The organism is Promicromonospora umidemergens (genome assembly GCF_024171995.1).
Taxonomy (GTDB): domain Bacteria; phylum Actinomycetota; class Actinomycetes; order Actinomycetales; family Cellulomonadaceae; genus Promicromonospora; species Promicromonospora umidemergens.
This window is the reverse complement of the sequence record NZ_JAMTCT010000027.1, coordinates 1-57,273: the sequence shown is the minus strand read 5'-3', so window position 1 is coordinate 57,273 and position 57,273 is coordinate 1. Positions and strand designations below refer to the sequence as shown.

Here is a 57,273-nt window from a genome sequence, read left to right as displayed (position 1 = left end):
TACCGTAGTTGGCCGCCTCGACCACCATGCCGTCGCCCGCGTAGAGGGAGACGTGGCCCTGGGTCCACACGATGTCGCCGGGGATCGGCGTCGTGACCTGGTAGCCGGAGGCCACCATGGATGACGACGAGTGCGGCAGCTGGACACCGAGCTGGGCGTACACGTACTTGATCAGGCCGGAGCAGTCGAAGCCCGTGCCCGGGGACTCGCCACCGTACGTGTAGGCGATACCGAGGTACTGCATGGCGATCGCCACGGCCTGAGCGCCGATGGAACCGTCGGACGCGTAGTCCGGGGTGGCCGGCTCGGGTTCTTCGACCGAGGCCTGGGCCTCCACCTCCGGCTCGGGATAGGTGGCGGCCTTCACGACGGGCTCTGGCTCTGGAGCGGGGGTGACCGTGACGGCCTTGCTCTCGATGCTGAGCTTCGCGTCCGTTGCGACCTGTACTGCCGGGGCCGCCGCGAGCTCCTTGCGGGCGGCCTGCGTCAGTGCCGACATGTCGACGCTTGCCAAGCGGTTCGAACCGTCTCCAGCGACGGCGTGCGCACCGGGTGCGAATGCCGTCGCGAGAAGTCCGGACGATGCCGCGATGACTGCGCCCGAGCGGGCTGCAGTGCGGGTCACGGTCATCAGGGGAGTGCTAGGAGCATGATCGGCGCGGTGTCGACCGCGTCGGACGGTGGTACTCACCGAAGTTCTCCAAGTCGCCGGTTGCGCGGTGCCCGTACCGAATCTGGGAATGAGGCCCGCGGTTGTGCCTCCGGTGGCACAACGGATCCGACGCTACATACGGGTAACCGCCTTGTCTCGATCAGATAACAGTTGTTGTGAAGTATCGAGGTGTCCGAAACGCGCGTAACTTTTCGACCGGATGCCTTTTGCCAGCGTAAGGGTCATTCTGGAGAACGAGACAGGCATTCAGCAGACATGAGAAGACACCGAAGGAAATGATGTGACACGCCGATCTACGGCGGCGTGTCAGCCCTTGCCCCGCATGCGGAGCTCGGACTCGGCCTTCAGGCCGGCCAGCTCCGTGTCCACGAGCTCGCGCGCCTTGGACCCCTGGACCAGGTTGGTCAGCCCGGCGAGCATCCCGCTCTGCGCCGTCACCAGCGTCACCTCGCACGCGGCGTCGGACACCGGTGCGATCTGGTGCGCCGCCCCCGTGCGGACGCCGGGGGTGGTGCTCGACCAGGAGAAGCCGCGGCCCTCGACGAGGCCGTCCACCTCCCAGGTGGCCTCGGGCAGACCAGGCTGCTGGACCTCGACGCGGGAACCGACGGCGATCCTCGTCTCGGGACCGAGGAGCGTCACGTGCGTCATGGAGGTGGTCCAGGTGGGCATGCGCTCGACGTCGGACAGTATTTGCCAGACGACGTCGGCGGGCGCCTCGACCTGGGCGCTGGTGCGGTAGGCATGGGCCACGGGCCCCAGGCTACGCGGGCTGGAGAACAGCCTGCGTAGCCTGCGGCCCGTGGTGAACAACCAGGTCAGGAACCAGTGGACAGCTGGAGCGTCACCACGGCGCCCCAGGTGACCAGTGCGCCGGCCGCCGGGTCGGACGAGATGACCGTCCCCTCCGGCACAGTGTCCGACTCGGTGTCCTCGAACGTGCAGGTGAGGTGTGCCTGCTGGCAGGCGACCCCGGCGTCCTCCACCGTCATCGCGGTGAATTCGGGAACCTCGATCGCACTGTCGGCGACCTCGTCGGGGAGGTCGGTGAACTCGGTCGTCAGATAGACGTCCGTGCCGTGCTTCGTGTCCTGCGTCTCGAGCGGCAGGTTCCTGGCCTCGTCATAGATCACGGTCCGCACCCTGTCGTCGTCGCCGTACTGGTACGTCGCTGCGGTGCCCTGGCGGTTCTCCGAGTCACGGGCGTCCTGCTTGACCTCGACGTCGGCAAGGCTCGTGAGCAGCTCCCACGCCGCGGCCCGCAGTTCCGGGGAGGCCGGTGCCTGGGTGGCCAGGCGGGCGGCGGCGTCGCGCACCGCCTCCTCGCGTTCGCCGGGGAAGTAACGGCTGAGCAGGGCGTCGTGCAGGGGCTCCGGATCGGTCGGCAGCGCTGCCATGTCCGCCCAGGTGTAGGTGAGGGTGTGCCCCTCGATGTTGATGTGGTCGCCGATGGCCATCAGCGCGGGGCCGTCCGTGGTGAGCTCGAAGCTCACACCGTTGCCGTACCAGCTCTCGCTACCCAGCCTGCTGCCCAGCGGCGCCTCGCGCCCTGACTCCCCGCCGGTCTGGCTCGGTAGGCCCCGGGTCACGACATGGAAGTACGTCGCGTCCCGCCAACCGTCGGGCGGTACCACCGGTTCCACGGCCGGGTAGGTGGGCAGCTCGGTCAAGGGGTCGCCCTCGCTCGACGTGATGGGCGGCCCGCTCGGCTTCGGAGACGGTTCTGCGTCCACCGTCATCGAGCCGCCGGGCAGGGCGGTTCCCGGAGCGTCCATGGTGGTGGCCGCCCAGGCCCCGCCGCCGAGAACCAGACCCATGGCCAGGGTGACGCCGCCGATCTGGGCGGCCCGCCGCCGTCGGGCAGCGGGGACGACCCGCGTGGCGTCGACGGAGATCTTCGGCGCGACCCGGTTCACCTGGGCGCGCAGGTTCTCTGCGAACCGCTCGTCGTCGTTCATGACCCGCTCCTCTCGTCGGTGGTGCTCGTGGGTGCTGCTGTAGTGCGCGCGGCGTCTGCCGCGTCTTCGGCCTGGAGGAACTCCCGGAGGCGGGCGAGGCCGCGTGACGCGGTGGACTTCACGGTGCCTACGGAGACGCCCGTCGCGTCGGCGACCTCACGCTCCGTCAGGCCGTCGAGGTGGCGGAGGACCACGATCCGGCGCTGCTTGGTGGAGAGCGTCAGCAGGGCGCGGCTGAGGCGGTCGCGCTCGGCATGCTGGTCGGCCGGGCTGGGGCCGCCGCTCGACCGGTCGGGCAGCGTGTCGGAGGCCATGAGGACCTCCCGCCGATGCCTGCGCCACGTGTCTATCCGCGTGTTGGCCAGGACCCGGCGTGCATAGGCGAGCGGCTCGCCTCGCCGTGCCTTCGGCCAGGCCAGATACGTCTTCATGAGGGCCTGCTGCACCAGCTCCTCGGCGACGTGCGTGTCGCCGCACAGCAGCCAGGCGGTGCGTGCAAGGGATGGGGTCGACCGCGCCATGAAGCTGGCGAACTCGGCCTCCTTGTCCCCTACCACCACGACGTCGATCGCGTGAACCTTGTCGGGGCTCGAACGCCCCGCGACCATTGGCATGCTCATGCCTCCTTCACGGTCCAGCACCACGAAAGGTTGAGTGGGCCGCTCGAGAGATTGTCGGTGCCCTTCCGTATCCTCGCTGCATGGCCACCCATCGGCTCACCGTGCAGCAGGGGCGCCGCATCGCCCTGCGCGCCCAGCTGCTCGACGCCCGCCGGCCGGTGGACCTGGTGCACCTGGTCGAGGACCTGACGTACCTCTCGGTGGACCCGACGTCGGCGGTGGCGCCCGCGGTGGACCTGGTCGCCTGGTCGCGGCTCGGCAACGAGTACTGGCAGGGTGCCGTCGACGACGCGATCTCCGACGGCATGCTGTTCCAGCTGCGTGGCACGGTGCGGCCGATGGACGACCTGCCCCTCTACCTGGAGCAGATGGCCCGCTGGCCGCAGAACGAGACCATGCGGCAGTGGCTCGCCGACAACGCCGAGTTCGAGCGCGAGGTGCTGGCGCTGGTGGAGGCGGAGGGGCCGGTGCTCGCCAAGGACGTGCCCGACACCGCCCGCGTGCCGTACACCTGGGGCGCAGAGGGATGGAGCAGCCGCCGCAGCGTGGCCGAGCTGCTCGAGGCGCTGAACATGCAGGGCAAGCTCGCGATGGTCGGGCGCAAGGGCAGGCAGCGTCTGTGGGACCTGGCGGAGCGGGTGTATCCGCAGGTCGAGGCGGTGCCGCTGGAGGAGGCGCTCCGCGAACGGGTGGAGCGACGCCTGGCGGCCGAGGGCATCGCCCGTAAGCGGGTACAGGGCCGTTCGGGCGACGGCGGCTGGTGGGTGGACCTGCCCGGCGAGGTGGTCCAGGTGGAGGGGGTCGACGGTGAGTGGCGGGTCGATCCGGAGCTGCTGGAACGGGCGGACGACGAGTTCGAGCCCCGCACCGCCCTGTTGTCCCCGTTCGACGCGACAGCCGCGGACCGGCCCCGTCTCCTCGACCTGTTCGACTACGAGTACCTGCTCGAGATGTACAAGCCGAAGGGCAAGCGGCGCTGGGGCTACTTCGCGCTGCCGATCCTGCGCGGGGAGCGGTTCGTGGGAAAGCTCGACGCCAAGGCGGACCGCAAGGCGGGCGTGCTGAACGTCTTCGGGGTGCACGAGGACCTGCCGTTCGACGGGGCCACGATGGACGCGGTGCACGACGAGGTCGAGCGCCTCGCCTCGTGGCTGGGGCTGGGCCGGGTCGACTACGCGAGAGACGCGTAGGCCACTCCTGACCCACGCTCAGGTGGTTGAAAGTTTCATCAGTCCCTACCAGTCCGAAATGCGACTATCATCCGCCAGGTGACGTCGCAGATGATGGTCGACCTGGTTCCGGTGGACGAGGAGGTGCTCGAAGACCTGCTCGCCCTGGCTGTCGCCGAGGCCCAGCCGGGCGAGGTGATGCCGCCCACCTCCGGGGAGTCGGCCACCGAGCCTCGTACCACGTGGACCGGCCCGCGCAAGGGCGCGTTCCGCGAGTACCACCGCCGGTGCCGGGTGAACCTGTCCACGCCGGTACCCGAGGTGACGTGGGCGATCAAGGCCAGAGGCAGGATCGTGGGTGCCGCGCGGCTCGCCCTGGTCGACGGCGACCCGGAGGGCCGGGAGGTCGGTCTCTGGCTCGGTGAGTCGTACCGGGGGCAGGGCATCTCCGGCGAGGTGGCCTACTGGGCGATCGCCGCGGCACAGACCATGGGCGCCAGACGTCTGGTCGCGCGCACGACGCCGAGCAACCCCATGGCCCGCAGGTCGCTGGAGCGGATCGGCTTCGAGCTGGTCGACAGCGGCGACGTCCTGGTCGGCACCATGTCGCTGCCGTGAGCCGCGGCGTCGTCGGCGGCTGAGCTCAGTCGAGGGTGAGAGCCTCGAGCTCCTCGCGGGTGCCCGCGAACACGTTCATGTCGATGTGCGGCTCCACGCCGTCGTACCCGGGCAGCCGGTCCCGGTTCGAGTACTGCCAGACCGTCCATGCGCGGCCGTCCGACAGCTGCGGCGCCCACGCCACCGAACGGATCCAGATGGGCAGGTCCGGATAGCGGTCGGCGAGATACAGGTCGTACGCGTCCTCGGTCGTGTACACGACCGGCGCGGCGCCGTAGTGCTTCGTGATGCCGGCGACGAGCGGGTCGAGGATCGCGTGGACCTCGTCCGTCGTCGGGGGGTCCGCGGCGAAGGCGCCGTAGAACTCGAGGTCGATGACGGGCGGGAGGGTGCCGGCGGTCGCCGGCACCTGGTCCGCGAGGTGCGCGGCCTGGTCGGCCCCTGAGCTCTCGAAGCTCATGAAGTGGTACGCGCCCACGAGCAGGTCGGTCCCCGCGGCGCCCGCCCAGTTGTCGGCGAACCGCGGGTCGGTGTGCGACGAGCCCTCGGTGGCCTTGATCCACGCGAAGTCGAGGTCCTGCGCCGCCAGCACGTCCCAGTCGATCGCACCCTGGTAGTGCGCGACGTCCACACCCCGCACGTCGTACCGGGCGGACAGGATCCGGTTGGGCCAGACGACGCCGTTCGCCACCAGCACGCCGAGCAGCGCAACGAGCGTGACTCCTGCTGCCGCTGTCCACAGGGCTGTGCGCGGCACCGGCCGGCGAGAAGCAGGCCGGCGAGCTGAAGGGGCGTGGATCATCGGCCGAGGCTACTTGAGTACCGCCTGGATCCGCACTGGCAAGCTCGGTCGCCGAAGTGCTGTGACATCCGTGCCGCCGGTGCGTCTGTAGTGCATGACGCAGACAAAGAGCAGGACCTACGGCCTCGCTTCGAACCCCTCGGAGTGGGCAGCCCACCGCAGGGCCGTCGTCTTCTCCGTGCGCCGGATGTTCCCCGGAGTCGATGCCGAGCGTGCCGCGACCGAGGGCCTGGGCGAGCTGTGCCGCCAGATCGTGGTGCACGGCGCCGTCGACCGGCCCGCCGTCGTGTGGTGCGAGGCCGCCATCGCGGCGGCCGCGCGCCTGCGTGCCGGGGCCGGTTCGCCGGCATGAACCGGCGGTGGTGCGCCTCGTCCCCGGCAGTCGAGCCCCACGTGCGCCTGACGGACGCACAGGTCTACGGGACCTGTGCGTCCGCCGCGTTCGTCAACGCGTCTTGCCGACCTCTGCGACGAACCGTGCGGCCCGCTCGCGCAGACCGGCGATGCGACGGTCGGTGATCAGCTCACGCATGGCGGGGTCGTTGCCCGCCTCCGTGAACGTCGGCCTGCGCCGCACGTTCCGTGAGCAGCCGAACTCGGTACAGATCAGCGTCCCGATCGTGTTTCCGTTGCGCCCCGAGGCGCCGCCCCTGCGGGCGACGTACAGGGAGACGTCGTCGGTGACGACGACGTCCTCGCACCAGGCGCACACACCCTTGGTGCGCGCGCGGCCGGTCTTGGCGTCGGACGAGCGCAGCAGGATGCCGGTCGGTACGCCGTCGAGCTCCAGCACCACGTACGAGGACAGCGGCGCCTTGCGGTCGTGCCACCCGAGGTAGTCGAGCTGCGCCCAGTCGAGGGCGTCGAGGTCTGGCAGGGTGGCCTGTGCGGCCTCGCGCTTGCTCGCGTTCCGGAGGGACGCGCGGATCTGCTTCTCGGTCAGAGAGTTCATGAGGGTTTTCGGCTTCCGGTCGTTCGGATGCCACCGGCCGGCTTCTACGTCGTGCGCGTGCACGACGGCGCCTCGGTCACCCGTGCGTTCAGGTCACCGGGCCGGCGGGCGGCAGGGCAGGGGACGATGCCGCGCCCGCCCTCCGACGTCCGACCGCAGCGCGCGCGACCGCTGAAGCGGTCGAGGCGGCGTGCTGCCGGGTCTGATCAGAGAGTCGTGACGCGGGTCCGGGGGTTGCCCGAGCAGGCCACGACGGCCACCCCGCACCCCGCGGTGAACTCCCGCATCTCTCGCTCCTCATGTGTGTCCGGTAGGTCGGTCGACAGTCTTGCCAGATGACCGACCCGTCGATGCTACGACAGGACCTCCGCGCGGTACACGTGTTTTGCGGCACAGCGCCGGCCTAGCGCGGCACAGCGCAGCGCGGTGCGGCCTCAGGTCCAGGTAGCGGTCTCGGGGTCCACGCCGTGGCCCAGGGCGTTGGCGTTGATGGCGTCCTGGAGCCAACCGGCCAGGCCGGGCTCGAGGCCCTCGAAGAAGGTGCGGAAGCCGGGATCGTCGACGTAGGTCCGGCCCAGGCAGACGTGCATGGAGTGGGTGCAGTCGAAGTAGGTGCTGATCGATGCCCGGTGCCGTTCGGCCAGGGCGTTCGCTCGTTCGTCTCCCGGCCGCACGCCCTCCCGCAGGGCCGCGGCCAGGTCGGCGTGCAGCGCCTCGACCTCCGCCGTGATCCGGCGCCAGTCCTCGGGGGTCCGCTCCGCCGCGCGCTCGGCGGACTGGGCCCACTGGGTGGTGTCACCCCAGCGCTCGCGGGCGCCGAGCTGCCACGACGGCTGCCAGCTCTCGCCGAAGATCGCCACCTGTTCCTCGGGGGAGAGCAGGACGCCGGACCTGCGGGCCTCGATCAGGCGATCGAGCGCCTCCGCCGACTGCTCCAGGTGCCGGATGTGCTCGCGCACCTGGTCCAGCTGACGCCGCAGGGACTGTTCCGCGTCGTCGTTCGGCGCGTCCAGCAGGCCCCCGATGTCCGCGAGGGGCACGCCGAGCTCCCGGTAGACGCGCACGCGGTGGAGCCGGGCGACGTCGGCGGCGTCGTAGAGCCGGTGCCCGCCCCCGGTGCGCTCGGACGGGCTGGCCAGCCCCAGCTCGTCCCAGTGGTGCAGGGTCCGCACGGTGACGCCCACGGCGGACGCGGCCCCGCCGACGGTGAGGCCGTCCGGCGGCACCGCGTCCGCAGTGCTCTCGCGCGCCATCGCGGCCAGTCTCGCAGCCGGACCGAGGGTTCGCGGCCTCACTCCGCAGGCGCGTCGATCCCGATGTCCCGGAGGTTCTGGGCCTCGACGCTGCTCGGGTCCCAGGGACGTGCCGCGGTCATGATCACCCGCGCGTTCTCCGGCGTGATCACCTCCAGGTCCACCGAGTTCCACGGCGTCTGCCGAGGGCCGGTGGTGCTGCCGGGCAGCAGCCTCTCGCAGGCCGCGGTGATCTCGTCGACCTGGCTCAGCACGCACGAGAAGCTCACGGTCAGGGCGGGCGGGGCGCCCGCCTGGTCCGCCGGGACCAGCAGGACGTCCTGGAACGACCAGCGGCGCAGGTGGGTGATCGTGCCCGGTGCGGAGAAGAGCTCGAAGAAGCCGAGACCGCGGATCCAGAAGTCCGCGGAGGCGGCCAGGTCTGCCGTGGGCACCGTGACGAACATGGGCATGCCGTAGAGGCCGCTGAACAGCTCAGGGGCCTTGGCATCCAGTGCCGGGACGGGGACGGGGCTGATGTCGAATGCGGGGTAGGTGTCTGCCATGCCGCCAGCCTGGCCCCTCACGCCACGTGAGGTTCAAGCGCTGCGAGCCGATCGGCCGCAGCCCAGAGCTCGCGCTCCCGCTCCGGGTCGTACGACTCGTCCGACGACGGCTCCACCCGGTCCCGGTTCACGTAGGAGCCGGTGGGCGCCGCGACCTTGCCGAGGGCGACGTCGGCTAGCTGCCGGCCGGCGGCGGACGGGCTGTTCGTCAGCGGGGTCAGGTTCAGCACGGGGAAGATCCAGCGCATGACGAAGCGGCTCAGGGCGTCGGCGTCGCGGGCCAGCCCCGTGCCTGGCACCAGGCTCGGGTTGAACGTGACGACGTCGACCCCGGCAGGTAGCCGGCGCGCGTACTCGTGCGCGAGGTAGATGGTGGCGAGCTTGCTCGTCGAGTAGGCGGTCCGACCGCCTCGCGTCCGGTCCGACGCCGGGAACGCGCCCGTCCTGGCCAGCACCTCCGGCGCCTGCCACCGGGGCGCCGGCACCAGTCCTCCGGTGTGTGCGAAGTCCCCGAAGTGGGTGTCGCTCGTGGTGATGACGATGCGGGCCGGTGCCACGAACCGGTCCATCAGCGTGCGCAGCAGCACGTGGTTGGCCAGCACGTTCACCGTGAACGTGGCCTCGTACCCGTCGGCGCCCTCCGTGCGGGCGTTCGTGTACTGGATTCCCGCGTTGCCGACGAACCCGCGCAACGGCGGCAGCTCCCCGCGGTCGAGCCGCCGGGCGATCTCGGTCGCGGCGGCCCGGACCTCCGCGAGGGATCCGAGGTCGGCAGCGACGTGCGAGACCCGGCTCGCGCCGTCGCCCGAGCGGCCGGCCACGCCTCCGTCCAGTCCGACAGCGAGCTCGGCGGCAATCCGCTCGCCTGACGTACCCCGGGCGATCACCACGAGGTAAGCCTCAGGGTCGTCCCGCAGGATGCGTGCCGCGCCGACGCGGCCGATGCCGCGGGTCGCGCCGGTCATGACGATGGTGTGCATGGTGGCTCCAGGGTGCTGGGATGGGTGCCGCTGACACCGACCACGTTCGCCGTCGGCGACCGGTGTCCACCAGTGCCCCGCACAGCCTGTGGATCAGCGGTACCCACGCTCGCGCGGCGTCGGACCGCCACACTGGTGAGTATGACGTCGACACCCGGACTGAGCTTCGGCGCACTGGTGCACCGGTGGCGCGACAGGCTGTCCCCGGTCGACGCCGGCCTGCCCCGCTCGGCCCGCCGTCGGGCGCCGGGTCTGCGTCGCGAGGAGCTCGCACAGCTCGTCGGCCTGTCGGTGGACTACGTGCTGCGCCTGGAGCAAGGGCGTGCGAACCGCCCGTCCGCCCAGGTCGTCGCGGCGATCGGGCGAGCGCTCCAGCTTTCCCGGGCCGAGCGGGACCAGCTATATGTGGCCGCCGGACTCCTGCCGCCGAGAGACGGCCTGGTCAGCCGACACGTCCCGCCCAGCGTCCAGCGGCTGACCGCCCGGCTCGGGGACTTTCCGATCGCGGTGTTCGCGGCGGACTGGACGCTGGTGTGGTGGAACCCGGTCTGGACCGCTCTGCACGGCGACCCGGGTGAGCTCCCGGTGAGCGAACGGAATCTGGCCCGTGCGGTGTTCGGAGCTGGCCCCGCGCGGGCCGCGCTGCGGCCGTCCTGGTCGGAGACGGGCGAGGGCGTGTTCGCGGCGGCCGTGGTCGCCGACCTCAGGGAAGCGGCCTCCCGCTATCCCGGGGACGAGCAGCTGAGGGCGCTCGTGGCCCGTCTGCGCGGTGAGTCGGCGGACTTCGAGCGGTACTGGGCGACCGGAGAGTCTGTCAGGCATCTCGCGGACCGCAAGACCGTCCGGCATCCGGAGATCGGCGACGTCACCCTGGATTGCGACGTCCTGCTGGTGCCCGACGCCGACCTCCGTGTCGTGACCTACACCGCCGCGGAGGGCAGCGCCGACGCCGGACGGCTGGATCTGCTGCGGGTCGTCGGCGGCCAGCCGGTGACGTCCGCGTCGTGATCGGCGCCGTCCGGCCGCGACCCGGAGGAGCAAGCGTGTACCGGCGGTGACCTATCGCGTGGTCTGCAGGTCCGCCGGCGTCTGCGCCGCCGGACGGTCGGCCGGGTCGGCGAGGTAGCCGGCGCGCTTCAGCCACCACTCGGCGAGCAGCGTGGTCAGCGGCGGGATCGAGGAAGCGAGCGCCACGAGCGTGCGGAACCAGCCCCAGCGCAGCTTGACCGCCACGAACAGCGTGACCGCGACGAACAGCACGAACGCCCCGCCGTGAAGCCGGCCGAACAGCCACACCCCGACCTCGGTGGTCTCGGTGACGTACTTGAGGAACATCCCGACCAGCAGTCCGGCCCAGGTGAACGCCTCGATCCAGGCGACGATGGCGAACAGGCGGCCGAAGCGAGACATCGCGGGCATGTGGAACCTTCCGGAGGCGAGGCGGGCGTAGGCCCCAGTCTGCCCGACGCCGGACGGTGCCCCGCGCCGTCGGCGGGCGCGATCGGTCACACCCGGCCAACGGTCACACCCGGCCATCGGCAAACCCGGTCAGCGCAGACGTGAGCGGACCGCTACACCCGCGCAAGCGATCACGGCCGCCCCGCCGAGCGCCGTCGGCCAGGTGAGCTGCTCGTGCAGGAGCAGCGCGGCCCAGGAGATGGTCAGCACGGGCTGGACCAGCTGCACCTGGCTGACCTGCGCCATCGGGCCGATAGCGAGGCCGCGGTACCAGGCGAAGAAGCCGAGGAACATGCTCACCACCCCGAGGTAGCCGAACAATGTCCAGTCGAGCGGGGTGCCGGTCGGCGGGTGCTGCGCGATCGAGACGCCGGTGAGGACCGCCATCGGAATTCCGGCGAGCACGAGCGCCCAGGAGATCGTCTGCCAGGCGCCCAGCTCGCGGGCGAGCAGCCCGCCCTCCGCATAACCGATGCCGCAGGCGAGCACGGCGGCGAGCAGGAGCAGGTCCGACCCGTGCAGCCCACCGCGTCCGCCGCCCTGGATCGAGGCGAAGGTGACCGCCGCGACGGCGCCCAGCGCCGCCATCACCCAGAACGACGTGCGCGGCCGCTCGTGTCCGCGGAGCACCGCCAGTACTGCCGTCACCGCGGGCAGCAGCGCGATCACCACGGCGCTGTGACCGGCCGACGCGGTAGCGAGCGCGAAAGAGGTGAGCATCGGGAAGCCGACGACCACACCGCCCGCGACGATCGCGAGCCGGGCCCACTGGGAACCGTGGGGCAGGCGCTGCCGGGTCGCCGCGAGGGCGACGGTCGCGAGCATCGCGGCGACGACCGCCCGGCCGCAGGACACGAACAGCGGGGACATGCCGCCGTCGCCGACCACCATGCGGGTGAAGGGGAGGGTGAGCGAGAAGGCCACCACCCCGAGAAAGCCCCACCAGAGGCCAGCGCGCGAGACGGATAGCGGCGGTGTCGCGCGGAGAGTAGCGCTACTGTTGCTTGTCATGCATGACGATAGCAGCGCGCGAATCGTCGCGGGTCTCCGCGAGTGGATGACGACGGCAGCGCCTGGCTCCCGGCTGCCGTCAAGCCGAGCGCTCGTGGCGCAGTACGGAGCGAGCCCGGTCACCGTGCAGAAAGCGCTGCGCACGCTGGCGTCCCAGGGAGCGGTGGAGACCCGGCCGGGCGTCGGGACATTCGTCCGGGCGGTGCGGGTCGCCCGCTCCCACGACTACGGATGGCAGACGGCGGCGCTCGGCCCCCGGCCCAAACCCGTCCAGCAGCTCGCCACCAGCCTGCACACCTACCCGAACGACGTGATAGCGCTGCACTCGGGTTACCCGGACCGGGAGCTGCTGCCCGAACGGCTGGTCCGAGCCGCGTTCATCCGTGCGGCGCGCAGCGACAGCGCCGTCACCCGGTCGCCCGCCGCAGGTCTCCCTGACCTGCAGGCGTGGTTCGCGGCCGAGCTCGGCGCGGGATCTCCGATGGGTGTCGCGCCGCCGGCCCCGAGCGACGTCGTCGTCTTTCCCGGCAGTCAGACCAGTCTCAGCGCCGCCTTCCGCGCCCTGGTCGGCGTAGGACGGCCGCTCCTGGTCGAGTCGCCGACCTACTGGGGCGCGATCCTCGCGGCGGAACAGGTCGGCGTGCAGGTGGTGCCCGTGCCCAGCGGTCCGCGCGGACCCGACCCGGAGGTGCTGGCGCGCGCCTTCGCGCAGACCGGGGCGCGCGCCTTCTACGCGCAGCCGAGCTTCGCCAACCCTACCGGCGCCCGCTGGTCGCCCGACCTGGCCGACGAGGTGCTCCGCCTGGTGCGAGAGCACAGCGCCTACCTCATCGAGGACGACTGGGCGCACGACTTCGGCATCACCCAGGCCGTCGTCCCGCTCGCCGCCCGGGACGACGGCGGCCACGTGATCTACCTGCGCTCGCTGACCAAGAGCGTCTCGCCGGCGGTGCGCGTGTCCGGGCTGATCGCCCGGGGTCCCGCTCGTGAGCGGATCCTCGCCGGTGCCCAGGCCGAGTCGCTGTACGTGAGCGGGATGCTGCAGGCCGTCGCGCTCGACGTCGTGACCCAGCCCGCCTGGCGTACTCACCTGCGCGGCCAGCGGCAGCAGCTCGCCGCCCGGCGCGACCTGCTGCTGGGTGCGCTCCGGGAGCACGTTCCGGACGCTATCGTCGAGGCCGTTCCACAGGGTGGCCTCAACCTGTGGCTGCGGTTCCCCGACACCACCGACGTCGCCCGCCTGGTGCGGGACTGCGAGGCCGCCGGCGTGATCGTGGCGGCGGGCGACGAGTGGTTCCCGGCCGAGCCGACCGGCGCCTACCTGCGGCTCAACTACTCCGGACCGAACCCGGGGGCGTTTCCTGAGGGCGCGCGCGTGATCGGGAAGGCGCTGGCACGGCAGGGGTGACTCGCTGCGCAGGGCGGAAACAGCTGGCTGGGCCGGCGATCAGGCGGTTACGTTGCGGCCATGCCGATCCGTGATCAGACGCTCGCAGGCCGGACCGCACTCGTGACGGGAGTCTCCCGGAGAAAGGGCATCGGCTACGGGATCGCCCGTGAGCTCGCCGACCTGGGTGCCAGTGTGTTTCTCCACCACTACTCCCCGCACGACGCCGACCAGCCCTGGGGCGCTGACGATCTCGACGCCGTCCTGGCTGGGCTACGTACAGTCCTGCGCGGCGATGCTGTGTCCGGCGCGGCTGGTGCGGACCTCAGGGACCCGGTCCAGGTCGACAAGCTGTTCGATGACGCACGTGCCCTGACTGGATCTGTTGACCTGCTGGTGTGCAACCACGCCCGGTCCGGCGGCGACGGATCGATCCTCGACATGTCGCCCACGGCGCTCGACGCGTTCTGGGAGACCAATACGAGGTCCACGATCCTGCTGACCCGCCGGTTCGCCCAGCAGTTCCAGGCGGTGCTGCCCGGGACAGTGACGCGCCCCGGCGAACGGCAGCCGAGGACCGCACCGGCCAACCCGACGACCGCTCCGAAGGTCTTCTGGATGACGTCGGGACAACAGCACGGGCCGATGCGTGGTGAGGTCGCATATGCCGCGTCGAAGGCTGCTCTCGCCGGTGTGACGGCGACCGTCGCCGCCGAGCTGCTTGATCTCGGGATCGTTCTCAACACGGTGAACCCGGGACCGGTCAACACCGGATACCTCGACCCTGAGCCCACCGACCGGCCGCTCGAGGAGCTCGAGGCGTTGAAGGCCGCGACACCGTTCGGACGCTGGGGTGAACCCGCCGACCCCGCGCGGCTCATCGGCTGGCTAGCCGGGCCGGCGGGTTCCTGGGTCGTGGGCCAGGTGCTCACCACCGACGGCGGATTCGGCCTGCAGTGACGCGCCTCTTGAGAACGGCCGCGGCTAGCTGCCGCGCAGAGCTTCGACCAGGTGCGGCATGGCGCTCGACGGGTTCGCTCCGCGAGCGTTCAGGGCCGATGTCCGATTGTTTTTGCTAGCCGTGGCGACCGCCTGTTCGAGACGGTCGAACGGGAACGCGGCTGGGAGGTGTTTGCATGTGCCGGTGAATCCGTGTCGCTTCAGTTCGTTCTTGAGTGAGCGCGATGTCTGAGCCGCTCCGGTGTTCGAGAAGTGCCACAGCAACCACACCTCGAACTGTGGGTTCGACACTACGACTGTCTCAGCGTTGGCGCCGCACTGACGTAGAACGTCGTCCAACGACGCGTGGTCGTCGACGTCGACGACCATCCACACCGCTTCGTAGTCACCCTTCGCCGCGAGGTCGCGAGCCTTGGCCAGTACGCGAGACGGCTCTCCGCCGCCGCCCTGAACGGTGCACGGGACAACAGTGACACCAGCCGTCCGCAGGTATTGGACGAGACCCTGCAGGTACTGGATCTCCGTGATCTCGCCTTCTGTCACGATCAGGAACTTCTTGTTCTCCTGCCGTCGAGGGCGATCCCGGCGGACTGATCCGCCCTTACGCATCCGCTGAATCCTTCGCCTCCGTGTCGAAAAGCGTCGCAAGGAACGACCGTGCAGTCCGTGGGATCGCGCCGTAGCGACCGTCGAGGTAGCGCTTCGAGAAGTTCTGGTCCGCACGGGTCGGGAAGTCCGCAAGAGAGAAGAGCGAGGTGGCGCCGTCGCGGTCCTTCTCCGTGAACCACGTCTCCTCAGGGGCTAGCGCGGAGTCCGACTGGGTAGACAGCAGGAACGTGTCGTGAGTCGTGAAGATCAGCTGGGCACCGGTGTGGTTGTAACCGGGGTCCTTGAACATCCGGAGGATCACCTGCGAGAGCTGCGGATGCAGGCTGGCATCTATCTCGTCGACGACGAGGACGCCCCCGCTGCGCAAGATCGTGAGGGCTGGAAGAGCCAGGCTCAGCCACGAGAGCGTTCCCGTGCTCTGGGCATCGAGAGGGAGTGGGAAAGTGCCGTTGTGGCCGATGTGCTTGAACATCAGGGCTCGCTGGACCAGCTCCTGCTCTTGCGAAGCAGTGTCTCGGGCGCGGTACAGAATCCACCTGGAGTCGGACCAGGGAGTTAGGGGGCTCTCGGCAGACCGGACCTCGTGGCGCGCGATCAGGCGCTCGAGGTACTCAGCGACGCTGTACTCCCCTTCCTCCTCGTCGAGGGCGACGTCAGCAATTCCGATGTCGGCAACCCGCAAGAGCGTCGTCACGTCACCGAGGTCGATGACCCCCTCGGCAATTCCCTCGGTGATCTGGTCGAGGCGCAGGCGTCGATCCTGCTCGGAGAAGTCGGCGACTACCAAGCTTTCGGTGAGCGCGGACCACAGCGTGCCGAGCAGTTCGTGCCCGTTGGACTTCGCCTTTGACAGAAAGAGCTCGCGCTCACCGGTTGCGGATGCGTGCCTGCGGGGAGCGCCGAGCAGTGCACGACCGAACCTGAACTCGCGGTCGTCTCGTTCGAAAAGGACCCTGTGCTTGGCGCTCGGATAGTCGTAGAGCCATTCTTGGCGAACCGCACTCTCGTTGATCTCGAATCCGTACTGGTACCGCACGTCGGCGAGGACGAAGTCGACTGAGTAGCCGGACGGAGATTTCTTGGCATCCGGATCGAGCAGGAATGGTTCCTGCGGAAGCTTCTTGCGCAGGCTCCATGATGTCGCTGACTCGATGACCATCGAACGGAAGAATTTGAGCGCTTCCACGACGGTTGACTTCCCGGACGCGTTCGCGCCGTAGATCCCGGAAACTCGCGTAGTAGCCCCGACCCAGTCGTCGTCCTTGGGGCGAACCGTCGTCAGCGACGGTCGGACGAGCGACAGCTCGGTCTCGTCACGGATGCTCCGATGGTTCTCGACCCGGAAACGTAGCAGGATCATGGGGCCATGATTGCACTATTGCCAGCCGAACGGTCGAAGTCCGACGAAATAACTGTGGAGAACGCGATAGTAGCGGCCCGGTGCGGACTGCTCTGAGGCTTACTTCGGCGGCAGCGACTGAGCGTGGTCCACACCGCGCCGTACCCACGCCGAGAGCTCCGCCTCGGTGCCCAGTGCGTCGGTGCCGACCTGCAGCCACACCTTCATGACCCGCGCGCCCATCACCGCGCGCGTCGCGGCAGTGGCGCGCTCCAGCTCCTCCGCGGCGTCGGCACCGACGCGCACCAGGATCCCGGCCGATCCCCGGACCGCCACTGCGAGGTTGCCGTTGATCATGAACGACAGCCCACCGAACATGCGCCGCTCGGTCACCCGGGGCTCGCCGTCCAGGACGGTCCGGATCTCGTCGGCCAGTGCCTGGTCGTATGACATGACATCGAGGCTACGTCCGCCGCCTCACCGCTTCCGGGCGGCGCGCTCGTCCTGTTCGGCCCATCGGGCGTACAACAGGCTGGTCATCCTCACCCCTTCTTGGGCCCCACCCAGACCTGCTGGGCGTTCACGAACTCCCGGATGCCGTGCGGCCCCAGCTCCCGCCCGTAGCCCGAGCGCCTGATGCCGCCGCTCGGCAGCCGGGGGTCGGACTTCACGATCCCGTTCACCGTCACCTGCCCGGCGAAGATGTGCCTGGCCATCGCCTCGCCCCGCGCTGCGCTGGTCCAGACGCTCGCCGCAAGCCCGTACGGCGTGTCGTTGGCCAGCGCGAGCGCCGCGTCGGCATCGTCGGCGGCCATGACCACGGCGACCGGGCCGAACGTCTCCTCCGTGCAGGCCGCCATGCCGGGGACCACGTCGGTGAGCAGCGTGACCGGGTAGAACCAGCCGTCGCCGTCGGGCAGCTCGCCGCCGAGCACGCACGTGGCGCCGGCCGCGATGCTCTCGGTGACCTGACGGTGGAGGTTGTCGCGGAGGTCGGGCCGGGCGATCGGCCCGACCTGGGTGGCGTCGTCCCGCGGGTCGCCGACGACCAAGGCGCTCAGTCGTTCGGCGAGCAGCTCGACGAGCTCGTCGTGCACCGGCCGTTCGACGATGATCCGCTTGGCGGCGATGCAGGACTGGCCCGCGTTGATGATGCGGGACAGCGCGATGACGTCGGCGGCCTGGACCAGGTCGGCGTCGGCCAGGACTATGCAGGGGTCCGATCCGCCGAGCTCCAGCACGGTGGGCTTGACCTCGCTCGCCGCGATAGAGGCGACCGCTGACCCGCCGCGCTCGGAGCCGGTGAACGACACCGCCTGGATCCGCGGGTCACGGATCGCCTGCTCCACGTCGGGCGTCTCGGCCAGCACCGCCTGGAAGATGCCGGGTGGGGCACCGACAGCCTCGAAGACGCCGGCGATCGCCTCGGCGCAGCCGGGCACGTGCGGGTCGTGCTTCATGACGCAGGTGTTGCCGGCCATCAGCGCCGGTGCGCAGAACCGGAAGGCCAGCCAGAACGGGGCGTTCCACGGCAGCACGCCGAGGACCGGCCCGAGCGGCAGGTACTGGACGTAGCTGGAGGTCGCGTCCGACTCGAGGACATCAGGGGCCAGGTGCGCCTCCGCGTGCTCGGCGTAGTACTCCGCCGCCCAGGCCGCCTTGATGACCTCGCCCCGCGACTCGGTCATGGGCTTGCCCATCTCCTCGGTCATCACCATGCCGAGCTTGTCCACGTTCTCGCGCATGTACGCGGCCACCGCGCGCAGCACGTCGCCGCGCTCCTCGAACGACGTCGTACGCCAGCCCTCGAAGGCGGACTGGGCGCGGTCGATGGTGGCCGTGATCTGTTCCGGCGTGGCGGCGGGAACACGGCGGACGACGGCACCGGACGTGGGGTCGGTAGCGGTGAGGAAGCTCATCGTTCTCCTGTTCCTACGGCTGTTCCTGTGGCGGCTTCGACGGCGGAGGTCACGGCCCCGGCGGGCGCTCCCGTGCCGGTGTCGGGCTCGAGGTCGGCGACCGACGTCAGCGTCGCGGCGTCGGTGGCGTGCACGACGAAGTCCTCGTCCAGGCTGAAGAACGACTCGCACCCGTCCTCGGTGATCCGGATGGTGTCGGAGATCCCGACGGTCTTGTCGCCGTCGACCCCCCACATCCACGGGATCACGTGGAAGGTCATGCCTGGTTCGAGCACGGAGAAGTCGCCGGGGTTCAGCGACAGGATGTATCCCTCGTCCCAGGAGGGTGGGAAGGCGATCCCGATCGAGTACCCGGACCGGGTCACCAGCCGGGCGCCGACGTCGTTGTCGGAGATGATGCGCCGCACTATCGAGTCGGCGTCCGAGACGGTCATGCCAGGGCCCATCAGGCTCTTCAGCTCCGCCAGCGCCGTCTTCATCCGCTCCTGCGACCGGTACATCGATCTTGACAGCTCACCGGTGACGGCCGTGCGCATCATCGCCGTGTGGTACCTGCGGTAGCAGCCGCCGATCTCGAGGAGCACGTGGTCGTTCGGCTGGATGACGCGTCCCTCCCACGTGGCGTGCCCGATCATCGACCGGGGCCCGGACGCCACGTAGGGCATCACCGACGGGAACTCACCGCCGGCCCGGAACATGGCGGACGAGATGGCGGCGGCGACGTCGTTCTCCGTGGCTCCCGGGACGGCGGACGCGAGGCCTGCGGCCATGCCCGCCTCGGTGGCGCGGGCTGCCTTGCGCATCACGTCGATCTCGACTTCCGACTTGCGGAGCCGTCCGGACTCGACGATGCCGAAGCAGTCCAGGAGCACGCCGTGCTGGAACGAGGTGTGGATCCGGTCCTGCTGGTAGGCGGGGAAGAAGTAGCTGTTGCGTTCGTAGCCGACCCGCTTGTGCCCGAGCCCGGACTGGTTCAGCGCCAGCACGAGCTCCTGGATGGCATCGCCCGTGTCGGGGTACGGCCGGGTGTGCTCGACCCAGGTGCGCTCGATGACGTTGGACTCCTCCATGGCCCGGGTGATCATCAGGGGTTCGCCGTCGAGCGGAACCACCAGCGCCTGGAAGAACGAGTACCCGGTGGTCTGGTAGTCGGTCAGGTACATCAGGTTCTCGGGGTCGGTGATGACCACGGCGTCCAGCCGACGCTTGGCCATCCGTTCCCGCAGGTCGTGCAGCCGGCGCTCGTACTCCTCCGGCGGGAAGGTCATGTCGTCGCGAGCGCGCATCACGCCACCCCCGCCGCCGTCGTGATGGCCTTGTCGAGGATGTCCAGGCCCTCTGCGAGGTCCTCGTCCGGGATGGTCAGGGGCGGGATCAGCTTGATCACCTGGCCACCCGTCCCACAGGGCCCGATCAGCAGGCCCGTCTCGAAGGCCGCCTGCTGCACCCGCTTGGCGAAGGCGCCGTCGCCGGTGTCCAGGGCCTGCATCATGCCGCGGCCGCGCACCTCCCAGTCCTGCTCCGGGTGGGCGGCGGCGATGGCCTCCAGCCGGTCCCGTATGACGGCGCCCTTGGTCGCCACCTCGCTCATCAGCACGTCGTCGGTGAAGTAGTCCAGCGCGACCGTGCCCGCGACGAACGACAGGCCCTGGCCGCGGAACGTGCCGGTGTGCGCGCCGGGCGACCAGCTGTCGTCGATGAACGGCTTGTTCAGGTTCATCGCGATCGGGGTGCCGAAGCCGCCGAGGCCCTTGGCCAGGGTGATGATGTCGGGGTCGAGCCCCATGCCGTCGAACGAGAAGTAGCTGCCGGTTCGGCCGCAGGCGGCCTGGATGTCGTCGATGATGAACAGCGCACCGACCTCGCGGGCGAGGTCCTGGACCTGGTGCAGCCACGCGGCGGTGGCGAGGTTGACACCGCCCTCTGCCTGCACCACCTCGACCAGGAACGCGGCCGGCGGCGTCAGGCCGCTCGACGCGTTGCGCAGTGCGGCCCCGTAGTCGGCGACAGCAGTGTCACCACCGGGCGACGTCTCGAACGGCAGGCGCACGACGTCGGTCAGCGGCACGCCGGCCCACTGCCGGAACGCGTCGTTGGCGGTGGCGGCCAGAGCCCCCAGCGTCATGCCGTGGAACCCGCCGCTGAACGCCACGACCTCGCGTCGTCCGGTGGTCAGCCGGGCCAGCTTGAGGGCGGCTTCCACCGCGTTCGTTCCGGTGGGCCCCGTGAACTGCATGCGGTAGTCCATGTCCCGCGGCCGCAGGACCACGTCCCGGAACTTCTCGATGAAGTCGCGCTTGGTGGTCGTGTAGGTGTCGAGGCTGTGGGCGACGCCGTCGCTCTCGAGGAAGGCGATCATCGCCGCCTTCATCCGCGGATCGTTGTGCCCGAAGTTCAGCACCCCTGCCCCGGCGAAGAAGTCGATGTAGGACGTGCCGTCCTCGGCCGTCTGCCGTGCGTTGGACGCCGAGGCGAACACGGTCGGATAAGCGCGGCAGTAGCCGCGGACGCTGGATTCGGACTGCTCGAACGGGGTCATGTCCATGCGGCACCTCTTCAGGGTCGTACAAAGGGTTTCTTGTGGGTCTCCTCGTTGCCGGCGCTTGCCGGGATGGCAAAATGCGAAACTTCCTGCGACGGAGGTGTCATCACCCCGGAGCAGGAAGCCAACACGTACAGACTGAACCCTCGTCGTGCGGGCAGCAACCCCTGTGTTCGGACCAGTTTCCGAGGGTCAGGCGGGTGGCTCGGCGAGGGGCTGCAGGCGGAACAGGCGCACGACCCGGCCGGACGTGCGTTCGTAGGCACGGTAGCCGGGCCACTGCGTCTCCAGACGAGCCCAGGTGGCATCCCGCTCGTCGTCGTCGATGAGCGTCGCCCGGACCGGCACACGACGGCCCCGCACGCTGATGCCGGCGTCGGGGTGGGCCAGCAGGTTGTAGGTCCAGGCGGGGTGCCGTCCCTGGGCGAACGCGGAACCCGCCACCAGCGCCCGGCCCTGCCCGTCGGGCGTGTACATGAGGTACGTGTCGCGCGGCTCTCCCGACTTCGCCCCCGTCGAGTGGAGGACGAGCGACGGCACCAGGAGCGCACTGATCTGCAACCGCCCGCCGGAGCACCGTGCGAGCAGGCGTTCGGCCGGCGGCAGCAGCACGGGGCCGACGGCACGGAACACCCGCGTGCGCGTCAGTGGTGCGACCACGGTGCGGACGGCGTGCAGGAGGCTGGCCATCTGCCCAGTCTGGGCCCGGACGGCCCAGGTGGCCTCTGGGCTCAGCGCTCCATGAGCTCGGACCGCTCCACGAGCTCGGCCGGACACGGTGATCTGGACGCGGTGATCCGGCCACGGACGTCGGAGCACGTACCGGGGTGGAAGGTCGAGGATGGTGCCAGGACGGTCGGCGCTGTCGCCGTCTCGATCTCCCACCTCGCCACCTGGAGGAGTCATGACCATCACCTACGAGTCCGTCGCCACGCCGGACGGCGTCGTCGCGCCGCGGTTCCGCCCGCCGACCGGTGCCTCGAGCGCCTCGGCCATGACGCTCGACGGCGAGTGGCGGTTCCGGCTGTTCCCGCACCCCGACACGGGGGTGGACCGTGGTGAGCGGGGCGACGACTGGGACCGGCTGGTGGTCCCGGGACACTGGCAGCTCGCGCAGGCCCCGCATGCCTGGCCCTACGGGATGCCCGAGTACAACAACGTGCTCTACCCGTTCCCGGTCGATCCGCCGCACGTGCCCGACGACAACCCGACGGGCGAGTACCGCACGACGTTCCGGCTGCCTGCCGACTGGCCGGAGGGCGGCCGCACCGTGCTGCGCTTCGAGGGCGTGGACTCCTGGTTCCAGGTGGCGCTCGACGGCGAGGTGCTCGCCACGTCGCACGGCTCGCGCCTGCCCACCGAGGTGGACCTGACCGACCGGCTGCACGCGGGAGGCGAGCACCTCCTCGCTGTCCGCGTCACCAAGTGGTCGGCCATGTCGTACGTCGAGGACCAGGACCAGTGGTGGCTCTCGGGCATCTTTCGCAGCGTCACGCTGGAGCACCGGCCGGACGGCGCGCTCGACGACGTCCGCGTGCATGCCGACTACGACCACACGACGGGCGTGGGCACGCTGCGGGTGGACACGGCGACGGTCGTGGCCACGCCAGGCCCGGTCGCCGCACGGGTGACGGTCCCGGAGCTCGGCATCGAGGGAGTGACCGGCGAGGAGCTGCAGATCGCGGTCGAGCCGTGGAGCGCCGAGCAGCCGCGGCTCTACGACGTCGTGATCTCGACGGACACCGAGACGGTGACCCTCGCCGTCGGCTTCCGGACGGTGTCGATCGAGGGCGGCGTGTTCCTCGTCAACGGCCGGCCGATCAAGCTGCGCGGCATCAACCGGCACGAGTTCGACCCGCTGCGCGGGCGTGCCGTCACGCCGGAGCTGATGCTCGAGGACGTGCTGCTCATGAAGCGGCACCACATCAACGCCGTCCGCACGAGCCACTACCCGCCGCACCCCCACTTCCTCGACCTGTGCGACCGGTACGGCCTGTACGTCGTCGACGAGAACGACCTGGAGACGCACGGGTTCCAGCCCGGCGGCTGGGTCGGCAACCCTGTCGACGACCCTGCCTGGACCGAGGTGCTGGTCGACCGTGTCACCCGGACGGTGCGCCGCGACGCGCACCACGCGAGCATCGTCATGTGGTCGCTGGGCAACGAGGCGGGCGGCGGGTGCAACCTCCCGGTGATGGTCGACGCCGTCCGGGAGCTTGATCCGAGCCGGCCGATCCACTACGAGGGCGACTTCTCGAGCGACCACGTGGACGTGTACTCGCGGATGTACGCAGACAGCGAGGAGGTCGAGCTGATCGGGCAGGGCATCGAGCCACCGCTCGAGCGTCCCGACGTCGACGCCCGTCGTCGGGCCATGCCGTTCGTGCTGTGCGAGTACGCGCACGCGATGGGCAACGGCCCGGGTGGGCTCGCCGACTACGACGCGATCTTCGACCGCTACCCGCGACTCCTCGGCGGCTTCATCTGGGAGTGGATCGACCACGGGCTGACGCGTGCCGATGCCGACGGGAACCTGTTCTCGGCGTACGGCGGCGACTTCGGCGAGCGGTTCCACGACGGCACCTTCATCGCCGACGGCCTGCTGCTGCCCGATCGCACGCCCTCGCCGGGGCTGCGCGAGACGGCGGCGGTGTTCGCGCCGATCCGCATCGACACCCGGCCCGACGGCGCGCTGCTGGTCCGCAACCGCTACTCGTTCCGGGACACGAGCCACGCCGAGCTCCGCTGGACGCTGCACCGCGGTGAGGAGGAGCTGGCCACGGGCACCCTCGACCTGGTGCTCGACGCAGGCACCGAGACGGTGGTGCGGCCGCCGTCCGGCCTGCCGTTGCTGGAGCCCGGTGAAGCACCGGTCTGGTGGACGGTGCGTGCCGTCCAGCAGAAGGCGGAAGCACTCGAGGAGGCGTGGCTCGAGCCGGGGTTCGAGCTCGGTGCGGGCCAGCTGCTCCTGGTCGAGCCGGCGGGGCTCCCGGCTCCGGCGGGTCGGGTCACCACGGAGGCCGACGGCGGTTTCCGTGCCGGTCCGGCCGTGTTCGACGTCCGGGGCGGCCTGCGCTCGCTCGCCGGCCGCGCGGTGCACGACCTCCGGGTCGATGCCTGGCGGGCGCCGACCGACAACGACCGCCGTCCGGCGAGGTGGCGCGGGCCGGCCGACGCGGAGAAGTGGCGCGGCGCGGGGCTGCACCTGCTCGCCGAGCGCAAGGACGGCGTGGCCGTCACGGCCGACGGCGCACTCGCGGTCGAGGCCCGGACCGCCGGACCGGCGACCCGGGCTGGATTCGCCACGACATACCGCTGGCAGCCGGTCACCTACGCACCGGACGCCGTCGACCTCCTCGTCGACATCCGGCCGGAAGGCCGCTGGCCCGAGAGCGTCGCGCGCCTCGGGCTGCTGCTCGCGCTCGACGAGCCGCAGGCCGCCGAGACGGGCGTGCGCTGGACGGGGCTCGGCCCCGACGAGTCGTACGCGGACTCGAGGTACGCGGCCCTCGGGGGCGCGTGGCGGCACACGGTGGCCGACTGGCAGACCCGGTACACCCACCCGCAGGAGAACGGCGCACGACGCGGGGTCACGAGTGCCGCCCTGTCCTTCGCCGACGGCTCCGGCCTGCGGATCGACGCCGACGACGTGACGATCGGTGCCCGGTCACAGCTCGGGATCGAGCTGTCGCTGCGACCGTGGTCCGACGACGCGCTCGAGCGTGCCGCCCACCCGCACGAGCTCGTACCGGACGGCAGGCTGTGGCTGCACCTCGACGCCGCCCAGCACGGTGTCGGGAGCGCTGCCTGCGGGCCCGGCGTGCTGCCGAACGCCCAGCTGCACGCCGCACCCGTCCGGATGCGCCTGCGGTTCACCAGCCTGTGAACGCGTGCCCGACCCGCCCGGCGGGTCCGGCATGATGTATACAAGAGCGGTTATACAAGACGACGACGAGGAGTACACCGTGAAGATGGGCTTCCGCTGGTACGGCGACGGCAACGACACCGTGACCCTGGACCAGGTGCGGCAGATCCCTGGCGTGGAGACCATCGTGTGGAGCCTGCACCACAAGCAGGCCGGTGAGGTGTGGGAGCAGGCGGAGATCGACGCTGAGGTCGCGCGGATCACCGGCCTGTCGGACGATGCACGCGCCCAGGGCGTGACACGGACCTTCGACGCGGAGGTCGTCGAGTCGGTCAACGTGCACGAGTCGATCAAGCTCGGCCGGACCGTCCTCGGGATGAGCAGGGACGAGGCGATCGCGAACTACATCACGACGATCGAGCGGCTCGGCCGGGCCGGGGTGAAGGTCGTCTGCTACAACTTCATGCCCGTCTTCGACTGGCTGCGCACCGACCTGTGGCACCCGCTGCCCGACGGTTCGACCGCGCTGTACTACGAGAAGGCAGTCGTCGACAAGATGTCGCCCGAGAGCCTGATCGCCGACATGGAGGCGAACACGCACGGGCTCACCCTGCCCGGCTGGGAGCCGGAGCGGCTGGCGAGCTTCCATGAGCTCAACGAGGCCTACGTGGGCGTCACCCACGACGACATGTACGCGAACTACAAGTACTTCCTCGACGCCGTGATCCCGACCTGCGAGGAGTACGACGTCAAGCTGGGCGTGCACCCCGACGACCCGCCGTTCGACGTCTTCGGCTGGCCGCGCGTCGTCTCGAGCAAGGAGGGCCTGGCCCGCGTGCTCGACCTGCACCCGAGCCCGCACCACGGCCTCACGCTGTGCCTCGGCAGCTTCTCCGCCAATCCCGAGCACGACGCCGTCGACGCCGTGCGCACCTTCATGGACCGCATCCACTTCTCGCACGTGCGCAACATCAAGCACTTCGAGAACGGCGACTTCACCGAGGTGGCGCACCGCGCGTCCGAGGGCAGCGTCGACACCACCGGGATCATGAAGGCCTACGCCGAGGCCGGCTACCAGGGCTACATCCGGCCCGACCACGGCAGGCACCTGTGGGACGAGAACACCACCAACAAGCCTCGCCCCGGCTACGGCCTCTACGACCGCGCGCTCGGCATCCAGTACCTCCTCGGTGCCTGGGACGCGTTCCACTACCAGCAGGGCTGAGGCGCGCCGCCGAGGCGTGACCGGACCCCGATCTACCGTGGCGAGCGGTGCCGGCACGGGTCCACGATGCTCGTATGGACGCACGAGAGCAGGCCGGCGAGCCAGAGACGGCACGATGGACGCAGTCGACCGTCTACCCCGACATGTGGATCGACCCGGACGACGACCCACGTGAGACCGAGACCACGCCCGGCGACGAGCGCGGCACGCTGCTCGAGTACCTCAGCTACTACCGGCTCACCTTGGAGCTGAAGTGCGCGGGGCTCGACGCCGAGCAGCTCGCCCGCCGGTCGGCACCGCCGTCCACGATGTCCCTCCTCGGCCTGGTACGACACCTGGCCGAGGAGGAACGGCACCTACGCCGCGTCATGGCCGGCGAGGACGCACCCCGCCTGTACCGGACCGACGAGGACCGCGACGGCGACTGGAACGGCGCGGTCGCCGAACCAGCCGTCGCCGAGGACGCCTGGAGACAGTGGCACCTCGAGATGGAAGCCACCGACCGGTACCTCGACGGCGTCACCGACCTCAGCACCTGGAACGCCGGCGCGTCCGACCTCGGGCCGGACGGCGGCGACCTCCAGCTCCGGGACGGCCTCCTGTCGCAGATCGTCGAGTACGCGCGGCACTGCGGGCACGCGGACATCCTGCGCGAACGGATCGACGGCCGCGTCGGCCAGTAACATCTGCCCATGCCACCCACGTTCGTACTGGTCCACGGGGCCTTCGCCAACTCGTTCTCGTTCGCGCCGCTCCAGGCCGAGCTGGCGCTGCTGGGCCACCGCTCCGCCGCCGTCGACCTGCCCGGGCACGGGTTCGAGGCGACCTACCCCGCCGCGTACCAGGCCCCGCAGGACCTGGCCGGTCTCGCGACGACGCCCGGCAGCATCAAGGGCGTCACCCTGGCGGACAACGCAGCCCGCGTCATCGAGGCACTCGAGCGCGCGAAGCAGCACGGACCAGTGATCCTGGTCGGCCACAGCCGAGGCGGCATCACCACCACCGCCGTCGGCAACGCCCGCCCCGACCTGATCGACCGGATCGTCTACGTCTCCGCCTGGGCGCCCGTGGACCTCGACGTCGGCGACTACTATGCAGAACCCGAGATGGCCTCCGTCGACGCCGGGGCGCTCGCGGGCGCTCTGGCGGCCGACCCGGCCGCCGTCGGCCTGCTGCGGTCCAACTTCCGTACCGCGGACCCGGCGGTGCTTGCCGGGTTCAAGGAGGCGTTCCTCGCCGACGGCACCGACGACGAGTTCTTCACGTTCCTCAACACGTTCCAGCCCGACGAGAACCTGGACGTGGGCACATCGGCCGACCGGGCGCAGGCGGCGACGTGGGGCACGATCCCCAAGACCTACGTGCGGCTCAGTGCGGACACGAGCATGCCGCCGGCCGTGCAGGACCGGATGATCCGCGAGGGCGATGCGCTCACCCCCGGCAACCCGTACGACGTGCACACCCTGACGTCCAGCCACCTGCTGTGGCTGGTGCGGCCGCGCCCGGCCGCCGAGCTGCTGGCCGGCCTGGCGGCCGGGCTCAACCGCTGACGACCGCCGCGCCCGCCTCGAAGAACATGGCGACCGTGACCGCACCGGGGTCCTCGACACCGAGCGCCAGGTCGCCGACGTAGCTGGCGCGACCGCGCGCCGCCAGGAGATCGGCCGTCGAGGCGGCGCCCGCGCGCGCCGCCCCCGCGGCCGAGGTGAGCGCCTTGTCGATGGTCAGGCCGCTGGTGGACGCGTCGAGCAGGGTCTGCGAGGCCGGGGCGAGCGCGTCGATCATCGTGTTGTCCCCGACCGACGCGCCACCGAGCTGCTGGACCTTGGCCAGCCCGGCCGCCACGCCCTGCGCCAGCAGGCCGGTGTCCGGGCCCTCGGGTGCGGTCGACCGCGAGATCGCGCGGAACCACATGCCGAACAGGGGACCGCTCGTGCCGCCGGTGGCGAGGAACCCGTTGGCGGTCGCTGTGAACACCGACGCGAAGGTCGCGTCCTCGGCGGTGGGCAGCTCGGCGACGACCTTGCGCAGCGCCGAGGCGATGTTCGTGCCGAAGTCGCCGTCACCGGCCTGGCGGTCGAGGTCGGTGAGTGCCTGCTGGGCGTCGTGGAAGTCCTCGGTGAACCTGTTCATCCAGCGCAGGGCGAGTGCGCCGTCGATGTGGTCGGTCATGTCTGTCTCCTGTGCTCGGTGTCGGGTGCTCGGTGTCGGGTGCTCGGTGTCGGGTGCTGCGTGCGGGTCACCAGGTGAGGGACGGCGTCCGGACCGGGGCGTCCCAGGCGCGGACGAGCTCGTCGTCGGCGACGGTGAGGGTGACCGAGGCGCCGTGCATGTCCAGTGACGTCACGTACGAGCCGGTCAGGGTGCGGGCCACGGTGATGCCACGCGCGGCCAGGAGCCGGTGAACCTGGCGGGTGATGATGGCCAGCTCGAGCGGGTAGGTGCTGCCCAGCCCGTTGATCACGGCGATCACGCCGTCTCCGCTGCGCAGCGACAGGTCCTGGACGAGGGGGTCGACCAGCTGTTCGACCAGCTCGTCGGCCGATGCGAACGGGATGCGGCCCGTGCCGCGCTCGCCGTGGATGCCGACCCCGAACTCGACCAGGTCGTCGGGCAGCTCGAAGGCGGGCTGGGACTGGCCCGGGTGGGCGCAGGAGTCCAGCGCGACGGCGAGGCTGCGGGAACGGGCCACCACGTCACGGCCGCGGGCGGCGACCGTCGACAGGTCTGCACCGGCCTCGGCGAGGGCGCCACAGACCTTCTCGACCACCACGGTCGCCGCGGTCCCGCGTCGACCAGGTCCACCGTTCGTGCTGGTGGTGGCGAGGTCGTCATCGACGAGCACCGACTCGACGACGACGTCGTCCTCGGCGAGCTCGGCAGCGATCTGAAAGTTGAGCACGTCACCGGTGTAGTTCTTCACGATGTGCAGCACACCGGCGCCGCTGTCGGCCAGGAGCGTCCCGGCGCGGACCTGGCTGGCGGTCGGGCTGGCGAACACCGCTCCGGCCACGGCGACGTCGAGCATCCCGGTCCCGACGAGGCCGGCGTGCAGCGGCTCGTGCCCGGACCCACCCCCGGACAGCAGCCCCACCTTCTTCGTCGCGGGCGTGACCCGTGAGACGAGACGCTCGGCGGGGTCGAGCTTCAGCAGATGCGGGTTCGCCAGCACGAGACCCTCGAGGGCCTCGTCGATGACGTCGTCCGGCGCATTGATGAACTGGCGGCGTGTAGGCGTTGACATGGCTGCTCTCCTTTGAACCGCGGTGCGACCAGCTTCGGTCTCACCGAATCCTATTCGACATTATCGAATGCTGTCCCTGCAGGGAGATGTTGTCAAGACGGGTCGAGCCTGCGCTGGAGACCGTGGTCGAGCCCCGACCGGGCCGAGGCGGCGGCCTATCCCTGTGCGACGGCCTCGACAAGGGCGATGACCAGCATCGTCGCCGAGGCGGCCCCGGGATCCACGTGGCCGATCGATCGTTCGCCCAGGTAGCTGGCCCGGCCCTTGCGGGCGAGCATCGGTGCGGTCGCCTCGCGCCCCGCGACGGCCGCCGCCGCGGCAGCCGCGGTCGCCGGGCCGAGCCCGGCGCCGTCGTCGGCCGCCTTCTGCAGGGCCTGGACCGCGGGGTCGAGCGCGTCGAACATGGTCTTGTCGCCGCTCTCGGCGCTGCCCCGCCGCACCAGCTCGGCCAGCCCCGCCCGCAGGCTGTCGGCCAGCTCGGCAGGATCCAGCCGGGTGCGTTCGCCGGCTGCGGCGCCGGCCCCCAGGAAAAGGGCGCTGTACAGAGGCCCGGGCGCACCGCCGAGCGAGGTGAGCAGAGCGTTGCCGATGCGCTCGAGGAGCGCGCCGGTCGAGGCGTCGGACCCGTCGGCCGGCTGGTCCAGCATCGCCACCACCTGTGCCAGGCCACGGTCCATGTTCACGCCGTGGTCCGCGTCCCCGATCGCCGAGTCGAGCTCGGTCAGGTAGGCGCGCTGCTTGGCGACGATGTCGTGAAACCGGGCCAACCAGTCGATGATCACCCCGTTGGTCACTGCGGTGGCCATGCTCTGTCCTCCCGTGAAGCTCCGGATGGGTGGCACCGGATCGGTGACACCGTGCGCGCCGGTCCCTGTACGGAGCGTGCCATACGGCGATTGCCCCGGCCTGCGGATGCGACCGGCTGCGTCGGCACAGGCTCCGCCGTCGGAACCTCATTCGGTAATGCCGAAGCCTCTCCGCTCTCGCGGGAGGGTGTCAAGGGTCCTGTGTACGGTTGCCCCACAGGGCTCCTCACGCAGAGGTGGAATCCGAGGAGGGACAGACCCGTGATTCAGGCCATCGACCGCGCCGCCAAGGTCCTGTCGTCGTTGCAGGGGGCGCGCCGACTGGGGATCTCCGAGCTGTCGACCGCACTCTCCCTGCCGCCGTCGACGGTGCACGGCATCGTCAAGTCGCTCCAGCAGCACGGCCTGGTCGCCAAGGAGCCCGGGGGCAACAGGTACATGCTCGGGCCGGCGTTGCTGAAGCTGAGCAACGTCTACCTGGACACCCTGGACGTGCGTGCCCGTGGCATGCGGTGGACCCATGAGCTCGCGCGACGCACCGGCCTAGCGGTGCGCCTGGGGGTACGGCTGCTGGACGAGGTCGTCATCATCCACCATGACAGCAGGCCCGACGGCAGCGAGCAGATGCCCGAGACCGGCCTGGCGATCCCGGCGCACGCTTCCGCCATGGGCAAGGTCCTGCTCGCCTACCAGCCGCACGAGCAGGCGGCGTCGCTCGCCCTGCGCAGCCTGACCGGCGACACCATCACCGATCCAGGGGTGTTTCGCGCCGACCTGGAGAAGGTCGTCGACGAGGCCCTGGCGACGGAGAAGAACGAGGCGATCCTGGGGGAGTCCTCCGCCGCGGCGCCGGTGGTCGACCATTCCGGTGCGGTCGTCGCGGCGGTGGCCGTGGTCATGCCGACCACCGAGTTTCCGCCGGCACCGACGATGCTCAACGATCTTCGAGAGACCGCCCGGAACATCTCCCGCGAGCTGGGCGCCGCCCAGTGGCCGCCCACGTCGGGGCTGATCCGGTGACCACCCCCACGTGACGGGTGCGCGATGAGCTACGCCGGGGGGGAAGCACCCGACGGGCTGGCACCGCGGCACGAGGCAGGGGTGCGGAATGCGCTGAAATAGGCGAATGTGTACTCCGTCGCGATCCCCGCGGCCTGACGGAGGTGTGCGTATGTCCAAGAAATCCTTCCCGGATGCGCCCGACGCCGTCCGGCGGGCCCAGAACAGTGATGCCGTGCGCAGCCTGGCCCGAGGGGGCTATGTCGCCTCGGGTGTGCTGCACCTGCTGGTCGGCTGGCTGGCGGTCCAGCTCGCGCTGGGCGAGCCCGCAGGCCAGGCCGACGGGTCCGGTGCCTTCCGCATGCTCGCCCAGATGCCGGGTGGCGCCGTCGTCCTCTGGGCGGTCGCCGTGGGTTTCGCCGCGCTCGCGGTGTGGCAGCTCGCCACGGCCGTCGTCGGCGTGCCGAACACGAAGCACCAGGCGGCGGCACGGGCCAAGAGCGTCGCCAAGAGCGTGCTCTACGGAGTGCTGGCAGCGACCGGCGTCCAGAACGCGCAGGGTACCGGTGGATCGGGCAGCAGCGAGGAGAGCATGACCGCCGGCGTCCTGAGCATGCCGGGTGGCCCCTGGCTGGTGGGCGTCGCGGGCCTGGTCATCGTTGCCGTCGGCGCCTACCACGTCGTCAAGGGGGTGCGGAAGAAGTTCCTGCGTGACCTGACGGGGACGGGCGGTAGCTCCGTCCGCCCGGTGGTGGTGCGGCTCGGGCAGGCGGGATATGTCGCCAAGGGGATAGCACTCTGTGTCGTCGGTGGGCTGGTCGTGGGCGCCGCGGTGACGACGGACGCTTCGCAGGCCGGCGGGCTCGACGAGGCCCTGCGCACCATGCGCGACCAGCCGTACGGCACGGCGCTGCTCCTCGTGATCGGGCTGGGGATCGCCGCCTTCGGCGGCTACTCCTTCGCGCGCGCCCGGTTCGCGCGGCTCTGAGCCGGCTCCCGCCGGAACGGGGCGAGCGTGGCGCGGACCTGATCGGCCGCGCCCCAGCGAGAGCCGGCCCGCCCTCAGACGGTCTCGGAGCGCTTCTTGCGGGCGAACCGTGCCGGCAGGTCGGGCCCGTCCCACACCTGGATCGCACGCCAGATCGAAGCTGCGATAGGCACGGCGAGCACTGCGCCGGTGATGCCGACGAGCACTGTCCCAGCAGTCAGGGCGAACAGGATGACGAGCGGGTGCAGGCGCAGGGTGCGGCCCATGACGATCGGCTGGAGGAAGTCGCCCTCGAGCTGGTTCACGACGACGACGATGGCGACGACGATGAGCGCCTCGACCGGTCCGACGGCGACGAGCGCGACGAGGGCAGCGAGGATGCCGGCCAGGGTGGCGCCGACCAGGGGGATGAAGGCGAGCAGGAAGACGAGCACGGACAGCGGGATCACGAGCGGCACGCCGACGATCGCGAGGCCGATCCCGATGCCGACCGCGTCGACGATCGCCACGATCGCCGTCCCGCGCACGTAGCCGCCGAGCGTGCGGATGGTCGCGGCGCCGACGCGCTGCCCCCGCTCGTACCGGTGCCCCTCGAAGGGCCGCAGCAGGAACTCCCACATCGCCGGGCCGTCCTTCAGGAAGAAGAACAGGACGACGATCATGATGAAGAAGCCGGCGATGAAGTCGGCGGTCTGGGACACGCCCGCGATGGCACCGGAGCCCACGGCGTCGGACTGCAGCAGGCTCATGGCGGACTCGCGCACCGACGCGATCTGCTCGTCGGTGATGTCGAAGGGCAGTCGCTGGACATAGGTCTGCAGTGAGTCGAAGCCGTCGAACGCCTGGGTCCGCAGCTCGTCCCACTGGTCGACGACGGCCAGCACGACGAGCCACACGATCGCTGACAGCAGCGCGATCAGCGCCAGGAGCGCGATCCATGTCGCGAGCAGCGACGGCAGACCATGGGCACGCAGGTACGAGACCAGCGGCGAGATCGCCGCCGCCAGCACGAGCGCGATGAGGACGGGGACCACGACGAGGGTCAGGCGCGTACCCACGAACCCGAAGAGGGCGATGACCGCGACGACCGCGAGGATCTGCAGCGACCGGGTACCGACGCGGCCGAAGCCGTCCGACCACAGCCGGGACGCCCCGCGACCGGAGGGCGGCTCGTGCGCGGCGGATGCCCCGTGCTCGGTCTGCGGCCGCACCTCGAGGGCCGTGCCGCTCTGGTGGGCGGGTGGCTGTCTGCGGCGGCCGAAGAGTCCCATCGACTGTCCTCCTTGAGCTGGGCCCGGCGGACGCCGGACACCCCGACGCTATTGCGGTCGGGCCCGGGTCGCGCGGCGACCTCAGAAGCGCGCGACCGTCACACCTGCATGTCGACGAACCGTTGGTAGTGGCCCTGGAAGGCCACCGTGATCACGTCGGTGGGGCCGTTACGGTGCTTGGCCACGATGAAGTCGGCCTCGCCGGCGCGCGGCGACTCCTTCTCGTAGGCGTCCTCGCGGTGCAGCAGGAGCACGAGGTCGGCGTCCTGCTCGATAGAGCCCGACTCACGCAGGTCCGACATCTGCGGCTTCTTGTCGCTGCGCTGCTCAGCGCCACGGTTCAGCTGCGAGATCGCGATCACGGGCACCTCGAGCTCCTTCGCGAGCAGCTTGAGCGAACGCGAGAACTCGGAGACCTCCTGCTGGCGCGACTCGACGCGCTTGCCGGACGACATCAGCTGGAGGTAGTCGATGACGACCAGCTTGAGGTCGTGCTTCTGCTTGAGCCGGCGGCACTTGGCGCGGATCTCCATCAGCGACATGTTCGGCGAGTCGTCGACGAACAGCGGCGCGTCGGAGACCTTGCCCATGGTCGCGGCCAGCTTCTGCCAGTCGCCGTCGTCCATGTTGCCGCTGCGCATCTTGGTGAGCGGCACGCGTGCCTCGGCGGCGAGCATTCGCATGACGATCTCGTTGCGGCTCATCTCCAGGGAGAAGATGACGGCGGCCTGGTTGTGATGAATCGCCGCATGAGCAGCGACATTGATACCCAGCACCGAGTTGTGGGTCGGAACCATCGACCGGCTCGCCAGATATAGGTGCGACGGGTGCTCCACCTCGACGCAACGCACGGGCACCGACTCGATCAGCCGGACGGACCTGAACCCGAAGACTTGGTGCGTGCCGGTATGGCCCGGACCGATGGCCAGATCGGCGCCACGGCCGAGCTTTCCGGCAATCTCTTCGGTCGTCAGGATCTGAGCGTCGACCGCCGCGCCGACGGCCCACTGGTGCTGAGCATCAGCGACGATCACGGATCCGTCGTCGAACTCCACCTCGTAGGTGGGGCGACCGTGCATTACCTCGGTTGCGCCGACCACTCGCGTCGGGCTGCCGTCGGCAGCCATGATCAGGTCGCCGACCGCGACCTCGCCCATGGTGGTCCACCCGGTCGGCGTCGGAAGCGGTGTGTCGAGTGCCAGTGCCTTTCCGACGGCAGGCCGGGCCGCCACAACGATCATCTGGCCCGGGTGCAGGCCGTTCGTCAGGCGGTCGAAGTCCGAGTACCCGGTCGGCACGCCGGTGAGCCCCTCGCCCCGGCCCTGCGCGGCGTCGATCTCGTCGAACGTCGGCCCGATGATGTCGGCCAGCGGCAGGTAGTCCTCCGACGCCCGGCGTTCGGTCACCGCGTAGACCTCGGCCTGCGCGTTGTTGACGACGTCGTCGACCTCGCCGCCGTCGGTGGCGTAGCCCATCTGGACGATGCGCGTGCCCGCCTCCACGAGGCGGCGCATGATGGCGCGCTCGCGCACGATCCTGGCGTAGTAGCCGGCGTTCGCGGCTGTCGGCACTCCGGCCATGAGGTCATGCAGGTACGGGGCGCCGCCGACGCGCGCGTGCTCGCCACGCCGCTGCAGCTCGGCGAGCACCGTGATCGCGTCGGCAGGCTCGCCACGGCCGTAGAGGTCGATGATCGCGTCGTAGATGACCTCGTGCGCCGGCCGGTAGAAGTCGTTGCCGCGGATCTGCTCGATCACGTCGGCGATCGCGTCCTTGGAGAGCAGCATGCCGCCCAGCACGCTCATCTCTGCGGCGATGTCCTGCGGCGGCGTGCGGTCGAGGCCGGGGCTCCGGCCGGAATAGCTCGACTCGAGCTCTTCGATCGACATCGCACCCCCTACCTTCCTCTTCTCATGACGCCTCGGCGCACGCTGCGCGCGCGCTCCATCGACGTCCTACACCTGTTCTACTCCTCGCCGCTGACACTCTCGGGACGTCGGCCACGACACGCCTTTGTGTCGTGTGCGACAGGTCCCGCGAGCTCCGGATCGCCTAGGAGGCTCCGCTGACGCTAAGCCCCTGCAGAGCCGAACGCAACGAGGCCTGTGGACGAGCCTGTGCACATCCATGTGGAAAGGTGGCCCAGGCTGTGCACAGCGGGTGGATAACCCTGTCCCCAGCTGTGGATAAGCCCTGTGTAAAACATCACCATCGCCTCTGGCCTGCATCGACGTAACCCCCAGCCTGTGGAGGAAAGAAAGTTGGGCGAGCCTCGCCACACCCCGGAATTTCGCCGGTCGATCGACCGGGAGATCCTCGTCCTCGCGGTACCCGCACTCGGGGCGCTCGTCGCGGAACCGGTCTTCGTGCTTGTGGACAGTGCTGTGGTGGGCCACCTCGGCATCGCCCAGCTCGCCGGCCTCTCGCTCGCGAGCAACGTGCTGCTCACCCTCGTCGGCCTGTGCATCTTCCTCGCGTACACGACCACGGCGTCGGTGGCCCGGCTCACGGGCGCGGGCAAGGAGCGGGACGCGCTGCAGTCGGGCATCGACGGGATCTGGCTCGCGCTCGGGATCGGTGCTGCCCTGGTCGTCACGGTGCTGCTCGCCGCCCCGCTGACGGTGGCTGCTCTGGGGGCCGACGGAGAGGTCGCGCGGCACGCGGTGACCTACCTGCGGTGGTCAGCGCCCGGGCTCGCCGGGATGCTCGCGGTCCAGGCCGCGACCGGTGTGCTCCGCGGCCTGCGTGACACGCGCACGCCGCTGGTCGTCGCGGCTTCCGGGGCGCTGCTGAACACCGGGCTGAACTTCGCGCTCGTGTACGGGGCGGGGATGGGGATCGCGGGTTCCGGCCTGGGGACAGCCATCACCCAGCTCCTCATGGCGGTCGTGCTCGCGGTGATCGTGGTCCGCGGAGCACGTGCCCGCGGCGCGAGCCTGCGTCCGCACCGGGCGGGCATCCTGTCGGGAGCCCGCGCAGGAGTGCCCCTGGTGGTCCGGACCCTGAGCCTGCGTGGAGCGATCCTGCTCACCGTCGTCGTCGCGACCGACCTCGGTGCCGTCGCGCTCGCGGGACACCAGGTGGTCAGCTCGCTGTGGGGCCTCGCGGCGTTCGCGCTCGACGCGCTCGCCATCGCGGCGCAGGCGCTGGTGGGACACGGGCTCGGCGCGGGCGACGTCGGCCACGTCCGCCTGGTCCTGCGCCGCTGCCTGCAGTGGGGCATCGGGGCGGGCGCGGTGATCGGCGTGGTCCTGGCGGCGGCGGGCTGGTGGATCGCACCCCTCTTCTCGCCCGACCCCGACGTGCGCGTCGCCGTCGCTCTCGGCATAGCGGTGTGCGGCGTGCTGATGCCCATGGCGGGCTGGGTCTTCGTGCTGGACGGCGTCCTGATCGGTGCGGGCGACGGCCGCTACCTCGCCTGGGCCGGCATGGCGACGCTGGTGGTCTATCTTCCCTTCGCCTTCGCCGTCTCCCGCTGGGCGCCCGACGGCGCGCACGGGCTCGTCTGGCTCTGGCTCGCCTTCGCGGGCGTGTTCATGGCCGCCCGCGCCGTGACGACAGGATGGCGTGCGCGAGGCGACCACTGGCTCGTCACGGGAGCATGACGCACCGTCACGGAGCGGCCTGGATCCGTACCTTGAGCCGGTAGCCCACGCCGCGCACGGAGGCGACCTCCACGTCGCGGACAGGGGACAGCCGTTTGCGCAGCCGCTTGACCGCCGACGTCACGGGATCCGAGTCGCCGAGGTAGGGCAGCTGCCACACGCGTGCCGTGAGCTCGGCGAACGACCACACCCGCCCTGCCTCCAGGGCGAGCGTCGCGAGCAGGTCGAACTCCCGCGCCGACAGATAGACGCGCCGGCCCAGCGCCGTGACCTCCCGGCCGGCCAGGTCCACGAGCAGCGGCCCCGCCACGAGAGGTTGCAGGATGGGCGGGGCGATCATCGGGACCGGCCCCGTGACGGTGGGCACTGCACCGGTGTCCGCACGTACGGCGCGGGGACCGCGGCCGAGTCCCGCGCGAGGGTCTTGGGCACCGGTACCGGCCGTCCCTGCCCCAGGCCGTGGCGGCGCGGAGACGGTCGCGTGCAGCACGGGCTGCGCCAGCACGCTGCCCGACGCCGGCCGGAACCGGCCGCTGCGGCCGCCGGCTCCGGCGTCGGGCATGCCGGGTGATCGACGACGCGCGACCGAGGACAGCGCTGTCGGCGGAGGCTCTGCGGCGGCTGCGCGGGCGGCCTCGGTGAGGTTGTCGGGCTCGGGGACGCGCTCGGTATAGCGGTCGACGGGGTGCTCGGGCAGGTGCCGGCCGTAGGCGTGGTCGTCCCCAGGGCCGGGGTTGTCGTACCGCTCGGCCTGCGCGCCGAGACCGCGCCAGGCAGCGGTGCCACCGGGCCGGGGTGCGGCCTGGTTGTCGAGGACGGCGCGCGCACCCTCCGCGTCGGGGGTGGCGAGCACCGTTGCCCGGCCACGGAGGAGGTGCGCGATCTCGATGATCTGGTCCGGAGGGAGGCCAACGCAGACGACGAGGCCGGGGGCGGAACCTGGTGCGGGGTCGATCGTCACGTGCGTCACCCTCCATGGGTCGGCCGTTCAGGTGCGTGCCGGGTCGGACCCGGGCAGCGCGTGCCAGTTTGCCCCCGAGTCGTACCGTCGAGGTCAATTTTTGGTTACCTTCCCGTTGCGTGCCGGAAATGACGCATTCCCGCCCAGTTGGCATCTTTACGCCAAATGGTGCCGGTACCGGGTGAATTCCGCCGTCGCCAGGGTGAAAAAGGAGGCGACCCATTGACATGGGCAATTGCTGTTGTCCGACCGCAGACTGACCGAGAAGTGACCCATGTCTGACCGTGAACCGACCTTGTCGGGTCGAACTACGCAAACAACGGTTAGGGCTGGCCCACAACCGTGGTCCGTCCAAGCGCATCCGGTGTCGCGGATGCGCCGGGTAATGGAGGGTTCATGCACCGTCGAACTGCTCTCGCACAACGCTCGGCAACCGCTACAGCGGTTCTCGCGCTCGTTGCGACAACCGCGCTGAGCGTCGCCCCGGCGGCGTTCGCAGGAACGTCCCCGGCAACGGCGGCGACAACGACGAAGGCCGTCGCGGCCGACCCCGAAGACAAGTTCACCGACTTCGCCAGGGAGATGCTGACCGAGCGCAAGACCTCCGACTTCTGGGTCGAGCTCGCCGACGAGGCCGACCTGACGGACGCCCGCGGCATCAGCAGCTGGGACGAGCGGGGCAAGTACGTCTACGACGCCCTCACCAGCACCGCCAAGGCGTCCCAGGCGAGCCTCATCAAGGAGCTCAAGGCCGCCGACGCCGACTACGAGAGCTACTGGATCAGCAACCGGATCCTCGTCGAGGACGGCACGCTCGCCCTGGCGGACAAGCTCGCCAAGAGCAGCGAGGTCCAGCAGATCAGCGAGACGGTCAAGCTGAACCTGGTCGAGCCGGTCAAGCGCACCCCGGTCAGCGACAAGGGGACCCAGGCCGTCGAGTGGGGGCTGGACGCCATCAACGCCCCCGAGGTCTGGGACATGGGCTACACGGGTGAGGGCATCACGGTGTCGAACATCGACACCGGTGCGCAGTACGACCACCCGGCGCTGGCCGACCACTACCGCGGCATGCAGCCCGACGGCACGGTGGTCAACGACTACAACTGGCAGGACACCTCCGGCTCCGCCGAGCTGCCGTTCGACAACAACGGACACGGCACGCACACCATCGGCACGATGGTCGGCGACGACGGTGCGGGCAACCAGATCGGTGTCGCACCCGGCGCGGAGTGGGTAGCCACGAACGGCTGTGACACCTGCTCCGACGTGGACCTGCTCGAGTCCGGGCAGTGGATCCTCGCCCCGACCCGCACCGACGGCACGGAAGCCGACCCTTCGATGCGCCCGCACGTCGTGAACAACTCGTGGGGCGCCAGGGCGGCGGGCTCCATCGACGACTGGTACACCGAGACCACGGCTGCCTGGGAGGCCTCGGGCATCTTCGGCACGTGGTCCGCGGGCAACTCGGGACCGTCCTGCCAGACGACGTCGTCCCCCGGCGCCAACACCGGCTCCTACTCGGTCGGCGCGTTCGGCATGTCCGGCGCCATCGCCGACTTCTCGTCGCGTGGCCCCGGCCAGGACGGCATGGTCAAGCCCAACATCGCGGCGCCCGGCGTGGACGTGCGCTCGTCCGTCCCCGGTGACGGCTACTCGGCTCTGGACGGCACGTCCATGGCGGCCCCGCACCTCGCGGGCGCCATCGCGCTGCTGTGGAGTGCCGCACCCGCACTCGTCGGTGACATCGAGGGCACGCAGGCGCTGCTCAACGAGACCGCGGTGGACGCCGACGACACCTCCTGCGGTGGCACCGCCGGCAACAACAATGTCTGGGGCGAGGGCAAGCTCGACGCCGCAGCCCTCATCGACGCCGCCCCGATCGGCGCCACCGGGTACGTCGCCGGCACCGTGACCGACGCCGACGGCACCCCGATCGCGTCCGCCGACGTCGTCATCGACGGCGAGCGGGACCGCACCGTCAGCACCGACGGGGACGGCACCTTCACCGCGCGCGTCGCCACCGGTGACTACGCGGTCTCCGCGTCCGCCTTCGGTTACCTGGCTTCCGAGCCGGCCGCCGCCACCGTCACGGAGGACGGCACCGTCGACGTGCCGATCACGCTCGAGGCCGCCCCGTCGCACGCCGTGACGGGCACGGTGACCTTCGCCGGGTCGGGCGACCCGGTCGCGGGTGCCCCGGTCAGCCTCGGCAGCCACTTCGAGGACGTCACCACCGGCGCGGACGGCACCTTCGCCTTCGCCGACGTCCCCGAGGGCACCTACTCGCTCAGCGTGACGACGGGCGGCTGCGCCTCGTCGTACGAGAGCGACGTCGTGGTCGACGGCGCGAAGGACGTGCCGGTCGAGATCACGGCCGTCACCGACGACTTCGGCTACTCCTGTGCGACCTCGACCGGTGACTACCTGCAGGGCGACACGGAGCTCCCCCTCACCGGGGACGACGTGCAGACGCCGATCGACCTTCCGTTCGAGTTCCCCTACTACGGCGCCGGCTACGACGCGGCGTTCGTCACCTCCAACGGCCACCTGAACTTCCTGGCCGGCAGCACCAGCTACACGAACGGCTCCATCCCGAACAGCGCGGTACCCAACGCCGCCCTGTATCCCTTCTGGGACGACCTCAACCTCGACGCCGAAGCGGGCCTCTACACCGGGACCACCACGGTCGACGGCGAGGACGCCTTCGTCGTCGAGTGGCGCAACGTGCGCAAGTACTCGCCGTCGACCGACCGCCTGAACTTCTCGGTCACGCTCGTCGCGGACGGCACGGTGCTGTTCGGGTACGGCGCGGTCACCGACACCGAGACCGCCAAGGGCAGCTCCGCGTCGATCGGCATCGAGAACGAGTCCGGCACCGTCGGTCTCCAGTACTCGACCAACACGCCAGCAGTCACCGAGGGGCTCACGGTCACCTACACGGCGCCCGTGCTCTCGTTCCTCGACGGCACGGTCACCGACCGCAACACCGGTGAGCCCGTCGAGGGTGCGACGGTGACCGCGGTGGCCGACGGCGTCACCCGCACCGCCACATCGAAGGAGGACGGCACCTACACGGCCATCGCCCTGCCTGGCGAGTACACGGTCGACATCACGGCCCCCGACTACGCGGCCGAGTCCGGAGAGGTGACCCTCGCGCCCGATGGCACCAGCACGTTCGACGCGGCGCTCGCTGCGGGCATGCTCGCGGTCAGCACCGAGTCGATCGACACGACCCTGCCCCTTGGCAGCTCCACGTCCAAGCGGTTCACCGTGACGAACGAGGGCACCGCGCCGGCCGATGTCGAGATGACGGGTACCGGCGGCGGGTTCGAGATGCTGGGCACGGACGGCGCCGCCGTCATCCAGCACCCCGAGGGCAAGGCCACCGTGGCCGAGTCGACGAAGCCGTCGGCCAAGCTGGGTGGTTCGTTCGGTAGCTCGGACTCACACCTCCAGGCCGCTGGCAACGGCACGACGGGCAAGACCGTGACGCCGGAGTCCATCCCGGTCCGGCCGGACGCCACGAACCTCACCCACTCGGCCTCGCAGGAGATCGCGGAGCTCAACTCGGCGTCGTGCGGCAGCCTGGCCGGAACCACGGAGAACCACTTCTTCCGGACGTTCACGCTGAGCGACTTCGGCATCGACGGCGACTTCGACGTCTCGGAGGTGTCCTTCGGTGTCGAGCAGGCCACTGCTCAGACGCTGACCGTCAATCTCCACACGCTGGACGGCGAGCTGACCTTCGCCAACCTGACGTCGATCGGGACGGCTGAAGTGAACATCCCGGCGTCGACCCTGACGATGATCTCGGTGCCCGTGACGGGTGAGGTGCCTGCCGGCGCCACGCTCGTGGTCGAGATCGTCTCGCCCAACCAGCAGTCGAGCGGTGGCGTCTTCTACATCGGGTCGAACGCCGCGGGTCAGACCGCGCCGTCGTACCTCTCCGCCACCGACTGCGCGATCCCGGAGCCGGTGACCACCGACTCCATCAACTGGCCCGACATGCACATCGTCATGAACGTCTCCGGTGACACCTCCGGCGGCGGCGCCATGGAGTGGCTGACCATGGACCCGACCGAGTTCACGCTCGAGCCGGGACAGTCGAAGACGATCACGGCGGCCATGAGCGGTGTGGTGGCCCAGCCGGGCACCTTCACCGGCTCGCTGGTGGCCGACGCGGAGACGCCGTACGACGCACCCGCCGTCGACGTCAGCCTGACCGTCAACCCGCCGCGCAGCTGGGGCAAGCTCGCCGGCACCGTGTCGGGCTTCAGCCCGGACGGCGTCGTCTCGCTCGGGGACGCGGTGGTCCAGGTGAACGCGAGGTACTCGGCGGTCACCCTGGTCACCGGGGCGGACGGCACCTACGAGTACTGGTTCGACCGGTCTGAGCGCACGGCGCAGATCATCGCGACGGCGAACGGGTACGTCCCGGAGGTCGGCTCCGCGAAGGTGGCGCCACGCACCACCGTCGTGACCGACTTCGAGCTGGACCCGATCAAGTAGTTCGAGGTGACGGGGCCTGACCCCGTCGTGAGTTCGGTAGAAGGTCCGGTGATCGGCAGCCCGAGCTGCCGATCACCGGACCTTCTACCGACTGTCTGCGCTGAGCGCTGAGCGCTTCAGCGCTTGGCGCTTCAGCGCTTGGCGCTCAGCGCTCGATGTCGCCGCGGATGAACGACTCCAGCTGGGCGCGGCCTGCCGTGTCCTCCATCTGCACGGGCGGGGACTTCATGAAGTAGGTGGCCGCGGAGTGCAGCGGGCCGCCGACGCCGCGGTCCTTGGCGATCTTCGCCGCCCGGACCGCGTCGATGATGATGCCGGCGGAGTTGGGGGAGTCCCACACCTCGAGCTTGTACTCCAGGCTGAGCGGCACCTCGCCGAACGCGCGACCCTCGAGGCGTACATAGGCCCACTTGCGGTCGTCGAGCCACGCTACGTAGTCCGACGGACCGATGTGCACGTTGCGGTCCTCCTTCTTGCCGGCCAGGGCGCCCGTCAGGTTGGACGTCACGGCCTGCGTCTTGGAGAGCTTCTTGGACTCCAGGCGGTCCCGCTGCAGCATGTTCTTGAAGTCCATGTTGCCGCCGACGTTCAGCTGGTACGTGCGGTCAAGGACCACGCCGCGGTCCTCGAACAGCTTGGCCAGCACGCGGTGCGTGATGGTGGCGCCGACCTGCGACTTGATGTCGTCACCGACGATCGGCACGCCGGCGTCCTCGAACTTCCTGGCCCACTCGGGGTCGGACGCGATGAAGACCGGGAGGGCGTTGACGAAGGCGACGCCCGCGTCGATCGCGCACTGCGCGTAGAACTTGGCGGCCTCCTCCGAGCCCACCGGCAGGTAGCACACCAGCACGTCGACCTCGGCCTCGCGCAGTGCCGCCACGACGTCGACGGCGTCCTTCGTGGACTCGTCGATCGTCTCGCGGTAGAAGTCGCCCAGGCCGTCGAGCGTCGGCCCGCGCTGGACGGTCACGCCCGTCGGCGGCACGTCCGCGATCTTGATCGTGTTGTTCTCGGACGCGGTGATGGCCTCGGCCAGGTCGAAGCCGACCTTCTTCGCGTCGACGTCGAACGCCGCGACGAACTCGAGGTCCGACACGTGGTAGTCGCCGAACTGCACGTGCATGAGGCCCGGTACGGTGCTCGCCGGGTTGGCGTCACGGTAGTAGTGCACGCCCTGGACCAGGGACGAGGCGCAGTTTCCTACGCCGACGATGCCCACGCGGATGGAGGTCATCCTCGCTCCTTCTTCGTTTGTTCCTGCTGCGATGGGCGGTTCTGCGCCGCAGCGCGTCCCCGCTCGGTGGAGATAAGGCTGTCGAGCCAGTGCACTTCGCGCTCGGCTCTCTCGAGCCCGAACCGCTGGAGCTCGAGTGCGTATTCGTCGAGCCGCGAACGCGGGTGCGTCGCGGCCTGGCGGAACGTCTCCAGGCGCTCGGTCAGCCGGGTACGCCGGCCTTCGAGGACCCGGAGGCGGGTCTCGGCGTCGGTCTGCGCGAAGAGCGCGAACCGCACGTCGAAGTTGTCGTCCTCCCAGGCGGCGGGGCCGGCGGTGGCCAGGACGGTCTGGAGGTGCTCCTTGCCCTCGGCGGTCAGCTCGTAGACCACGCGACGTCGTCCGATGGGCTTTGGCTTGGCCGTGCGACCTGGGATCCCGGTCTTCCCCTTGCGAGGTGGGGGTGTCGGCGGGTCGTTCTCCGTCGTCGCGATCAGACCACGCATGACCAGCGCCTTCAGGGCGGGGTAGAGAGTCCCGTAGGAGAAGGCGCGGAACGAGCCGAGCACCAGGTTGAGGCGCTTGCGGAGCTCGTACCCGTGCAGCGGGGACTCGTTGAGCAGGCCGAGGACGGCGGTCTCGAGCACGTCGGAACGGCTGCGCACGGCGGCCTCCTTCCTGAGCCCGTCAGGCGTTGCCCAGGCTTATCAGTTCTGCTCGATGTATCGTCTCGATACATCGAGAGGATAGGCATCCGGATCCCGATATGCAATCCGAAGTTCCTGCACCGGCCGCCATCGGCCGAACGTGGACGAAATGTGAAGCGAGAGCAGACGGACTGGGCTGACCCTGGGGTAAATGCCCAGGGCGGGGTGCTGGAGCAGTTCCGGGCTGTTGGGGCCCGTAGGTGATCCCCTATGGTTTCGGGTTGTCTGCCGTGGCAAGTGCGTCGACCGCACCGGCAGGCGCAAGTCGAACCGAGGAAGAGGCTGACGTGTCGAACTGGAGTCCCCCTCCGATCTGGCCGCGAACTCCCCGACGACGGCAGGGAATCTGGAACTACCCCCGTCCTCACCGCACCGGGATTCGTGCGTGGATCCCGTCGTGGCGGTTTGTCGTGGGCACGCTGCTGAGCGGTACGTCGCTCGTGGCCGGCGTCGTCATAGCCGCCTGGTTCAACGTCGGCGTGCCGCCGGAGCTGGACAGCGTCGACTTCGAGACCACCACGGTGCACTACGCGGACGGCAAGACGCTGGGCAAGTTCGCGGCGCAGGACCGGACACTGGTGTCCCTGAAAGATCTCCCGTCTCACGTGCCCGACGCCATCATCGCGTCCGAGGACCAGAGCTTCCGGTCGCACCCCGGCATCAACCCGCGGGCGATCGCACGAGCGGTCCTCAACAACGTGACGGGCGGCGCCCAGCAGGGTGCTTCCACCCTGACCCAGCAGTACGTCGAGAACTACTACTTCGGTGTCGGCGACACGACGTACGCGGACGAGTTCCGCGAGGCGATCCTGGCGCTCAAGGTGACGCAGGAGCAGTCGAAGGACCGGGTGCTCGAGGGCTACCTCAACTCCATCTACCTGGGGCGTGGCGCGTACGGCGTGGACGCGGCGTCGAAGGCGTACTTCGGTCACCCGGCCACGGAGATGACCATCTCCGAGTCCGCCTTCCTGGCGGGGATCATCCCGAACCCCACGTACTGGGACCCGCGCCAGGGCGAGACCGCCGCGGCGCAGGCGGAGTCGCGCTGGAACCGCACCCTTGACTTCATGGTCGAGACCGGTGCCATCACCCAGGAGGATCGCAGCGCCGCGAAGTACCCCGAGCTCGTCGAGTACCAGCAGGGGTCCGGTGACAACCGGACGGCCTACCTGATGGAGCAGGTGGCCAACGAGCTCGACCAGGCGGGCATCACGGCCGACCAGCTCACGAAGAACGGCTACGAGATCCATACCTCCATCGACCGCAAGATGCAGGCCGCCGCGTACGAGACGATGGACCTGCCGGACGACGCGGGCAAGTACACGCGTGCGTCGCTGACCTCGATCGATCCGCAGACCGGCGAGATCAAGGCGATGTACGGGGGGCCGAACTACTCGAAGCACCCGACCAACGCCGCGACCTTCCGCGCACAGGGCGCGTCGACGTTCAAGCCGTTCACGCTGATCGGGGCGCTGAAGGAGGGCATACCGCTCACCGAGGAGTACGACAGCACCGACGGGACGATCATCGAGGGCTGGAAGCAGGATCCTGATGGCCCGGACGTTCCGCTGAGCAACTTCGACAACGAATCGTTCGGCCAGATCGACCTCGCCTATGCCACGGCACAGTCGGTCAACGTCGTCTACGGCCAGCTCAACAAGGAGATCGGCCCGGAGAAGACCGCGCAGGTCGCCTACGACCTCGGCATCCCGCGGCCGGACGACGACGAAGAGACGAACGACTGCTGCATCATCCGGAACAACCTGGCGAACGTGCTGGGTACCGACTACGTGACCAACGTCGACCTCGCCCACGCCTACTCGACCATCGCCGCACAGGGTTACCGCACGACGCCACACCTGGTGACCAAGGTGATGAAGGGCGAGACCGTCTATCACGAGGGCCCGACCGCCCGTGAGCAGATGTTCGACGAAAAGGTGATGTCCGCCGCGACGTACGCCCTGACCAAGGTGGTCGAGGACGGGTCCGGCGCGGCAGCGCAGGAGCTCATGGGCCCCGACGGGGTGACTCCCCGCCCGGTGGCGGGGAAGACGGGCTCGTCCCAGCAGACCGAGTCCGCGTGGTTCGCCGGCTTCGTCCCGCAGCTCACCACGGTGGTGGGCCTGTACCAGTACGACATCGAAGAGAACACCTACGAGCAGGTCCAGCCGTTCGGTGGCTACGAGTGGATGACCGGTGGCTCCTGGCCCGCCACGGCGTGGACCGACTACATGGCCAAGGCCACCGAGGGCATGGAGATCGAGGAGTTCCCCGTGTACACACCGCCTGCGCCACCCGAGCCGACGCAGTCGCCGTCCCCCACGACGAGCCCGTCGACGGAACCGGAGGAAGAGCTGGTCACGGTGCCCACGGGCCTGGTCGGTAAGCAGTACACCGCCGCCGCATCGGCACTCGCCGGTGCCGGGCTCATCCCCCAGCAGGTGGATGTGGACAGCGACCAGCCGGCCGGCACCGTGCTCTCCGTCGACCGTGAGGGCCAGGAGGTCGATCGCGGCGAGACCATCCGGGTCGAGGTCTCGAACGGCTCCCAGGTGGAGGAAGAGACCACGACCGTGCCCTGGGGCCTGACCAACCAGGACCAGGGCTATGCCGAGGAGCAGGTCAGTGCCGCCGGGCTGGAGCCGGTGGTCCAGGAGGCGCCGTCCGACTCCGTGCCCGAGGGAAGGGTGATCTCGGTCGACCCGCGCGAGGGGTCGGAGGTGGCCGAGGGCAGTCAGGTGACGCTCGTCGTCTCCAGCGGGCCCGGAGAGGGCGGGGACGATCCGACCGATGGTCCGCCGGACGGCGAGGACGGCGGCATCCTCGGATAGGCGGGTGAAAGGCCGGTAGGACCACTGCTCGAACACGGGGCGTACACACGGAAACCGCGTTTGTGCTACTTGCCGTGAACATCGATCCTCTATCGTTTCCGGGTCCGGTGCTGTCACTGGATCGATACGAGGAACGAGGAAGACGTGGCGAACTGGAGTCCTTCTCCGATCTGGCCGCAGACGCCCCGGCGCCGACGGGGAATCTGGAACTATCCGCGGCCGCACCGCACGGGACTCCGTGCCTGGGTCCCGTCGTGGCGTGTTGTGGTCGGCACCATCCTGACCGGGATGTCGCTGGTCGTCGGTGTGTTCACGGCAGGGTGGATCGGCTGGTCCGTACCCGACGAGCGTGAGGGGGTCGGCTCGGAGGCCACTACCGTCTACTACGCGAACAACCAGGTGATGGGTAGGTTCGCGGCGGTGGACCGCACGATCCGGAGCCTCGACGAGATGCCCCCGTACGTGGGCCAGGCCGTGCTCGCGTCCGAGGACCAGAACTTCCGGAACCACCTCGGCGTCGACCCCCTGGGCATGCTCCGCGCACTGGTCAGCAACGTGACCGGGGGCGCACGGCAGGGCGGTTCCACCCTGACGCAGCAGTACGTGGAGAACACCTACTTCGAGCCGGGCCAGACGTCCTACACGGACAAGCTCCGCGAGCTCGTCCTGGCCGTCAAGGTGGACCAGGACAAGACGAAGGACGAGATCCTTGAGGGCTACGTCAACAGCATCTACCTCGGTCGTGGTGCGTATGGTTTCGAAGCCGCCGCGAAGGCGTACTTCGACAAGCCGGCGGCCGAGCTGACCGTCTCCGAGACCGCGATGCTGGTGGGGATCATCCCGTCGCCCTCGTACTGGGATCCCCGGTTCGGCGAGGAGTCGCGGGCCGTCGCCGAGCAGAAGTGGGCGCGCGTCCTGCGCAACATGGCCGAGCAGGGCGTCATCACGCAGGAGGAGCGCAGCTCCGCCACCTTCCCCGAGCTGGTCGAGTACAAGCCGGTGTCCCGCGCCGGCCAGGTGGGGTACCTGCTCGAAGAGGTCCGTAAGGAGCTGGCCGATGAGGCAGGCCTCGACGAGGAGGACCTCATGAACAACGGGTACGAGATCCACACCACCATCAACCCGAAGTGGCAGAAGGCCGCGGTCGCCGCGGCGAACACCATCCCGTACAAGGGTGAGGGCGCCGCGTCGAAGCGGCTCGGTGTCTCCATCGTCTCCGTCGACCCCAAGGACGGTGCCATCCGGGCGCTCTACGGGGGCAAGGACTACGAGGAGAACCAGTACAACGCCGCCACCATCGGCAAGGCGCAGGGCGGCTCCACGTTCAAGCCGTTCACCCTGATCGGCGCGCTCGAGGACGGGCACGAGCTCAACGAGTACTACACGGGCAACAGCCCGATGCAGATTCCGGGCTGGACCGAGACTCCGGGTGGCCCCGAGGTGGAGCTGACCAACTTCGGTCCAGAGGGGTCGGGTGGAGAGTCGTTCGGAGACATCGACCTGATCGACGCGACGGCGAACTCGGTGAATACCGTCTATGCGCAGCTCAACGTGGAGATCGGGCCGGAGAAGTCCCAGGACGTCGCGATCCGGGCCGGTATCCCGGAGGATTCGACGAACGCCGAGCTGTCCAACGTGCTCGGCACCTCGACGGTACGCGCCGTCGACCTCGCCGGCGCGTACGCCACGTTCGCCGCGCAGGGCACACGCAGCGAGACGCACATCGTGACTTCCGTGCAGAACGGTGAGGAGGTCCCGTACAAGTGGGAGGGCGTACCTCAGAAGGGGGCCATCGACCCGGAGGTGATGGCCAAGGCCACGTACGCGATGCAGCAGGTGGTCGAGAAGGGATCCGGCACACCGGCGCTCGAGCTGCTCGCCCCTGACGGCAACCCGCGTCCGGTTGCCGGCAAGACCGGCTCCACCAACGGCAACAAGTCGGCCTGGTTCGCCGGTTATACGCCCCAGATCGCGACGGTCGTCGGCCTCTACCAGGAGACGGCGAAGGGCGGCCAGGACTCGATCACGCCCTTCGGCCAGTGGGCGGGCGGCAGCCTGACCGGTGGTACGTGGCCCGTCTGGGCGTGGACCGAGTACATGAAGACGGTGACCGAGGGCATGGACGTCCAGAAGTTCCCGGAGTATGAGGCGCCGGTGCCGCCCACCCCGACCCCGGAGGCGACACCGACGATCGAGCCGGAGGACAAGGTCGTGGTCCCGGCGAACCTTCGTGGCCAGCCGGTCGCGGGTGTGCTGGCGGCGCTCGCCAACCTCGGGCTGAATCCCGTGCTGGTCGAGGTCGACAACGATCAGCCGCCAGGCACCGTGCTGTCCGTGCAGAACGAGGGCCAGGAGGTGGATCGGGGCTCGGACATCCAGGTCGAGGTCTCGAAGGGTCCGGCCCAGCCGGAGACGGTGCAGGTGCCGGGCGGTCTCATCGGCGGCGACGAGAACAATGCCAGGGGCATGATCCAAGGTGCCGGGCTCGAGCCGGTCGTCGAGCGCCAGCCGTCCGAGGAATACGACGAGGGCGTGGTCATGGACATCAGCCCGGGCGAGGGCTCGGAGGTGCAGCCCGGTAGCCAGGTGCGGGTGCTCGTCTCCAGCGGGTCGGGTGGCATCTTCCCGCCCGATGATGGCCCGACGGGCGGGAACGGCAACGGGAACGGGAACGGCAACGGCAACGGGAACGACTCCCCGTAGCCTCTCCCGCCCCGAGCCGGTGGTCGAGGGGTCGTCTCCCGCGTGGAGACGGCCCCTCAGCCGTTGCCGGAACCGCGGACTCTCGCGTGTGAGGGGGGTCTCGCCCGCTCGATTCCGCCGTCGTGCACATGGCAGGTACGCTTGGCCCTTGCTGTGAACCCTCCTGTCACGGAACGACCGTGACCGCTGAGACCAGAGGAGGTGGGTATACACATGCGTCAGTACGAAATGATGGTGATCCTGGACCCGGAGGTCGAGGAGCGCACCGTTGCCCCGTCGCTCGACAAGTACCTGTCGGTCATCACGACCGAGGGTGGCTCCGTCGACAAGGTGGACATCTGGGGGCGCCGCCGTCTGGCCTTCGAGATCCTGAAGAAGACCGAGGGCATCTACGCCGTCGTCGACTTCACCGCGACGTCTGCCACCGCCAAGGAGCTGGACCGTCAGCTCGGCCTCAACGAGGTCGTGCTGCGTACCAAGATCCTGCGCACCGGCGACAAGAAGCTGAGCACCGCCGACAAGAAGTAGGTCGTCGGAACCGAACCTCCTGCGCCCGCGCGAGTGTCAGTGGTTCGTGGTTGCATTCACCGCGAGCCCGCACACCGCGTACGGAACGTCGACTGAATCGAGGAATTGGCATGGCTGGTGAAACTGTCATCACAGTGATCGGGAACCTGACCGGGGACCCGGAGCTGCGCTTCACCCCTTCAGGTGCTGCGGTTGCCAACTTCACGGTGGCGTCGACCCCGCGCACCTTCGACCGCCAGAGCAACGAGTGGAAGGACGGGGAAACCCTGTTCATGCGCTGCTCGATCTGGCGAGAGGCCGCGGAGAACGTCGCGGAATCGCTGACCAAGGGCACGCGCGTCATCGCGCAGGGCCGTCTGGTCCAGCGGTCCTACGAGACTCGCGAGGGCGAGAAGCGCACCGTTGTCGAGCTGCAGGTGGACGAGATCGGTCCGTCCCTGCGCTACGCCACGGCCAAGGTCACCCGGGCCCAGCGGTCCGGTGGTGGCGGCGGCTTCGGTGGCGGCGGCGGTGGTGGCTTCAACGGCGGAGGCGGCGCCCAGCAGGGCGGCGGCTCCGGCGGAGGATTCAGCTCTTCCGGTGGCGGTCAGAGCAATGACGACCCGTGGGCCACGGCAGGCCCGGCGTCGTCCGGTGGTTCGTTCTCGGACGACCCGCCGTTCTGATGCGACAGAGCATCAGCAAAAAGATCTGATCGGCACCCCCTGTTCACCTTTTTTCGTTCGCCCGGCCCGCCAGGCCGAGTGAGCAGCACCTGACAAAGGAGCAACGCCATGGCGAAGCCTGTGGTGCGCAAGCCCAAGAAGAAGATCAACCCGCTCAAGTCGGCGAAGATCCACAACATCGACTACAAGGACACGGCGCTCCTGCGCAAGTTCATCTCCGACCGCGGGAAGATCCGCGCTCGTCGTGTCACCGGCGTCTCCGTGCAGGAGCAGCGTCAGATCGCGAAGGCCGTGAAGAACGCCCGCGAGATGGCCCTGCTCCCGTACACGTCGACGGCTCGCTGAGGAAGGGATCGAGAACAATGGCAAAGCTGATCCTGACCCACGAGGTGACCGGCCTGGGTGAGCCCGGCGACGTGGTTGAGGTCAAGGACGGGTACGCCCGTAACTTCCTCATCCCGCGTTCGCTGGCGACGCCCTGGACCAAGGGCGCCGAGTCCGACATCAACGCGATCCGCAAGGCTCGCAAGAGCCGCGAGGTCGCATCGCTGGACGAGGCGAAGTCCCTGGCGGACTCGCTGTCCGCGAAGCCTGTCGTCGTCGCGGCGAACGCCGGCCCCGGTGGCCGTCTGTTCGGTGCGGTGACCACGGCGGACATCGCCGGTGCGGTCGCCGCTGCCGGTGGCCCGTCGGTCGACAAGCGCAAGATCGAGATCGGTCAGTCCATCAAGACGACCGGTGACTTCACCGTGTCGATCCGCCTGCACCCTGAGGTGTCGGCCAAGATCGGCGTGAAGGTCGTCGCCGACTGAGCTGACGCTCGGTTGATCGCCTGATCGCGAGAAGGCCCCGGCCTCCCTGTGGGGAGGCCGGGGCCTTCTTCATGCTCGGTGCTCGACATCACCGTCCATGGTGCGCGTACCCAGCGATCAGGCCCGGACACTACGCCGTTCCGGGCGCAATCGCTGGGCTGCGGCGGCATCGACGGCACCTTGCTCCAAGTCCTTGTGCCCCCTTCAGCAGTAGGTTAGATATAAGTGCCAGACCACTCACTCAATGGCGAGGAGATGTCATGTTCCGGCACAACGGGGCGGCCGCGGTCCGCCTGACGATCGCAGCGACGACGGCCGCCACCGCGGCACTCACGCTCAGCGCCTGTGGTAGCGGCGCCCCCGAGTCCGACGGGACGGTCACCGTCTGGACCGTCGAGACCCAGCCCGAACGCCTCGCGATCCAGGAGGAGGCCATGGCCGCCTGGGCCGAGGAGTCCGGCGTCGAGACCGACCTGGTGCCGGTCGAGGAGGACCAGGTGTCGCAGCTCCTGTCCGCGGCGGCGCTCTCCGGTGACGACATGCCGGACGTCGTCAATGCGATCAGCCCAGGCCTGGTCCGTTCCTTCGACCGGGACGGCTACCTCGATCACGACGCGGCCGCCCAGGTCGTCGCGGCTCTCGGCGAGGACACGTTCGCGCCGCTGGCCCTTGAGCTGACCAGCGACGGCGACGAGCTGCTCGCCGTGCCGTCGGATGCCTGGCCGATGATGGTCTACTACCGCACGGACCTCTTCGAGGAGGCCGGTCTGGAGCCACCCGCCACCTACGACGACCTACGTAAGGCCGCTGAGCAGCTGACGACCACGGGCCGGCACGGGATCACGCTCGCCACGGACGCGGCCGACCCGTTCACCCAGCAGGTCCTCGAGTTCCTGGCGCAGGGCAACGGCTGTGAGCTGGTGGACGACGCGGGCGAGGCGACCCTCGACAGCCCCGAGTGCACCGAGATGATCGAGCTCTACGCCGATTTGGCCGGCGAGCTCTCACCCGATGGGACGCAGGGCGTCGAGTCCACGCGGTCGTCGTACTTCGCCGGACAGGCGGCGATGACCATCTGGTCCTCGTTCCTGCTGGACGAGATGGCCGGGCTGCGCGAAGAGTTCACGCCGTCGTGCGACGAGTGCGCCGACGACCCGGGCTGGCTCGCCGAGAACACCGGGGTGGTCCCGGTGGTGGAGGGGCCGTCCGCGAGCGGGGAGGCTGCCGGGTACGTCGAGTTCGTGTCGTGGGGCATCACCGACGGCGCCGACCCGGAGACCGCGGACTTCGTGGAGTACATGATGTCCGACGCGTACGTGGACTGGCTGGCCATGGCCCCGGAGGGCAAGGTGCCCGTACGTGCCGGCACCACAGACAACCCGACCGAGTACATGGACGCATGGTCAGAGCTGCAGATCGGCGTCGACTCCAAGAAGCCCCTCTCCGACGTCTGGCCCGCCGAGGTGACCGACACCCTGGCTGCGGCACCCGAGTCGGCGGACCGCTGGGCGCTGCCGCAGGGCCAGGGCGCGATCCTCGGCCCGATCACGAGCGAGCTGCCGCTCGCCAAGGCTGCCGCGGACCTCGGTTCAGGCAGCGTCGACGCCGCCGAGGCACAGACGGCCATGCAGGACGCCGTCACCGACATAGCCACCCGCGACTAGAACCCATCGGTTGTGAGCGCCCACAACACGAGGAGGAGGGTCGGTATGGCGTCGACGCTGCGGCGGTTGGAGAACCGGGACGGGATCACGCTGGTCACGCCCGTGGTGCTGGTGGTGGCAGCGATCATCGTGGTCCCGATCGTGTGGACAGTGGTGCTGTCCTTCCAGGACGCGCGGTACGTGGACGTGGCGCGCAACGGGTTGTTCAACGAGCTCACGCTCGACAACTACACGGACGTGCTCACGGCGCCCGCGTTCTGGCAGGCGCTGCTCACCACTGTCGAGTACTCGGTCGCCACCACCGTCGGCTCGATCACGGTGGGCCTGGTGGCGGCGCTCGCGTTTCGCGACCGGTTCCGGTTCCGGGCTCCGCTGCGCGCGGTGATGCTGCTCCCGTACGTGGCGCCGGTCGTGGCCACGACGTTCGTGTGGCAGGTGGCGCTGAACCCGCAGTACGGCGTGGTGAACGCGTTCGGCACCCAGGTGCTCGGGTGGGAGCACCCGGTCAACTTCCTCAGCTCCGCGCCGACGGCGCTCCTCACCGTCATCGTCTACGACATCTGGCGCTACTTCCCGTTCGCGTTCATGTTCCTCGGCGCGGCCCTGACCGGGCTCAGCCGAGAGATCGAGGAGGCAGCGGTGGTCGACGGCGCCACACCGCTGCAGAAGTTCTGGTTCGTGGTGCTGCCCCAGCTGCTGCCCACGGTGGCGCTGCTCGTGCTGTTCCGCATGGTGATGTCCTTCAACGAGTTCGAGGACGTCTACCTCCTCACCGGTGGCGCCGCCGGCACGCAGGTGGCGTCGGTGCGGGTGTTCGAGCAGCTCACCGGGTCGAGCGACATCGGAGGCGCGAGCGCGACCGCCGCTGTGATGGCTGTGTTCCTCGGCGTCGCGCTCGCGATCTATCTACGCCTCACGGCCAAGCAGAGGGAGGCGTGATGAGTACCGTCTCCACCCAGGCCAGTGTGCTGCGGGTGCTGCGCGTGGTCGTGATCGTGGCGCTCGTGGTGGCGACCGTGGTGCCGTTCCTCTACATGTTGTCGCTGAGCTTCGTGCGCATCGACGACCTGCTGCGCGAGCCGTTGCGCGTGCTGCCCGCCCTCGAGCGGATCACCACCGAGACGTATGCCGAGGTGCTCCGGTCGGAGGAGGACGGCGGCTACGGGTTCGCGCGGTTCATGCGCAACTCCGCGATCGTCGCGGTGTCGGCGTCGGCCCTGACCGTGGCGCTCGTGGTCCCGGCGTCGTACGCGATGACACGGCTGCGGTTCGCCGGGCGTACGCAGGTCTCGTGGCTGTTCCTTGCCGTGTACCTGTTCCCGACGATCATCATCGCGGTGCCGGTGTTCGTCGGGTTCCAGGTACTGGGGCTCGGATCGTCCCTGGTGGGCCTCGTGATCGCCTACATCGCCCTGACGGTGCCCGTCTCGGTGCACATGCTGCGCAACTACCTCGCGGGCTTCCCGGAGTCGATCGACGAGGCGGCGGTGATCGACGGCGCCTCGCGCTTCCAGATCCTGACTCGCATCACGGTGCCGCTCGCGCTGCCGACCATCATGTCGACCGCCCTGTACTCGTTCATGATCGCCTGGAACGAGTTCCTGTTCGCGCTCCTGTTCCTCTCCGCCAAGCAGGACCTGTGGACGGTGTCGCTCGGGCTGACCCGGCTCGCCGACGGCCAGGAGGTGTCGAAGACGGTCCTCATGGCGGGCAGCGTCCTCCTCACGGTGCCGATCGTGATCCTGTACGGGGTGGCCGAGCGAGCCCTCACCGAGGGGCTGACCGCCGGGGCCGACAAGGGTTAGCGAGCGCAGGGGCGACACCCGGTTGGCTGACGATTTCCACCGTTCCACAGCTGTGGGTGATCTTCTCCGCTTTACTGAGTTGTGATCAGTAGAAGCGTTCCGCAAGGGCCCGACCGCCGGTACGTTCAGCGCAGATGCCCGCGATGTCGGGCTTCGTGCTCGCCAACGGCGGCGAGCCCGGCGGACAGTGGCGCCGGTCGGACAACTTTTCGCGGGGCAACGACGCCCGCGGGACGAGAGGCGAACCGATGACGCAGTTGCACGCATCCCGAGCAGCGCAACCAGGTCCAGCACCAACGATCCTGATGGCAGTAGGCGTCACCCTCCTGCTCACCGGCGCGATCGTGGCCACGGCCTTCATGCTCCTGTTCCAGGGCGAGGTCGCATCCGGCGCGGACCGGCTGGCCGACGGCGCAGGCGAGCTGAACGACGGCGTCCAGGCCGACCTGGTCTCGGGCGTCGGCGACCTCAGTGCCGGCGCCACGGAGCTGAACAGCGGCGTCCACGACAGCGTGGTGCCGGGAGTCGAGAAGCTCGCGGACGGTGCCGGGCAGCTCGACTCCGGAGCCGGTGAGCTCCGTGCGGGCGTGATCAAGCTGCACGACGGGTCGAAGAAGATCGCGGACGGCACCGCCGAGACCGCTGAGGACGTCTCCGACCTCGCGGATGCGTCGCTGCTGCTCACCGCCGGGTCCACGAAGCTGAATGATGGATCGATGCAGCTGAACGACGGCCTCGGCGAGCTGAACGCCGCGGCGCCCGCGCTGGCCGACGGTGCCGAGCGGCTTGCGGACGGATCGGCACGCCTCCAGGGGGGCGTGGCGAAGGTCAGCGATGGTGTGACTCCGATTGATGCTGGTGCTCAGCGGCTGGCGGGTGGGTCTGGCGAGGTTCGGGCTGGCGTGGCGAAGGTCAGCGATGGTGTGACTCCGCTTGATGCTGGTGCTCAGCGGCTTGCGCCTGGGTCTGCGTTGGTGCGGGCGGGCGTGGTGCGGGTCAGTGAAGGTGTGACTCCGATTGATGCTGGTGCACGCCAGCTGGTCACCGGATCGAAGGGTCTGGCGACAGGGATCAGGCAGGTCGACGGCGCCGCCGCGAAGCTCGCTGACGGTTCGTCGCAGGTCTTCGCCGGCAGCCAGACACTGAACACCGGGCTGTCGCAGCTGGCCGCGAGCAACGGCGCCATCCTGGGCGGGATCTCCTCGCTCCAGACGGGTGCAGGCGACCTCGCCGCTGGTGCCGCGACCCTGGACGCGGGGGCCGACCAAGTCGCCGTTGGTCTGCAGCACCTCAACGCCAATACGCCCCAGCTTGCCGCGGGTGCGGACGCTGCGGCGGCCGGTGCCAAGAAGGTGGCCGAGGGTGCTGCCAGTGTGGCGGGCGGTGTCGGCGCTGCGCAGAATGGCGCGAACACTCTGGCCGCCAACGTCGGCGGCCTCGTCAACGGGGCACAGGATGTGCAGGGTGGCAACCAAGCTCTCTCGGCCGAGCTGACGCAGCTGGCCGACGCCACCGACGACCCGGCGCTCAAGGGACAGCTTCAGGAACTTGCCGACTCGGCAGGCACTCTCGCCACAGGTGCGGGGCAGGTCAAGGCCGGGGCCGAGCAGGCGCAGGCGGGGGCCTCCGGTCTCGGCGCCTCGCTAGGTACGCTGTCGGCCGGGGCCGCCGAAGTTACGACCGGTGCTTCCGCCGTGGCGACCGGCACCGCGAAGGTATCCGCCGGGGTGACCCAGACCGCGGACGGGCTGGGGCAGCTCTCGACCGGTGCGAGCGGTGTGGCTGTCGGCGCAGAGCAGATCAAGGACGGCAGCGCGAACCTCCGTGCAGGTTTCGGACAGTTTGCTCCGGGCGTGCAGAAGTACGTGAACGGCGTCGGTTCGGCGTACGACGGGAGCACGACCCTGGTCGCAGGCTCGGGGCTCGTCGCCGGTGGCAGTGCCCAGCTGGCGCAAGGTACTCCGGTCCTGGCCGCGGGTGCTTCGCGGGTCGCGGACGGCAATGCGACGTTGGCTGCTGGGACGGGTGAGCTGAAGGGTGGTCTGCCGGAGCTTCTCGCCGGCGCTTCGCGGGT

49 protein-coding genes and 1 pseudogene (1 of these 50 only partly in view) are annotated in these 57,273 nt (G+C 69.8%); 24 read left to right on the top strand and 26 right to left on the bottom strand.

What is annotated here, in order from left to right; genetic code table 11:
• The 4 genes from APR04_RS31185 to APR04_RS26855 all read right to left on the bottom strand — a co-directional run.
• Positions 1-625: the 5' portion of a C40 family peptidase gene (locus APR04_RS31185; RefSeq protein ID WP_253876839.1), read on the bottom strand. Its footprint begins 59 nt before the window's first position; 625 of the gene's 684 nt are visible here — the first part of the coding sequence; the start codon lies at positions 623-625; its stop codon lies beyond the left edge, outside the window.
• A 354-nt stretch (positions 626-979) separates the two neighbouring features.
• Positions 980-1,426: an SRPBCC family protein gene (locus APR04_RS26865; protein WP_253876837.1), complete on the bottom strand. Its 447-nt coding sequence runs from the start codon at positions 1,424-1,426 to the stop codon at positions 980-982.
• Positions 1,427-1,491: 65 nt separating this feature from the next.
• A complete protein-coding gene (locus tag APR04_RS26860) occupies positions 1,492-2,631 on the bottom strand; it encodes a PASTA domain-containing protein (protein ID WP_253876835.1) in 1,140 nt (379 codons plus the stop codon).
• Positions 2,628-3,251: a SigE family RNA polymerase sigma factor gene (locus tag APR04_RS26855; RefSeq protein WP_308292397.1), complete on the bottom strand. Its 624-nt coding sequence runs from the start codon at positions 3,249-3,251 to the stop codon at positions 2,628-2,630. The genes APR04_RS26860 and APR04_RS26855 overlap by 4 nt, the downstream gene beginning before the upstream one ends.
• Before the next feature lie 80 nt (positions 3,252-3,331).
• Between APR04_RS26855 and APR04_RS26850 the strand changes: the two genes are divergently transcribed.
• On the top strand, positions 3,332-4,441 hold the full coding sequence (locus APR04_RS26850; RefSeq protein ID WP_253876833.1) for a DNA glycosylase AlkZ-like family protein: 1,110 nt from the start codon (positions 3,332-3,334) through the stop codon (positions 4,439-4,441).
• A 78-nt stretch (positions 4,442-4,519) separates the two neighbouring features.
• Complete coding sequence (locus tag APR04_RS26845; protein ID WP_253876831.1) at positions 4,520-5,038, top strand: GNAT family N-acetyltransferase; 519 nt, start codon at positions 4,520-4,522, stop codon at positions 5,036-5,038.
• A gap of 25 nt (positions 5,039-5,063) precedes the next feature.
• On the opposite strand, the gene APR04_RS26840 is transcribed toward APR04_RS26845, so the two are convergent.
• Positions 5,064-5,840 (bottom strand): GH25 family lysozyme, encoded by a 777-nt coding sequence (locus tag APR04_RS26840; protein WP_253876828.1) that lies wholly within the window; start codon positions 5,838-5,840, stop codon positions 5,064-5,066.
• Between the two features lie 94 nt (positions 5,841-5,934).
• Here APR04_RS26840 and APR04_RS26835 point away from each other — a divergent pair, with 94 nt between their 5' ends.
• A complete protein-coding gene (locus APR04_RS26835) occupies positions 5,935-6,192 on the top strand; it encodes a hypothetical protein (protein WP_253876826.1) in 258 nt (85 codons plus the stop codon).
• Between the two features lie 93 nt (positions 6,193-6,285).
• Here APR04_RS26835 and APR04_RS26830 read toward each other — a convergent pair whose 3' ends face one another.
• The 4 genes from APR04_RS26830 to APR04_RS26815 form a co-directional block, all read right to left on the bottom strand.
• Positions 6,286-6,792, bottom strand: a complete 507-nt coding sequence (locus tag APR04_RS26830) for an FBP domain-containing protein (protein ID WP_253876824.1) — start codon at positions 6,790-6,792, stop codon at positions 6,286-6,288.
• Between the two features lie 434 nt (positions 6,793-7,226).
• The gene (locus APR04_RS26825; RefSeq protein ID WP_253876822.1) at positions 7,227-8,045 is read right to left on the bottom strand and encodes a MerR family transcriptional regulator; all 819 of its coding nucleotides are present in this window, start codon (positions 8,043-8,045) and stop codon (positions 7,227-7,229) included.
• Between the two features lie 38 nt (positions 8,046-8,083).
• On the bottom strand, positions 8,084-8,590 hold the full coding sequence (locus tag APR04_RS26820; RefSeq protein ID WP_253876820.1) for a VOC family protein: 507 nt from the start codon (positions 8,588-8,590) through the stop codon (positions 8,084-8,086).
• A 17-nt stretch (positions 8,591-8,607) separates the two neighbouring features.
• Positions 8,608-9,570: an SDR family NAD(P)-dependent oxidoreductase gene (locus APR04_RS26815; protein WP_253876818.1), complete on the bottom strand. Its 963-nt coding sequence runs from the start codon at positions 9,568-9,570 to the stop codon at positions 8,608-8,610.
• Positions 9,571-9,711: 141 nt separating this feature from the next.
• Between APR04_RS26815 and APR04_RS26810 the strand changes: the two genes are divergently transcribed.
• A complete protein-coding gene (locus tag APR04_RS26810) occupies positions 9,712-10,578 on the top strand; it encodes a helix-turn-helix transcriptional regulator (protein WP_253876816.1) in 867 nt (288 codons plus the stop codon).
• Between the two features lie 51 nt (positions 10,579-10,629).
• Here the strand turns inward: APR04_RS26810 and APR04_RS26805 are convergent, their stop codons facing one another.
• Both APR04_RS26805 and APR04_RS26800 read right to left on the bottom strand, forming a co-directional pair.
• Positions 10,630-10,989, bottom strand: coding sequence for a DUF3817 domain-containing protein (locus tag APR04_RS26805; protein WP_253876808.1), 360 nt, complete (start codon positions 10,987-10,989; stop codon positions 10,630-10,632).
• 129 nt (positions 10,990-11,118) lie between these two features.
• Complete coding sequence (locus tag APR04_RS26800; protein ID WP_253876806.1) at positions 11,119-12,039, bottom strand: DMT family transporter; 921 nt, start codon at positions 12,037-12,039, stop codon at positions 11,119-11,121.
• On the opposite strand from APR04_RS26800, the gene APR04_RS26795 reads away from it, so the two are divergent.
• Positions 12,038-13,447, top strand: coding sequence for an aminotransferase-like domain-containing protein (locus APR04_RS26795; protein WP_253876804.1), 1,410 nt, complete (start codon positions 12,038-12,040; stop codon positions 13,445-13,447). The two genes, APR04_RS26800 and APR04_RS26795, sit on opposite strands and share 2 nt — an antisense overlap.
• 60 nt (positions 13,448-13,507) lie before the next feature.
• Positions 13,508-14,386 (top strand): SDR family oxidoreductase, encoded by an 879-nt coding sequence (locus tag APR04_RS26790; RefSeq protein WP_253876802.1) that lies wholly within the window; start codon positions 13,508-13,510, stop codon positions 14,384-14,386.
• Between the two features lie 24 nt (positions 14,387-14,410).
• On the opposite strand, the gene APR04_RS26785 is transcribed toward APR04_RS26790, so the two are convergent.
• From APR04_RS26785 to APR04_RS26755, 7 genes are all read right to left on the bottom strand, one after another.
• Positions 14,411-14,995 (bottom strand): RloB family protein, encoded by a 585-nt coding sequence (locus tag APR04_RS26785; RefSeq protein ID WP_253876800.1) that lies wholly within the window; start codon positions 14,993-14,995, stop codon positions 14,411-14,413.
• Positions 14,988-16,355 carry an AAA family ATPase gene (locus APR04_RS26780; protein WP_253876798.1) on the bottom strand — a complete coding sequence of 456 codons (1,368 nt, stop codon included), beginning with the start codon at positions 16,353-16,355 and terminating at the stop codon, positions 14,988-14,990. The genes APR04_RS26785 and APR04_RS26780 overlap by 8 nt, the downstream gene beginning before the upstream one ends.
• 99 nt (positions 16,356-16,454) lie before the next feature.
• The gene (locus tag APR04_RS26775) at positions 16,455-16,787 is read right to left on the bottom strand and encodes a TfoX/Sxy family protein (protein ID WP_253876796.1); all 333 of its coding nucleotides are present in this window, start codon (positions 16,785-16,787) and stop codon (positions 16,455-16,457) included.
• 89 nt (positions 16,788-16,876) lie between these two features.
• On the bottom strand, positions 16,877-18,253 hold the full coding sequence (locus tag APR04_RS26770) for an NAD-dependent succinate-semialdehyde dehydrogenase (RefSeq protein ID WP_253876793.1): 1,377 nt from the start codon (positions 18,251-18,253) through the stop codon (positions 16,877-16,879).
• Positions 18,250-19,539, bottom strand: a complete 1,290-nt coding sequence (doeA, locus tag APR04_RS26765; protein ID WP_253876791.1) for an ectoine hydrolase — start codon at positions 19,537-19,539, stop codon at positions 18,250-18,252. The genes APR04_RS26770 and doeA overlap by 4 nt, the downstream gene beginning before the upstream one ends.
• On the bottom strand, positions 19,539-20,798 hold the full coding sequence (locus APR04_RS26760; protein WP_253876788.1) for an aspartate aminotransferase family protein: 1,260 nt from the start codon (positions 20,796-20,798) through the stop codon (positions 19,539-19,541). Before APR04_RS26760 ends, doeA begins: the two co-directional genes overlap by 1 nt.
• Positions 20,799-20,987: 189 nt before the next feature.
• Positions 20,988-21,485 carry a nitroreductase family deazaflavin-dependent oxidoreductase gene (locus APR04_RS26755; RefSeq protein ID WP_253876779.1) on the bottom strand — a complete coding sequence of 166 codons (498 nt, stop codon included), beginning with the start codon at positions 21,483-21,485 and terminating at the stop codon, positions 20,988-20,990.
• Between the two features lie 214 nt (positions 21,486-21,699).
• Here APR04_RS26755 and APR04_RS26750 point away from each other — a divergent pair, with 214 nt between their 5' ends.
• The 4 genes from APR04_RS26750 to APR04_RS26735 all read left to right on the top strand — a co-directional run bounded on the left by APR04_RS26750 (position 21,700) and on the right by APR04_RS26735 (position 27,435).
• Positions 21,700-24,681, top strand: a complete 2,982-nt coding sequence (locus APR04_RS26750; protein ID WP_253876776.1) for a glycoside hydrolase family 2 TIM barrel-domain containing protein — start codon at positions 21,700-21,702, stop codon at positions 24,679-24,681.
• A 4-nt stretch (positions 24,682-24,685) separates the two neighbouring features.
• Positions 24,686-25,885 (top strand): mannonate dehydratase, encoded by a 1,200-nt coding sequence (locus APR04_RS26745; RefSeq protein WP_253876774.1) that lies wholly within the window; start codon positions 24,686-24,688, stop codon positions 25,883-25,885.
• Positions 25,886-25,959: 74 nt separating this feature from the next.
• Positions 25,960-26,568 (top strand): DinB family protein, encoded by a 609-nt coding sequence (locus tag APR04_RS26740; protein WP_253876772.1) that lies wholly within the window; start codon positions 25,960-25,962, stop codon positions 26,566-26,568.
• A gap of 9 nt (positions 26,569-26,577) precedes the next feature.
• Positions 26,578-27,435 carry an alpha/beta hydrolase gene (locus APR04_RS26735; RefSeq protein WP_253876770.1) on the top strand — a complete coding sequence of 286 codons (858 nt, stop codon included), beginning with the start codon at positions 26,578-26,580 and terminating at the stop codon, positions 27,433-27,435.
• Here APR04_RS26735 and dhaL (APR04_RS26730) read toward each other — a convergent pair.
• The 3 genes from dhaL (APR04_RS26730) to dhaL (APR04_RS26720) form a co-directional block, all read right to left on the bottom strand.
• Entirely contained in the window at positions 27,425-28,057 is a 633-nt protein-coding gene (gene dhaL, locus APR04_RS26730) for a dihydroxyacetone kinase subunit DhaL (RefSeq protein WP_253876768.1), read from the bottom strand. The genes APR04_RS26735 and dhaL (APR04_RS26730) overlap by 11 nt on opposite strands.
• A gap of 67 nt (positions 28,058-28,124) precedes the next feature.
• A complete protein-coding gene (locus APR04_RS26725) occupies positions 28,125-29,129 on the bottom strand; it encodes a dihydroxyacetone kinase subunit DhaK (protein WP_253876765.1) in 1,005 nt (334 codons plus the stop codon).
• A 155-nt stretch (positions 29,130-29,284) separates the two neighbouring features.
• Positions 29,285-29,935: a dihydroxyacetone kinase subunit DhaL gene (dhaL, locus tag APR04_RS26720; RefSeq protein WP_253876763.1), complete on the bottom strand. Its 651-nt coding sequence runs from the start codon at positions 29,933-29,935 to the stop codon at positions 29,285-29,287.
• A 261-nt stretch (positions 29,936-30,196) separates the two neighbouring features.
• Here dhaL (APR04_RS26720) and APR04_RS26715 point away from each other — a divergent pair, with 261 nt between their 5' ends.
• Together APR04_RS26715 and APR04_RS26710 are read left to right on the top strand one after the other, a co-directional pair.
• Positions 30,197-30,955: an IclR family transcriptional regulator gene (locus APR04_RS26715; RefSeq protein WP_253876761.1), complete on the top strand. Its 759-nt coding sequence runs from the start codon at positions 30,197-30,199 to the stop codon at positions 30,953-30,955.
• 151 nt (positions 30,956-31,106) lie between these two features.
• Positions 31,107-31,922 carry a DUF1206 domain-containing protein gene (locus tag APR04_RS26710; protein WP_253876758.1) on the top strand — a complete coding sequence of 272 codons (816 nt, stop codon included), beginning with the start codon at positions 31,107-31,109 and terminating at the stop codon, positions 31,920-31,922.
• Positions 31,923-31,996: 74 nt separating this feature from the next.
• Here the strand turns inward: APR04_RS26710 and APR04_RS26705 are convergent, their stop codons facing one another.
• Both APR04_RS26705 and dnaB read right to left on the bottom strand, forming a co-directional pair.
• Positions 31,997-33,193 carry an AI-2E family transporter gene (locus APR04_RS26705; protein WP_253876756.1) on the bottom strand — a complete coding sequence of 399 codons (1,197 nt, stop codon included), beginning with the start codon at positions 33,191-33,193 and terminating at the stop codon, positions 31,997-31,999.
• A gap of 98 nt (positions 33,194-33,291) precedes the next feature.
• Positions 33,292-35,082, bottom strand: a complete 1,791-nt coding sequence (dnaB, locus tag APR04_RS26700) for a replicative DNA helicase (protein WP_253876754.1) — start codon at positions 35,080-35,082, stop codon at positions 33,292-33,294.
• A 372-nt stretch (positions 35,083-35,454) separates the two neighbouring features.
• On the opposite strand from dnaB, the gene APR04_RS26695 reads away from it, so the two are divergent.
• Positions 35,455-36,798 (top strand): MATE family efflux transporter, encoded by a 1,344-nt coding sequence (locus APR04_RS26695; RefSeq protein WP_253876752.1) that lies wholly within the window; start codon positions 35,455-35,457, stop codon positions 36,796-36,798.
• A gap of 7 nt (positions 36,799-36,805) precedes the next feature.
• On the opposite strand, the gene APR04_RS31180 is transcribed toward APR04_RS26695, so the two are convergent.
• The gene (locus APR04_RS31180; protein WP_253876750.1) at positions 36,806-37,759 is read right to left on the bottom strand and encodes a winged helix-turn-helix domain-containing protein; all 954 of its coding nucleotides are present in this window, start codon (positions 37,757-37,759) and stop codon (positions 36,806-36,808) included.
• Between the two features lie 396 nt (positions 37,760-38,155).
• On the opposite strand from APR04_RS31180, the gene APR04_RS26685 reads away from it, so the two are divergent.
• Entirely contained in the window at positions 38,156-42,268 is a 4,113-nt protein-coding gene (locus APR04_RS26685; protein ID WP_253876748.1) for a S8 family serine peptidase, read from the top strand.
• A gap of 145 nt (positions 42,269-42,413) precedes the next feature.
• On the opposite strand, the gene APR04_RS26680 is transcribed toward APR04_RS26685, so the two are convergent.
• Together APR04_RS26680 and APR04_RS26675 are read right to left on the bottom strand one after the other, a co-directional pair.
• On the bottom strand, positions 42,414-43,505 hold the full coding sequence (locus APR04_RS26680) for an inositol-3-phosphate synthase (RefSeq protein WP_253876746.1): 1,092 nt from the start codon (positions 43,503-43,505) through the stop codon (positions 42,414-42,416).
• Positions 43,502-44,149, bottom strand: coding sequence for a PadR family transcriptional regulator (locus APR04_RS26675; protein WP_253876744.1), 648 nt, complete (start codon positions 44,147-44,149; stop codon positions 43,502-43,504). Before APR04_RS26675 ends, APR04_RS26680 begins: the two co-directional genes overlap by 4 nt.
• Positions 44,150-44,601: 452 nt before the next feature.
• Between APR04_RS26675 and APR04_RS26670 the strand changes: the two genes are divergently transcribed.
• The 10 genes and pseudogenes from APR04_RS26670 to APR04_RS26625 all read left to right on the top strand — a co-directional run.
• Positions 44,602-47,022: a transglycosylase domain-containing protein gene (locus tag APR04_RS26670; protein WP_253876742.1), complete on the top strand. Its 2,421-nt coding sequence runs from the start codon at positions 44,602-44,604 to the stop codon at positions 47,020-47,022.
• 144 nt (positions 47,023-47,166) lie between these two features.
• Positions 47,167-49,725 carry a transglycosylase domain-containing protein gene (locus APR04_RS26665; RefSeq protein ID WP_253876740.1) on the top strand — a complete coding sequence of 853 codons (2,559 nt, stop codon included), beginning with the start codon at positions 47,167-47,169 and terminating at the stop codon, positions 49,723-49,725.
• A 213-nt stretch (positions 49,726-49,938) separates the two neighbouring features.
• On the top strand, positions 49,939-50,253 hold the full coding sequence (gene rpsF / locus APR04_RS26660; protein ID WP_253876729.1) for a 30S ribosomal protein S6: 315 nt from the start codon (positions 49,939-49,941) through the stop codon (positions 50,251-50,253).
• A 110-nt stretch (positions 50,254-50,363) separates the two neighbouring features.
• A complete protein-coding gene (locus APR04_RS26655) occupies positions 50,364-50,918 on the top strand; it encodes a single-stranded DNA-binding protein (RefSeq protein ID WP_253876727.1) in 555 nt (184 codons plus the stop codon).
• A 108-nt stretch (positions 50,919-51,026) separates the two neighbouring features.
• Complete coding sequence (rpsR, locus tag APR04_RS26650; protein WP_116673133.1) at positions 51,027-51,263, top strand: 30S ribosomal protein S18; 237 nt, start codon at positions 51,027-51,029, stop codon at positions 51,261-51,263.
• 17 nt (positions 51,264-51,280) lie between these two features.
• Positions 51,281-51,730 carry a 50S ribosomal protein L9 gene (gene rplI, locus APR04_RS26645; RefSeq protein WP_253876722.1) on the top strand — a complete coding sequence of 150 codons (450 nt, stop codon included), beginning with the start codon at positions 51,281-51,283 and terminating at the stop codon, positions 51,728-51,730.
• 260 nt (positions 51,731-51,990) lie between these two features.
• Positions 51,991-53,394: an ABC transporter substrate-binding protein gene (locus APR04_RS26640; RefSeq protein ID WP_253876720.1), complete on the top strand. Its 1,404-nt coding sequence runs from the start codon at positions 51,991-51,993 to the stop codon at positions 53,392-53,394.
• Between the two features lie 45 nt (positions 53,395-53,439).
• Positions 53,440-54,333: a carbohydrate ABC transporter permease gene (locus APR04_RS26635; RefSeq protein ID WP_253876718.1), complete on the top strand. Its 894-nt coding sequence runs from the start codon at positions 53,440-53,442 to the stop codon at positions 54,331-54,333.
• Positions 54,333-55,199, top strand: coding sequence for a carbohydrate ABC transporter permease (locus tag APR04_RS26630; RefSeq protein ID WP_253876716.1), 867 nt, complete (start codon positions 54,333-54,335; stop codon positions 55,197-55,199). The genes APR04_RS26635 and APR04_RS26630 overlap by 1 nt, the downstream gene beginning before the upstream one ends.
• Before the next feature lie 305 nt (positions 55,200-55,504).
• Positions 55,505-57,273: pseudogene (locus tag APR04_RS26625) on the top strand (hypothetical protein); the annotation flags it as partial.

Excerpts from the sequence above, each read along its gene's own strand:
- dnaB (WP_253876754.1), bottom strand. The coding sequence starts at position 35,082 with ATGTCGATCGAAGAGCTCGAGTCGAGCTATTCCGGCCGGAGCCCCGGC.
- APR04_RS26685 (WP_253876748.1), top strand. The coding sequence starts at position 38,156 with ATGCACCGTCGAACTGCTCTCGCACAACGCTCGGCAACCGCTACAGCG.
- doeA (WP_253876791.1), bottom strand. The coding sequence starts at position 19,539 with ATGCGCGCTCGCGACGACATGACCTTCCCGCCGGAGGAGTACGAGCGC.
- APR04_RS26770 (WP_253876793.1), bottom strand. The coding sequence starts at position 18,253 with ATGAGCTTCCTCACCGCTACCGACCCCACGTCCGGTGCCGTCGTCCGC.
- APR04_RS26800 (WP_253876806.1), bottom strand. The coding sequence starts at position 12,039 with ATGACAAGCAACAGTAGCGCTACTCTCCGCGCGACACCGCCGCTATCC.
- APR04_RS26795 (WP_253876804.1), top strand. The coding sequence starts at position 12,038 with ATGCATGACGATAGCAGCGCGCGAATCGTCGCGGGTCTCCGCGAGTGG.
- dhaL (WP_253876763.1), bottom strand. The coding sequence starts at position 29,935 with ATGGCCACCGCAGTGACCAACGGGGTGATCATCGACTGGTTGGCCCGG.
- APR04_RS26830 (WP_253876824.1), bottom strand. The coding sequence starts at position 6,792 with ATGAACTCTCTGACCGAGAAGCAGATCCGCGCGTCCCTCCGGAACGCG.
- APR04_RS26815 (WP_253876818.1), bottom strand. The coding sequence starts at position 9,570 with ATGCACACCATCGTCATGACCGGCGCGACCCGCGGCATCGGCCGCGTC.
- APR04_RS26785 (WP_253876800.1), bottom strand. The coding sequence starts at position 14,995 with ATGCGTAAGGGCGGATCAGTCCGCCGGGATCGCCCTCGACGGCAGGAG.
- APR04_RS26835 (WP_253876826.1), top strand. The coding sequence starts at position 5,935 with ATGACGCAGACAAAGAGCAGGACCTACGGCCTCGCTTCGAACCCCTCG.
- APR04_RS26735 (WP_253876770.1), top strand. The coding sequence starts at position 26,578 with ATGCCACCCACGTTCGTACTGGTCCACGGGGCCTTCGCCAACTCGTTC.
- APR04_RS26760 (WP_253876788.1), bottom strand. The coding sequence starts at position 20,798 with ATGGACATGACCCCGTTCGAGCAGTCCGAATCCAGCGTCCGCGGCTAC.
- APR04_RS26775 (WP_253876796.1), bottom strand. The coding sequence starts at position 16,787 with ATGTCATACGACCAGGCACTGGCCGACGAGATCCGGACCGTCCTGGAC.
- APR04_RS26790 (WP_253876802.1), top strand. The coding sequence starts at position 13,508 with ATGCCGATCCGTGATCAGACGCTCGCAGGCCGGACCGCACTCGTGACG.
- APR04_RS26840 (WP_253876828.1), bottom strand. The coding sequence starts at position 5,840 with ATGATCCACGCCCCTTCAGCTCGCCGGCCTGCTTCTCGCCGGCCGGTG.
- rplI (WP_253876722.1), top strand. The coding sequence starts at position 51,281 with ATGGCAAAGCTGATCCTGACCCACGAGGTGACCGGCCTGGGTGAGCCC.
- APR04_RS26705 (WP_253876756.1), bottom strand. The coding sequence starts at position 33,193 with ATGGGACTCTTCGGCCGCCGCAGACAGCCACCCGCCCACCAGAGCGGC.
- APR04_RS26640 (WP_253876720.1), top strand. The coding sequence starts at position 51,991 with ATGTTCCGGCACAACGGGGCGGCCGCGGTCCGCCTGACGATCGCAGCG.
- APR04_RS26740 (WP_253876772.1), top strand. The coding sequence starts at position 25,960 with ATGGACGCACGAGAGCAGGCCGGCGAGCCAGAGACGGCACGATGGACG.
- APR04_RS26630 (WP_253876716.1), top strand. The coding sequence starts at position 54,333 with ATGAGTACCGTCTCCACCCAGGCCAGTGTGCTGCGGGTGCTGCGCGTG.
- APR04_RS26850 (WP_253876833.1), top strand. The coding sequence starts at position 3,332 with ATGGCCACCCATCGGCTCACCGTGCAGCAGGGGCGCCGCATCGCCCTG.
- APR04_RS26860 (WP_253876835.1), bottom strand. The coding sequence starts at position 2,631 with ATGAACGACGACGAGCGGTTCGCAGAGAACCTGCGCGCCCAGGTGAAC.
- rpsF (WP_253876729.1), top strand. The coding sequence starts at position 49,939 with ATGCGTCAGTACGAAATGATGGTGATCCTGGACCCGGAGGTCGAGGAG.
- APR04_RS26780 (WP_253876798.1), bottom strand. The coding sequence starts at position 16,355 with ATGATCCTGCTACGTTTCCGGGTCGAGAACCATCGGAGCATCCGTGAC.
- APR04_RS26680 (WP_253876746.1), bottom strand. The coding sequence starts at position 43,505 with ATGACCTCCATCCGCGTGGGCATCGTCGGCGTAGGAAACTGCGCCTCG.
- rpsR (WP_116673133.1), top strand. The coding sequence starts at position 51,027 with ATGGCGAAGCCTGTGGTGCGCAAGCCCAAGAAGAAGATCAACCCGCTC.
- APR04_RS26725 (WP_253876765.1), bottom strand. The coding sequence starts at position 29,129 with ATGTCAACGCCTACACGCCGCCAGTTCATCAATGCGCCGGACGACGTC.
- dhaL (WP_253876768.1), bottom strand. The coding sequence starts at position 28,057 with ATGACCGACCACATCGACGGCGCACTCGCCCTGCGCTGGATGAACAGG.
- APR04_RS26855 (WP_308292397.1), bottom strand. The coding sequence starts at position 3,251 with ATGAGCATGCCAATGGTCGCGGGGCGTTCGAGCCCCGACAAGGTTCAC.
- APR04_RS26635 (WP_253876718.1), top strand. The coding sequence starts at position 53,440 with ATGGCGTCGACGCTGCGGCGGTTGGAGAACCGGGACGGGATCACGCTG.
- APR04_RS26805 (WP_253876808.1), bottom strand. The coding sequence starts at position 10,989 with ATGCCCGCGATGTCTCGCTTCGGCCGCCTGTTCGCCATCGTCGCCTGG.
- APR04_RS26755 (WP_253876779.1), bottom strand. The coding sequence starts at position 21,485 with ATGGCCAGCCTCCTGCACGCCGTCCGCACCGTGGTCGCACCACTGACG.
- APR04_RS26750 (WP_253876776.1), top strand. The coding sequence starts at position 21,700 with ATGACCATCACCTACGAGTCCGTCGCCACGCCGGACGGCGTCGTCGCG.
- APR04_RS26655 (WP_253876727.1), top strand. The coding sequence starts at position 50,364 with ATGGCTGGTGAAACTGTCATCACAGTGATCGGGAACCTGACCGGGGAC.
- APR04_RS26825 (WP_253876822.1), bottom strand. The coding sequence starts at position 8,045 with ATGGCGCGCGAGAGCACTGCGGACGCGGTGCCGCCGGACGGCCTCACC.
- APR04_RS26710 (WP_253876758.1), top strand. The coding sequence starts at position 31,107 with ATGTCCAAGAAATCCTTCCCGGATGCGCCCGACGCCGTCCGGCGGGCC.
- APR04_RS26820 (WP_253876820.1), bottom strand. The coding sequence starts at position 8,590 with ATGGCAGACACCTACCCCGCATTCGACATCAGCCCCGTCCCCGTCCCG.
- APR04_RS26810 (WP_253876816.1), top strand. The coding sequence starts at position 9,712 with ATGACGTCGACACCCGGACTGAGCTTCGGCGCACTGGTGCACCGGTGG.